At 65.5% G+C, this 54325-nt stretch carries 58 protein-coding genes and 2 tRNA genes (2 of these 60 only partly in view); 39 read left to right on the top strand and 21 right to left on the bottom strand.

Going from position 1 to position 54325, the window contains the following annotated elements; translation table 11 throughout:
• The 5 genes from CRO22_RS02650 to CRO22_RS02630 form a co-directional block, all read right to left on the bottom strand.
• Positions 1 to 233, bottom strand: the beginning of a protein-coding gene (locus CRO22_RS02650; protein ID WP_097068535.1) for a sigma-70 family RNA polymerase sigma factor. Its footprint begins 301 nt before the window's first position; only the first 233 of its 534 coding nucleotides appear in the window; the start codon lies at positions 231 to 233; its stop codon lies beyond the left edge, outside the window.
• A 106-nt stretch (positions 234 to 339) separates the two neighbouring features.
• Complete coding sequence (locus tag CRO22_RS02645) at positions 340 to 780, bottom strand: DoxX family protein (protein ID WP_097068534.1); 441 nt, start codon at positions 778 to 780, stop codon at positions 340 to 342.
• Positions 777 to 1517: an HvfC/BufC N-terminal domain-containing protein gene (locus tag CRO22_RS02640; RefSeq protein WP_176518523.1), complete on the bottom strand. Its 741-nt coding sequence runs from the start codon at positions 1515 to 1517 to the stop codon at positions 777 to 779. Before CRO22_RS02640 ends, CRO22_RS02645 begins: the two co-directional genes overlap by 4 nt.
• On the bottom strand, positions 1504 to 2361 hold the full coding sequence (gene bufB, locus CRO22_RS02635) for an MNIO family bufferin maturase (protein WP_097068532.1): 858 nt from the start codon (positions 2359 to 2361) through the stop codon (positions 1504 to 1506). The genes CRO22_RS02640 and bufB overlap by 14 nt, the downstream gene beginning before the upstream one ends.
• Before the next feature lie 52 nt (positions 2362 to 2413).
• Positions 2414 to 2731, bottom strand: a complete 318-nt coding sequence (locus CRO22_RS02630) for a BufA1 family periplasmic bufferin-type metallophore (RefSeq protein WP_097068531.1) — start codon at positions 2729 to 2731, stop codon at positions 2414 to 2416.
• A 222-nt stretch (positions 2732 to 2953) separates the two neighbouring features.
• Between CRO22_RS02630 and rimK the strand changes: the two genes are divergently transcribed.
• Complete coding sequence (gene rimK / locus CRO22_RS02625; protein ID WP_097068530.1) at positions 2954 to 4381, top strand: 30S ribosomal protein S6--L-glutamate ligase; 1428 nt, start codon at positions 2954 to 2956, stop codon at positions 4379 to 4381.
• Positions 4382 to 4422: 41 nt separating this feature from the next.
• On the opposite strand, the gene CRO22_RS02620 is transcribed toward rimK, so the two are convergent.
• Positions 4423 to 5271, bottom strand: a complete 849-nt coding sequence (locus tag CRO22_RS02620; RefSeq protein WP_097068869.1) for an alpha/beta fold hydrolase — start codon at positions 5269 to 5271, stop codon at positions 4423 to 4425.
• On the opposite strand from CRO22_RS02620, the gene CRO22_RS02615 reads away from it, so the two are divergent.
• Complete coding sequence (locus tag CRO22_RS02615) at positions 5263 to 6114, top strand: phage portal protein (RefSeq protein WP_245860856.1); 852 nt, start codon at positions 5263 to 5265, stop codon at positions 6112 to 6114. The genes CRO22_RS02620 and CRO22_RS02615 overlap by 9 nt on opposite strands.
• A gap of 309 nt (positions 6115 to 6423) precedes the next feature.
• Here the strand turns inward: CRO22_RS02615 and CRO22_RS02610 are convergent, their stop codons facing one another.
• Both CRO22_RS02610 and CRO22_RS02605 read right to left on the bottom strand, forming a co-directional pair.
• Positions 6424 to 6852 (bottom strand): type II toxin-antitoxin system PemK/MazF family toxin, encoded by a 429-nt coding sequence (locus CRO22_RS02610; RefSeq protein ID WP_097068529.1) that lies wholly within the window; start codon positions 6850 to 6852, stop codon positions 6424 to 6426.
• On the bottom strand, positions 6849 to 7082 hold the full coding sequence (locus tag CRO22_RS02605; RefSeq protein ID WP_217991861.1) for a helix-turn-helix domain-containing protein: 234 nt from the start codon (positions 7080 to 7082) through the stop codon (positions 6849 to 6851). Before CRO22_RS02605 ends, CRO22_RS02610 begins: the two co-directional genes overlap by 4 nt.
• A gap of 99 nt (positions 7083 to 7181) precedes the next feature.
• Here CRO22_RS02605 and CRO22_RS02600 point away from each other — a divergent pair, with 99 nt between their 5' ends.
• The 5 genes from CRO22_RS02600 to CRO22_RS02580 all read left to right on the top strand — a co-directional run bounded on the left by CRO22_RS02600 (position 7182) and on the right by CRO22_RS02580 (position 9540).
• Positions 7182 to 7373, top strand: a complete 192-nt coding sequence (locus CRO22_RS02600; RefSeq protein ID WP_097068527.1) for a hypothetical protein — start codon at positions 7182 to 7184, stop codon at positions 7371 to 7373.
• On the top strand, positions 7370 to 7648 hold the full coding sequence (locus CRO22_RS02595) for a hypothetical protein (RefSeq protein WP_097068526.1): 279 nt from the start codon (positions 7370 to 7372) through the stop codon (positions 7646 to 7648). The genes CRO22_RS02600 and CRO22_RS02595 overlap by 4 nt, the downstream gene beginning before the upstream one ends.
• An 88-nt stretch (positions 7649 to 7736) precedes the next feature.
• Positions 7737 to 8342: a hypothetical protein gene (locus CRO22_RS02590; protein WP_097068525.1), complete on the top strand. Its 606-nt coding sequence runs from the start codon at positions 7737 to 7739 to the stop codon at positions 8340 to 8342.
• Positions 8339 to 8548, top strand: a complete 210-nt coding sequence (locus CRO22_RS02585; RefSeq protein ID WP_097068524.1) for a hypothetical protein — start codon at positions 8339 to 8341, stop codon at positions 8546 to 8548. The genes CRO22_RS02590 and CRO22_RS02585 overlap by 4 nt, the downstream gene beginning before the upstream one ends.
• Positions 8545 to 9540, top strand: coding sequence for a site-specific integrase (locus CRO22_RS02580; RefSeq protein ID WP_245860855.1), 996 nt, complete (start codon positions 8545 to 8547; stop codon positions 9538 to 9540). The genes CRO22_RS02585 and CRO22_RS02580 overlap by 4 nt, the downstream gene beginning before the upstream one ends.
• Before the next feature lie 81 nt (positions 9541 to 9621).
• Here CRO22_RS02580 and CRO22_RS02575 read toward each other — a convergent pair.
• Positions 9622 to 9695: transfer RNA gene (locus CRO22_RS02575), tRNA-Cys, on the bottom strand.
• 554 nt (positions 9696 to 10249) lie between these two features.
• On the opposite strand from CRO22_RS02575, the gene ffh reads away from it, so the two are divergent.
• From ffh to trmD, 7 genes are all read left to right on the top strand, one after another.
• A complete protein-coding gene (gene ffh, locus CRO22_RS02570) occupies positions 10250 to 11767 on the top strand; it encodes a signal recognition particle protein (protein ID WP_097068523.1) in 1518 nt (505 codons plus the stop codon).
• 1 nt (position 11768) lies between these two features.
• Complete coding sequence (locus tag CRO22_RS02565; protein ID WP_097068522.1) at positions 11769 to 12308, top strand: GNAT family N-acetyltransferase; 540 nt, start codon at positions 11769 to 11771, stop codon at positions 12306 to 12308.
• Positions 12305 to 12601: a chorismate mutase gene (locus tag CRO22_RS02560; RefSeq protein ID WP_097068521.1), complete on the top strand. Its 297-nt coding sequence runs from the start codon at positions 12305 to 12307 to the stop codon at positions 12599 to 12601. Before CRO22_RS02565 ends, CRO22_RS02560 begins: the two co-directional genes overlap by 4 nt.
• Before the next feature lie 44 nt (positions 12602 to 12645).
• Positions 12646 to 12999 (top strand): 30S ribosomal protein S16, encoded by a 354-nt coding sequence (gene rpsP / locus CRO22_RS02555; RefSeq protein ID WP_097068520.1) that lies wholly within the window; start codon positions 12646 to 12648, stop codon positions 12997 to 12999.
• Positions 13000 to 13074: 75 nt separating this feature from the next.
• Positions 13075 to 13584, top strand: coding sequence for a ribosome maturation factor RimM (gene rimM / locus CRO22_RS02550; protein ID WP_097068519.1), 510 nt, complete (start codon positions 13075 to 13077; stop codon positions 13582 to 13584).
• The gene (locus tag CRO22_RS02545; protein WP_097068518.1) at positions 13581 to 14396 is read left to right on the top strand and encodes a hypothetical protein; all 816 of its coding nucleotides are present in this window, start codon (positions 13581 to 13583) and stop codon (positions 14394 to 14396) included. Before rimM ends, CRO22_RS02545 begins: the two co-directional genes overlap by 4 nt.
• A 119-nt stretch (positions 14397 to 14515) precedes the next feature.
• The gene (gene trmD / locus CRO22_RS02540) at positions 14516 to 15331 is read left to right on the top strand and encodes a tRNA (guanosine(37)-N1)-methyltransferase TrmD (protein WP_097068867.1); all 816 of its coding nucleotides are present in this window, start codon (positions 14516 to 14518) and stop codon (positions 15329 to 15331) included.
• 12 nt (positions 15332 to 15343) lie between these two features.
• On the opposite strand, the gene CRO22_RS02535 is transcribed toward trmD, so the two are convergent.
• From CRO22_RS02535 to ileS, 5 genes are all read right to left on the bottom strand, one after another.
• Positions 15344 to 17236, bottom strand: a complete 1893-nt coding sequence (locus CRO22_RS02535) for an acyl-CoA synthetase (protein WP_097068517.1) — start codon at positions 17234 to 17236, stop codon at positions 15344 to 15346.
• Between the two features lie 126 nt (positions 17237 to 17362).
• Positions 17363 to 19153, bottom strand: a complete 1791-nt coding sequence (locus tag CRO22_RS02530) for an ABC transporter transmembrane domain-containing protein (protein WP_097068516.1) — start codon at positions 19151 to 19153, stop codon at positions 17363 to 17365.
• Between the two features lie 80 nt (positions 19154 to 19233).
• Positions 19234 to 19319, bottom strand: a tRNA-Leu gene (locus CRO22_RS02525).
• A gap of 52 nt (positions 19320 to 19371) precedes the next feature.
• Positions 19372 to 20142, bottom strand: a complete 771-nt coding sequence (locus CRO22_RS02520) for an enoyl-CoA hydratase-related protein (protein WP_097068515.1) — start codon at positions 20140 to 20142, stop codon at positions 19372 to 19374.
• 210 nt (positions 20143 to 20352) lie between these two features.
• The gene (gene ileS / locus CRO22_RS02515) at positions 20353 to 23256 is read right to left on the bottom strand and encodes an isoleucine--tRNA ligase (RefSeq protein WP_097068514.1); all 2904 of its coding nucleotides are present in this window, start codon (positions 23254 to 23256) and stop codon (positions 20353 to 20355) included.
• A 275-nt stretch (positions 23257 to 23531) separates the two neighbouring features.
• Here ileS and glpD point away from each other — a divergent pair, with 275 nt between their 5' ends.
• From glpD to CRO22_RS02440, 15 genes are all read left to right on the top strand, one after another.
• Positions 23532 to 25100, top strand: a complete 1569-nt coding sequence (gene glpD / locus CRO22_RS02510; protein WP_097068866.1) for a glycerol-3-phosphate dehydrogenase — start codon at positions 23532 to 23534, stop codon at positions 25098 to 25100.
• Positions 25101 to 25227: 127 nt separating this feature from the next.
• Positions 25228 to 25878, top strand: a complete 651-nt coding sequence (locus CRO22_RS02505; protein ID WP_245860854.1) for a hypothetical protein — start codon at positions 25228 to 25230, stop codon at positions 25876 to 25878.
• Positions 25878 to 26279, top strand: a complete 402-nt coding sequence (gene ybgC, locus CRO22_RS02500) for a tol-pal system-associated acyl-CoA thioesterase (RefSeq protein ID WP_097068513.1) — start codon at positions 25878 to 25880, stop codon at positions 26277 to 26279. The genes CRO22_RS02505 and ybgC overlap by 1 nt, the downstream gene beginning before the upstream one ends.
• A 111-nt stretch (positions 26280 to 26390) precedes the next feature.
• Positions 26391 to 27086: a protein TolQ gene (tolQ, locus tag CRO22_RS02495; protein WP_097068512.1), complete on the top strand. Its 696-nt coding sequence runs from the start codon at positions 26391 to 26393 to the stop codon at positions 27084 to 27086.
• Positions 27087 to 27089: 3 nt separating this feature from the next.
• Positions 27090 to 27575 carry an ExbD/TolR family protein gene (locus CRO22_RS02490; RefSeq protein ID WP_097068511.1) on the top strand — a complete coding sequence of 162 codons (486 nt, stop codon included), beginning with the start codon at positions 27090 to 27092 and terminating at the stop codon, positions 27573 to 27575.
• A gap of 7 nt (positions 27576 to 27582) precedes the next feature.
• The gene (locus CRO22_RS02485) at positions 27583 to 28809 is read left to right on the top strand and encodes a cell envelope biogenesis protein TolA (protein ID WP_097068510.1); all 1227 of its coding nucleotides are present in this window, start codon (positions 27583 to 27585) and stop codon (positions 28807 to 28809) included.
• Positions 28810 to 28906: 97 nt separating this feature from the next.
• The gene (gene tolB, locus CRO22_RS02480) at positions 28907 to 30220 is read left to right on the top strand and encodes a Tol-Pal system beta propeller repeat protein TolB (RefSeq protein ID WP_097068864.1); all 1314 of its coding nucleotides are present in this window, start codon (positions 28907 to 28909) and stop codon (positions 30218 to 30220) included.
• 65 nt (positions 30221 to 30285) lie between these two features.
• Positions 30286 to 30804 carry a peptidoglycan-associated lipoprotein Pal gene (gene pal, locus CRO22_RS02475; protein ID WP_097068509.1) on the top strand — a complete coding sequence of 173 codons (519 nt, stop codon included), beginning with the start codon at positions 30286 to 30288 and terminating at the stop codon, positions 30802 to 30804.
• A gap of 16 nt (positions 30805 to 30820) precedes the next feature.
• Positions 30821 to 31645 (top strand): tol-pal system protein YbgF, encoded by an 825-nt coding sequence (gene ybgF / locus CRO22_RS02470; RefSeq protein ID WP_097068863.1) that lies wholly within the window; start codon positions 30821 to 30823, stop codon positions 31643 to 31645.
• The gene (tilS, locus tag CRO22_RS02465) at positions 31642 to 32931 is read left to right on the top strand and encodes a tRNA lysidine(34) synthetase TilS (protein ID WP_245860853.1); all 1290 of its coding nucleotides are present in this window, start codon (positions 31642 to 31644) and stop codon (positions 32929 to 32931) included. Before ybgF ends, tilS begins: the two co-directional genes overlap by 4 nt.
• A gap of 81 nt (positions 32932 to 33012) precedes the next feature.
• Positions 33013 to 34914 (top strand): ATP-dependent zinc metalloprotease FtsH, encoded by a 1902-nt coding sequence (ftsH, locus tag CRO22_RS02460; protein WP_097068508.1) that lies wholly within the window; start codon positions 33013 to 33015, stop codon positions 34912 to 34914.
• Positions 34915 to 35095: 181 nt separating this feature from the next.
• Entirely contained in the window at positions 35096 to 36769 is a 1674-nt protein-coding gene (locus CRO22_RS02455) for a formate--tetrahydrofolate ligase (protein ID WP_097068507.1), read from the top strand.
• Positions 36770 to 36847: 78 nt separating this feature from the next.
• Positions 36848 to 37147, top strand: coding sequence for a chorismate mutase (locus CRO22_RS02450; protein WP_097068861.1), 300 nt, complete (start codon positions 36848 to 36850; stop codon positions 37145 to 37147).
• 13 nt (positions 37148 to 37160) lie between these two features.
• Positions 37161 to 38051 (top strand): bifunctional methylenetetrahydrofolate dehydrogenase/methenyltetrahydrofolate cyclohydrolase FolD, encoded by an 891-nt coding sequence (gene folD, locus CRO22_RS02445; RefSeq protein WP_097068506.1) that lies wholly within the window; start codon positions 37161 to 37163, stop codon positions 38049 to 38051.
• A gap of 120 nt (positions 38052 to 38171) precedes the next feature.
• The gene (locus CRO22_RS02440; RefSeq protein ID WP_097068505.1) at positions 38172 to 39026 is read left to right on the top strand and encodes a LytTR family DNA-binding domain-containing protein; all 855 of its coding nucleotides are present in this window, start codon (positions 38172 to 38174) and stop codon (positions 39024 to 39026) included.
• A gap of 18 nt (positions 39027 to 39044) precedes the next feature.
• On the opposite strand, the gene CRO22_RS02435 is transcribed toward CRO22_RS02440, so the two are convergent.
• Complete coding sequence (locus CRO22_RS02435; RefSeq protein WP_097068504.1) at positions 39045 to 40355, bottom strand: ATPase; 1311 nt, start codon at positions 40353 to 40355, stop codon at positions 39045 to 39047.
• A 102-nt stretch (positions 40356 to 40457) separates the two neighbouring features.
• Here CRO22_RS02435 and CRO22_RS02430 point away from each other — a divergent pair, with 102 nt between their 5' ends.
• Complete coding sequence (locus CRO22_RS02430; protein WP_097068503.1) at positions 40458 to 42107, top strand: hypothetical protein; 1650 nt, start codon at positions 40458 to 40460, stop codon at positions 42105 to 42107.
• Between the two features lie 15 nt (positions 42108 to 42122).
• Here CRO22_RS02430 and CRO22_RS02425 read toward each other — a convergent pair whose 3' ends face one another.
• Positions 42123 to 43124, bottom strand: a complete 1002-nt coding sequence (locus tag CRO22_RS02425; RefSeq protein WP_097068502.1) for a polyprenyl synthetase family protein — start codon at positions 43122 to 43124, stop codon at positions 42123 to 42125.
• Positions 43125 to 43185: 61 nt separating this feature from the next.
• Between CRO22_RS02425 and CRO22_RS02420 the strand changes: the two genes are divergently transcribed.
• The 3 genes from CRO22_RS02420 to CRO22_RS02410 all read left to right on the top strand — a co-directional run bounded on the left by CRO22_RS02420 (position 43186) and on the right by CRO22_RS02410 (position 44464).
• The gene (locus CRO22_RS02420) at positions 43186 to 43398 is read left to right on the top strand and encodes a putative signal transducing protein (protein ID WP_097068501.1); all 213 of its coding nucleotides are present in this window, start codon (positions 43186 to 43188) and stop codon (positions 43396 to 43398) included.
• On the top strand, positions 43398 to 44159 hold the full coding sequence (locus CRO22_RS02415) for a tRNA1(Val) (adenine(37)-N6)-methyltransferase (protein ID WP_097068500.1): 762 nt from the start codon (positions 43398 to 43400) through the stop codon (positions 44157 to 44159). Before CRO22_RS02420 ends, CRO22_RS02415 begins: the two co-directional genes overlap by 1 nt.
• A gap of 131 nt (positions 44160 to 44290) precedes the next feature.
• Positions 44291 to 44464, top strand: a complete 174-nt coding sequence (locus tag CRO22_RS02410; RefSeq protein WP_097068499.1) for a YdcH family protein — start codon at positions 44291 to 44293, stop codon at positions 44462 to 44464.
• A 61-nt stretch (positions 44465 to 44525) separates the two neighbouring features.
• Here the strand turns inward: CRO22_RS02410 and yddG are convergent, their stop codons facing one another.
• From yddG to CRO22_RS02390, 4 genes are all read right to left on the bottom strand, one after another.
• A complete protein-coding gene (gene yddG, locus CRO22_RS02405; protein WP_097068498.1) occupies positions 44526 to 45389 on the bottom strand; it encodes an aromatic amino acid exporter YddG in 864 nt (287 codons plus the stop codon).
• 63 nt (positions 45390 to 45452) lie between these two features.
• Positions 45453 to 46175 (bottom strand): beta-ketoacyl-ACP reductase, encoded by a 723-nt coding sequence (gene phbB, locus CRO22_RS02400; RefSeq protein ID WP_097068497.1) that lies wholly within the window; start codon positions 46173 to 46175, stop codon positions 45453 to 45455.
• 116 nt (positions 46176 to 46291) lie between these two features.
• Positions 46292 to 47467, bottom strand: a complete 1176-nt coding sequence (locus CRO22_RS02395) for an acetyl-CoA C-acetyltransferase (RefSeq protein WP_097068496.1) — start codon at positions 47465 to 47467, stop codon at positions 46292 to 46294.
• 187 nt (positions 47468 to 47654) lie between these two features.
• Positions 47655 to 48497 carry an EAL domain-containing protein gene (locus CRO22_RS02390; RefSeq protein WP_097068495.1) on the bottom strand — a complete coding sequence of 281 codons (843 nt, stop codon included), beginning with the start codon at positions 48495 to 48497 and terminating at the stop codon, positions 47655 to 47657.
• Between the two features lie 177 nt (positions 48498 to 48674).
• Here CRO22_RS02390 and CRO22_RS02385 point away from each other — a divergent pair, with 177 nt between their 5' ends.
• Positions 48675 to 49910: a PAS domain-containing protein gene (locus tag CRO22_RS02385; RefSeq protein WP_097068494.1), complete on the top strand. Its 1236-nt coding sequence runs from the start codon at positions 48675 to 48677 to the stop codon at positions 49908 to 49910.
• A gap of 15 nt (positions 49911 to 49925) precedes the next feature.
• Here CRO22_RS02385 and CRO22_RS02380 read toward each other — a convergent pair whose 3' ends face one another.
• Complete coding sequence (locus tag CRO22_RS02380; RefSeq protein ID WP_097068860.1) at positions 49926 to 50471, bottom strand: TlpA family protein disulfide reductase; 546 nt, start codon at positions 50469 to 50471, stop codon at positions 49926 to 49928.
• A gap of 25 nt (positions 50472 to 50496) precedes the next feature.
• On the opposite strand from CRO22_RS02380, the gene argH reads away from it, so the two are divergent.
• The 5 genes from argH to CRO22_RS02360 all read left to right on the top strand — a co-directional run.
• Positions 50497 to 51894 carry an argininosuccinate lyase gene (gene argH, locus CRO22_RS02375; RefSeq protein ID WP_097068493.1) on the top strand — a complete coding sequence of 466 codons (1398 nt, stop codon included), beginning with the start codon at positions 50497 to 50499 and terminating at the stop codon, positions 51892 to 51894.
• Positions 51895 to 51906: 12 nt separating this feature from the next.
• Positions 51907 to 52056, top strand: a complete 150-nt coding sequence (locus tag CRO22_RS18780) for a hypothetical protein (RefSeq protein ID WP_176518522.1) — start codon at positions 51907 to 51909, stop codon at positions 52054 to 52056.
• A gap of 2 nt (positions 52057 to 52058) precedes the next feature.
• Positions 52059 to 52271 carry a hypothetical protein gene (locus CRO22_RS02370; RefSeq protein WP_097068492.1) on the top strand — a complete coding sequence of 71 codons (213 nt, stop codon included), beginning with the start codon at positions 52059 to 52061 and terminating at the stop codon, positions 52269 to 52271.
• 74 nt (positions 52272 to 52345) lie between these two features.
• Positions 52346 to 53611 (top strand): diaminopimelate decarboxylase, encoded by a 1266-nt coding sequence (gene lysA / locus CRO22_RS02365; RefSeq protein ID WP_097068491.1) that lies wholly within the window; start codon positions 52346 to 52348, stop codon positions 53609 to 53611.
• 27 nt (positions 53612 to 53638) lie between these two features.
• Positions 53639 to 54325: the beginning of a DUF4175 domain-containing protein gene (locus CRO22_RS02360; protein WP_097068490.1), read on the top strand. Its footprint extends 1860 nt past the window's final position; the window shows 687 of its 2547 coding nt (coding positions 1-687); it begins with the start codon at positions 53639 to 53641; its stop codon lies off the right edge, out of view.

Raw genomic sequence — 54325 nt, 5'->3', positions numbered from 1 at the left:
TGCACCCAGGGGCGGACCGGGGCGTCGGGGCGCCAGCTATGACGTTTCAGATGGATTGCAAGCAACACCTCCTGCAGCACGTCTTCGTGCTGATCGCGCGGCAGCGCAGAGCCGCGGGCGCGCAGGATGGTGCGGATGGCCGGGCTGACCGCGCGCAGGAATTGCGCCAGCGCCATGCCGTCGCCCTCGTTGGCGCGCCGCAAAAGATCCGCCCATTCGTCGTGGTCTGCCATTCCCGTCTCCGGCCGCGCGACGTTCGGTTCCGCGATCCTAACCGATCCCGGGGCTGGGCGGCAATGGCGGGAGGCAGCGGAAGGGGGAGCCAGGGCAAGATCCACCTCAATCCCCCCCGCGCCCGGTGTCGACCCCGAGCGCCCGGTCGAGCGAGAACCGCCCGGGCCCCAGCACGACCAGCGCGAAGAGCGCCGCCCCCCAGAGCCCGTGGGTGATCCAGGCCTCCGGGTAGACGAAGATCTCGATCACCGCCGTCATCGCGATCAGCTCCAGCGCCGAGAGCCGGGTTAAGAGCCCTGCGATCAACAACGCGGGCAAAACGTGTTCCGCCGTAGTGGCCAGCACGGCCGCGCTCTCTGGCGGGATCAGGGGCAACCCGTATTCGTGCTCGAAAAGGTAATAGGTGGCGGGCTTGATCGTGAGACCCTCCACTTTGAGACGCCCCGATTGCAGGAAGACGCAGGCCGGAAAGAGCCGCAGCGCGAGGCTGACAAGATCGAGCGGCACCCGGGCGAAAAACTGGTTCAGGCGGATCAGCGCGGTCATGTGGCGGCCCTTTCGCAAAGCGCGCCCGCCTGCATCAGCGCGCGCAACAGTTCTGTGGGGTCAAGGTCCGGCACTTCGGCGGCGGCGCGCAGCAAGGGTGCGCCACGCCCGAGCGCTGCGATCAGGCTCGCCTCTGCGGACGAGATGGCGCGGACCGGCACCTGATAGGCGCGATCGCGCAATATCAAGGCGATTTCTGGGCCGGGGCGGATCGGGTGCGCCTCGGCGCCGGGCTGATTGCGGGCCCAGATCGAGACGGCGGGGGTAGCCAGCCGCATCAGGCAGACCGAAGGGTGCAAGGCCAGCCGTAGCGTCCCGGGATCGGCCGCAGCCAGCCGCGCGGGGGCAATCGGTGCGGCATCGGTCGCATGAAAGGCGCGGCCCCGCGCCAGTTCGATCCGCGCCACGTCGCCCATGTAGGGATAGCCCGCCAAAGGCGCGCAAGCTTCGAGATATCCGGGAAAGGCCTCCCCCCATTCGTGCAGCACCGGGCTTTGCGGCGGATGTGCCATGCAGAAGTGACGGGCCAGCGCCGCAAAGAATTCCACGCCGACAAGGCGCGAGATGACCGGGAAGCGCTGCTCGAGCGCGGTGCAGAGGCTCACGGTGACATTGTTGCGATAAACGTCGAAGCGGCGCGCGGCCTCGGCGGGCGCGCAGGCGGTAACCCCCTCGGGCAGGGCGCCGCCCGCGAGCGCCGCGCTGAAGCGCGCGAGCATTGAGTCATGCCGGTTCATGATGGGCCTCGTGCTGCAGCATCGCGGTGGCGCGATCGGCCTCGGCGGCCAGAACCGGCCAATCGGGCAGGTCATTGTCCCATTCGATCAGCAGTGGCAGCGGCCCGGCGCGACGGATGACCTCGGCACAAAGTGCCCAGACCGGATCGGCGACGGGGCTGCCATGTGCATCGATCAAAAGCGGCCCCGAGGGCAACTGCTCCACGGCGTGACCGCCGAGATGGATCTCGCCCACCGCCGCGAGCGGAAAGTCGGCGAGCATCTGCCACGGATCGCGGCGATGATTGGTGCAGGAGACAAACAGGTTGTTGACGTCGAGCAGAAGCCCGCAGCCGGTACGCGCGGCGATGGTGCGCAAAAACTCGGTCTCGGGGAATGTGGATTCGGCAAACAGGAGATAGGTGGCCGGGTTTTCCAACAGCATCCGCCGGCCGAGCGTATCCTGCACCTGATCGACATGGGCGCAGACAATGTCGAGCGTCTCCTCGGTATAAGGCAGGGGCAGCAGGTCGTTGAAATAGCCCGCATCATGGCTCGACCATGCCAGATGTTCGGAGAAGCTCTCGGGGGTATAGCGGTCACAGAGGCTCTTCAACCGGGCGAGGTGATCGCGCTCAAGCGGCGCCGCGCCGCCGATCGAGAGCCCGACCCCATGCACCGAGAGCGGGTAATCGGCCCGCAAGGCCGTCAGTTGCGCATGCGGCAGGCCACCCGCACCGAGATAATTCTCGGCATGAATCTCGAAGAAGCCGACACGGCCGTGATCGGCGCGGATCTGCGCAAAATGCTGCGGCTTGAAGCCGAGCCCTGCGGCAGCGGGCAGGCTGACGGGAAGACGGGTCATGGGATACCTCCGGGAAAGGGAGGTGCGGGCGGACCCGCACCCCGACGCGGGCTTACGAGGCGAGATCGCGATCGAGCGGCATCAGCGCGCCATGCCGGGCCATGCCATCGGCCGCGGCGGGCAGTTCCATCGTCATGCAGGTGCCCGCCGGCACGAGCTTCCACGAATTGCCTTGATAATCGACTTTCGAAGTGCCCGCGCAGGTGGTGCCGGGACCCGCGGCGCAGTCGTTCTGCCCGGCCAGGGCAACGCCGTAGCATTTCTCCATGTCTTCGGCCTGGGCAGGCAGGGCCGCCATCGCGCCAAGCGCACAGGCGAGCGTGGCGCAAAGCGTGAGCTGCGATGCGCGGCGGGGGGTGGATGCGGTCATGGTCAGTCTCCCTGTTGGTTCCGAAAGGCTCTCTGCCCTTCCTCAAGCATTTCGCGGCGACCCGACCTTTTGTTACAGCCCTCACGCAGCCGTGATCGCGGCGCGGCGGGGCCTCGCTTGAGGGGCATCCACCGGCGCAAATTCGCGCCGCGCGCCGCCGCGCGGGCGGAACCGTTACAATCCCGTGGCAGGCAGGGGCGACAGATTCGGAAAGGAACGTCCATGACCAGCTCCCCCCTGCTCTTCGGTTGGGAAGAATGGCTCGCATTGCCCGATCTGGGCCTGCCCGCGATCCTTGCAAAAGTGGATACCGGCGCGCGCACCTCGGCCCTCCATGCCGCCGAGATCGCGCCGTTCGACGGGGGGGACGGGCCGATGGTGCGCTTTGTGCTGCATCCGGTGCCGGGCCGCGCGGATGTGGCGGTCCGGTGCGCCGCACCGCTGGTCGATCGGCGAGATGTCACCTCGTCGAATGGCGAGAGCGAACATCGCTTCGTGATCCGCACCCGGATCGAAGTGGCCGGGCAGAGCTGGCCGATCGAGGCGACCCTGACCGATCGCGGCACGATGACCAGCCGGATGCTGCTCGGGCGGCAGGCCCTGCTCGACCATATCACCATCATGCCGACCGCGCGCCGGATGCAACCGGAACTGAGCTACGATCTTTATGCCACGCCGACGCGCGCCCCGGAGCCAAACCGTCGGAGCCTGCGCATCGCCGTGCTGTCGCGCGAAGACAATTACACCACGGGACGGCTCGTCGAGGAGGGGCGCGCGCGCGGCCATATCGTCGATCTGATCGATACAACGCGCTGTTACATGGCAATCAACACGCTCGCCCCCGAGGTCTGCTACGACGGCGAGCGGCTGCCGCGCTTTGATGCGGTGATCCCGCGCATCGGCGCCTCGGTCACGCCCTATGGCACGGCGGTTGTGCGCCAGTTCGAAACGCTCGGCACCTATTGCGTGAACGGCTCCGAAGGCATCGCCGCCTCGCGCGACAAGCTTTATGCGCATCAGATCCTCGCGCGGGCGGGCATCGGCATGCCCGACACCGCCTTTGCCTCCTCCCCCAAGGACACCCGCAACCTGATCGCCCTCGTCGGCGGCGCGCCGCTGATCGTCAAGCTCATTGCTTCGAGCCAGGGCAAGGGGGTGGTGCTGGCCGAGACGACGAAGGCAGCAGAAAGCGTGATTTCCGCCTTCCGCGGTCTGCGCGCGAATTTTCTCGTGCAGCATTTCGTGCGCGAGGCGGCGGGCGAAGACATCCGCTGCCTGGTGATCGGCGGCAAAGTGGTCGCGGCGATGAAGCGGCGCGGCGCGGAGGGGGATTTCCGTTCCAACCTGCATCAGGGCGGTTCGGGCGAGCCGGTGCGGATCTCGCCTGCTGAGCGCAGCGCCGCGGTCAAGGCGGCGCGGGCCTTCGGGCTCGGGGTTGCCGGGGTGGACCTGCTGCGCGCCCATGACGGGGCGAAAGTGCTCGAAGTCAATTCCTCGCCCGGGTTCCGCGGCATCGAGACGATCACCGGCAAGAATGTGGCACGGCTGCTCTATGCCGAGATCGAGGCGCGAGTCAAACCGGCCGCTCCTGCCGCGGATCCGCCGGTTTGCGCGCAGTCGGCGCGGATCGAGGCAGAGACATCCTTGTGAGGGCAGCCTGACCGCGCCCGGTGGCGCGGGCCGCTTTGCGCTCAGCCCGCCCTTTGCGTCTCGCAGGCGCGCACCCTGGCCAGCCAGTCTCCGATGCAGCGCGTAGCCGCAGGCTCGTCGAGAAAGGGGATATGGCCGCGCGCGGGCACATCGGCAAAGGTCATGTCAGGGCGGCGACGGCACATTTCCGCGGCAGTTTTTGCCGACAGAAGATCTGACCGCGCCCCCCGGATCAGCGCGAGCGGCACCCCCGCGCAGGCGTCGAAAAGCGGCCAGAGGTCCACCGGGGGCCCGGCCATCGCCGCCTCGAAGGCCATCCGCAGCGCCGGGTCATAGGTCAGGCCGAGCCCCTCCGGCAGTTGCCGGTAGTGGCGCATGGCTTCTTCTTCCCAGCGCAGCGGCGGAACATGGTCAAAACCCGACATCGTCGCCGCCAGCCGTTCCGCCGCTTCTTCGAGGGTCTGCACGCTTGGCGCAAGGCCGACATATTGGCTGATCCGCACGAGCCCGTCGCGCTCAAGCACCGGGCCTACATCGTTGAGGCAGAGCCCGGCGAGGCGTGGCTGCGCGGTGGCGGCAATCACCATGCCCAAAAGCCCGCCGCGCGAGGAGCCGATCACCGCCGCCCGCGCAAGGCCCAGATGATCGAGAAGTGCGAGCGCGTCGCGCGCCTCCTGAGCGACGGTATAACTGTCCGCGCCGGTCCAGTCCGACCCGCCGCGGCCGCGGCTGTCGAGCCGGATCAGCCGCACTGCGGGGGGCAGGTGATGCGCGAGATAATCGAAATCGCGCCCGTCACGGGTGAGCCCCGCCAGCGCCAGAAGCGGCAGCCCCGCGCCCTCGTCGCGATAGGCAAGCCTTGCGCCGTCTTCAGCGATGAAGTGTTTCATCTGACCGCGCGCGGACTGGCGCTGCGGGGCGAAGCTGTCTTCCTGATCCGTGATCGCCTGATCCCGGCAACCGACTGGGACATGACCACCCGCGACGGCGTGCCGCGAGCCTATCGCCTGCGCATCCCCGAGGTTGGGGGCGGTCGCTCGGAAACCGCTCTGGCGGCCGAGGTGCTTCACTTCCGCATTGGCTGCGATGCCGTCACGCCCTGGGCCGGATCTGCGCCGCTTCGCCGATCGCAGCTTTCGGCACAGCTTCTGCACGAGCTGGAAACCGCCCTGCGGGACGTGTTCCACGATGCCCCCTTGGGCTCGCAGATCATTCCCGTCCCCGAGGGCTCGGCCGAGGACATGGCCGGGCTGCGTGCGGGCTTCCGCGGGCGGCGCGGCGCCGCGCTGGTGATCGAGGGCGTGGCCCAGGCCGTGGGGGCCGGGATGCACCCGCAGCTTGGGAAGGCCCCCGATCAGCTTTCCCCGGACCTGTCGCGCACCCTGGCGGACAAGGTGCTGAGCGAGGCCAAGGCTGCGGTCTTCTCGGCCTTCGGTGTGCTCCCGGGGCTGCAGAACCCGGCGACCACCGGGCCGATGGTGCGCGAGGCGCAGCGGCATCTGGCGCAGCTGGTGCTGCAACCCATTGCCATGCTGATGGCCGAGGAGGCAACGGCAAAGCTCGGCGGCATGGTGTCGATCGACGTGGTGCGCCCGATGCAGGCCTTCGACGCCGGCGGCAAGGCCCGGGCGCTTTCGACCATGGTCGCGGCGCTGGCGGCAGCGAAGGAAGCCGGGATCGAGGGCGCGACCTTGCAGGACGCGCTGGCCTTCATCGACTGGGCTGACGAATAGGGCAGGATGCGCCCTGCGGCTTCATGGCGCGCAGCATCCCCGTTACTCGGCGAGTGGGCAAACCCCGAGAGAGCGCGGCCTGTCCCCCATAGCGGGCGCGGCGCTCAACCGCGCTTCGGAAGTTCGTTCTGAACGAATTCAGCCACGTGCCTGGCGGAGCTGCTAAGCTAGAAATGGAAAGCCCTGCCTCGGAAGGCAGGGCTGTCAACCATTCGGATTTGGTATCATCCTACACAGGCCCGCCACCCTAGGGTGGACTTGAGGCGCACCACAGAACCCTGCGAGCGCAGACAACACCCATATGCGTTGTCAACCCTCTTTTGTCAAGGATTCTAGGCCGAGCGCATGCAGCATCGATGTGCGCACACGGGATAATTCATCGGCCGAAAGAACGATCTGCAAGTACTTCCGCTTTCCCGTCACTTTGTCACGCCCTGTGTAGGGGAGCTTCATACGGGTATAAGCCAACGTGGCGAGCATATCGCACTTCGCCCACTTGATTTTCCCTTCGTAGGGCTCTGGCGCTGCGGTCGGCAATTCGATCCGACATTGATACCTGATGCCAGAGCGCGCAGGTGTAGTGCTGAGCGGGACGACTGTGCAAAGGCCGTCTCGGTACGGAAGGCGCGGAGATACAACAACCGCAAGCCGTTCCTTGACCATTTCCGGCTCGCGAAAGCCTGTAGAGTAGTCACAAATGACAATGAGGCCCGGTTTGGGCGGGAATTTTAAGCTCATTCGTTAGAATTCTTCTTCAACCGCACCCCGGCACCCTCGCCGTTCTCCGGGATGAACTCGACGCCGGCAGCTTCCAGGGCGGACTGAATTGCCTCGATCGTTCGCGCCTTCAGGGGCTCGCCCTTCTCAAGGCGGGTGATCGTGTTGGTCGAAACCCCCGCCGCTTCCGCGAGTTCACGCACCCCGATACCGAGGCCAGATCGCGCCATTCGGCACTGTGCAGGCGTCATATTCGCTTCACCGTGTTCATTTCGCTTTACAGTAGCGATTTTTGATCTACTGTTGAGACACTGTAGCGAAACCGCGACCATGTATCAACGGAGCCCGTAATGCCGAACACTGTTCCGGCAGCCGTCCCCGGCTTGCCTGCCGCCCGCCTGAACGAAATCCACGACTGCCTCGCGCTCGCGCTCGACGCGACCGAGCGCCAGACCGGCTACAGCCAGACCGAACGCGAGGCCCGCGCCTACATCCGCTCGGCCCTGCGCCAGACCTGCAAGCTGATGGAGGCCCGAGCATGAAACGCCGCAGCTTCCTCGCCGCCGCCCCGGCCCTCGGCCTGATCGGCCTTCCCGCGCCCATGCTGGCCCACCCCGCGTTGAGCTTCGAAGAGCGCGCCGAGGAAATCGCCGAGATGATGCGCCAGCACTTTCGCCCCACCCTGCCCGAGGGGGTCGAGCGCTACGCCATCACCATTCAGGACGCCCCGGGCATCCCCATGGGGCCGAACGAATGCCGCCTGACCGGCTATGCCGGGGAGCTGAACTGGTTTCCGACCGGAAGAGGGTGGCTCTGACTGTCGAGTACAGATGACGGTTGGTAACTAATCGCGTGAAGGTAGTTTAGGGGTGGCGCACCTCTAAAATGCAAGGTATTCATTAGGAATGAAACTGGTCTCCTTCATCCCCCTCATGGTCTGCATGCTCGGCGTCGAAGAAAAGACGCTGCGCATGTATCTGAAATATCTGCGCGATGCCGGCATGTTCTCGACGGGTGCCCGAGGCGTGAATGCCCCGGACATCACGGCTCTGGATGCCGCCCGAGTGATTATCGCGGTTCTCGCCTCCCCCTCGCCGAGCCGGGCGGTGAGGGACGTCGAATTCTTTGGGGGGCTCCTGCCGGCCTATCACGAATGCAACTGGGGGCCGCTGGAACTCTTCGCCCATCAGCCGGACAAGACCCTGCTCGACGTGGTTGTGGACTGCCTCGAGCATGAAGTGCTTTACGAGGTGGGAGGCCTCGCGAACATCCGGATTTCGGATAACGGCAACGCGCAGATCGAGAACGAGAATTTCAGGGTCATCTATCATGACCGGGCGTTTTCCGACGCCATGCACGACGCTTCGACGGTCAAAGAGAAGGTCGAGATCATGCAACGCTCCGAGACCATGGAGCGCAGCGGAGGCACGCGGGTTGTGCGCTCGGCCTTCTATCCGATCGAGGGGATTGCCGAGATCGGCCAGGAGCTCCTTGGGTGGGAAGCAGAATGACCCGCATTACCCCCTTCTATGTGACTGAGAAGAGCGCCGCCGCCCTGCTGGACATGGGCGTTGCGGAATTTCGTTCGCATGTGGAAGCGGGACACCTGCCGCGCGGCCAGGAGATCGTTCCGGGCACTCTCCGGTGGGATGCGGAGGCTCTGCGCATGATCGGCCGAGGTGATGCGATCGATGGCATGGGAAGTGTGGACTGGTGAAAAAGTATCTCTGGCAGCACCCTTCCGGCCGCATCTATTTCCGCAAGAAGGGCATGAAGCTGATCCGCATGACGGCGCCGGAGGGCACCGAGGCGTTTGACAGGCAGTATTGGGAGATCCTGACCGGCCGGCACTTCGAGGCGAAGACCTCATGGGCCGCACTCATGGACGATTACCGGACCTCGGATCGGTGGACCTCGCTCAAGCCCCGGACCCGCTCCGACTATGACAAGGTGATGGAATACCTGCGCGAGAAGATCGGCGCTCGGGACGTGAAAGCGCTGACGCGCGCCGACGTGATCGCAGCCCAGAAGGCGAATGCGCATCGCACCCGCTTTGCGAACTACATCCCTCAGATGCTTGTGGTTCTTTGCGAGCACGCGATTGATCTGGGGTGGATCCAGAGCAACCCGGCGAAGGGCGTGCGGGCTCTCAAGACGCCGGCGGATCGCAAGAAAGAGCATCACCCGTGGCCTGATTGGGCTGTGGAGAAATTCCGTGCTGAGGCACAGGCTTTGCCCCGGCTTATCTTCGAGATCGGGGTGGGGAGCGTCCAGCGCCCCGGGGATTGGGTTGATTTCACTTGGGGTGACTATGACGGTGATTCTCTGACGCTTCACCAGAACAAGACCGGCAAGGCGTTGGTGCTGCCCTGCACGGTTGAACTCAAGGCTGCGCTCGATCGTGAAAAGGCGCGGCTCGGAGCGGTGCCGATCGCCGCACGTCGTATTCTGACCCAGCGGAACGGCAACCCGATGAACTATCACTACATGGCGACCGTGCTGCGCAAAGAGCGCGTTCGCCTCGGACTGGAAGCCTATGACCAGCACGCTCTGCGCTATCGCGGAGTGCAGGAACTGGCGTGGCACGGATGCACCGATGAAGAAATCAAGGCTTACAGCGGGCACACGACTGACGCGATGGTTCGCAAGTATGCGGGCGAGGCTCGGCAGATCATGCACGCCCGTAAAGCACGGGGGAAACGCCAGTGAACAGAACGGGCACGGAACAGAAACGTGATACCCTCGGTGATACTATCGAGGGCGCTGCTCGTGCTAAGTCACTGAAAGTATTGGAGGCGGGTACCGGAATCGAACCGGTCTTCACGGATTTGCAATCCGCTGCGTAACCTCTCCGCCAACCCGCCGAGAGCGTGGTCTGATTAGATTTTTCCGGCGCGATGGTCAAGCGGTTATCACTCTGGTCATCAAGTTCGCGTTTGGGGGCCGTTCCGTTCACGGCGCTTCTCCCGCGCTTGGCGGGCAAGTCTGATGTGGCGCACCAACGCCTTTCTGGAGCGGCCTGTACAGCCCCTGCTTTCGTGATCATTGCCGTGCGCCACCAGGGCGCGGACAGGCGCCGATGGCCATTCCGCCGCGTGCGAGCGGAAAACTGTTCCTAGAGGTGCCCGTGAACGGGCTGCGCCTCTCGGGCTCTGCGCGCAACGCCTCCGCGGTGCCAAAGATACTTGAAGCCGGTTTCCGGACGGCCAAGCGCCCATGGAGCGTCGATTGCACAGGACACGACGACTCGGATGGCGTGAACGTTGACTCGTCGGGACTTTTCGCATAAACGGACTCGGATTCCCGGAGGATGAGGCCTCCGGTCCTCGCATTTGCGAGGATCGCCACCAGTCAGCGCGTTGCGCCCACTGGTGTGCTTGTCGTTTTTCAGGCCGCGTGCGCGGCGCAGGAGGGCACGATGTTCGAGTCTCTTTCCGAACGCCTTGGCGGGGTGTTCGAGCGACTGACGAAACAGGGCGCGCTGACGGCCGAGGATGTCAAGGTCGCGATGCGCGAGGTGCGCACCGCGCTGCTGGAGGCCGATGTCTCGCTGCCTGTGGTGCGCGATTTCGTCAAGCGGGTCGAGGCCAAGGCCACCGGCGCGCAGGTGACAAAGTCGATCAGCCCCGGCCAGCAGGTGGTGAAGATCGTCCATGACGAGATCGTCGCCATGCTCTCGGGCGAAGAGCCCGCCGATACGCTGAAAATCGACAACCCGCCCGCGCCGATCCTGATGGTCGGCTTGCAGGGTGGCGGCAAGACCACCACCACCGCCAAGCTCGCGCGCCGCCTGAAGGAGCGCGAGAAAAAGCGCGTGCTGATGGCGTCGCTCGACATTTACCGCCCGGCGGCGATGGAGCAGCTTGCCATTCTCGGCACACAGATCGGCGTTGATACGCTGCCGATCGTGGCGGGCGAAAGTGCGGTGCAAATCGCCAAACGCGCGAAAACGCAGGCCGCGATGGGCGGCTACGACGTTTATCTGCTCGACACCGCGGGCCGTCTGCAGATCGACGATGTGCTGATGCGCGAAGTGCAGGACGTTCGCGATGCGGTCTCGCCGCGCGAGACGCTGCTTGTGGTCGACGGCCTCACCGGGCAGGTTGCCGTCGAGGTGGCGCAGGAGTTTGACGACAAGATCGGTGTCACCGGCGTGGTGCTCACCCGGATGGATGGTGACGGGCGCGGCGGTGCGGCGCTCTCGATGCGTGCCACCACCGGAAAGCCCATCCGCTTTGTCGGCCTTGGCGAAAAGATGGATGCGCTCGAAACCTTCGAGGCGGAGCGGATCGCGGGGCGCATCCTCGGCATGGGCGACATTGTTGCCCTCGTCGAGCGGGCGCAGGAAGTGTTCGAGAAGGAACAGGCGGAGCGCATGGTCAAGCGCTTCCAGAAGGGCCTGTTCAACATGAACGACATGAAGTCCCAGCTTGAGCAGATGATGAAGATGGGCGGCATGCAGGGCGTGATGAGCATGATGCCCGGCATGGGGAAAATGGCAAAACAGGCCGAGGAGGCGGGCTTTGACGACCGCACCATCCGCCGCCAGATCGCCATGATCCAGTCGATGACGAAGCAGGAGCGCGCACGCCCCGAGATGCTGCAGGCGAGCCGCAAACGCCGCATCGCCGCGGGTTCGGGCGTTGATGTTTCCGAGCTGAACAAGCTTCTGAAGATGCACCGGCAGATGGCCGACACGATGAAGAAGCTCGGCAACATGAAAGGCGGCATGCTGAAACAGGCGATGGCCGCGATGCAGGGCAAGTTCGGCGGCCTGCCGGGCAAGGATGATCTCGACCCCGCGAAGATGGAAGAGGCCACCCGCGCCATTGGCCAGATGAAGGGCCTGCCCGGCGCCATGCCCGGCATGGGCAATCTTGGTGGCGTGAAGCTGCCGCCGGGCCTCTCGGGCCTCGGGCTCGGCAAGAAGAAGTAACATGGTCGCTCTGTCCCCCACCCCGGTTCTGGAGACCGCGCGTCTCGTGCTCCGCGCTCCCGCGGCGCGGGACTTTCCGGCGTGGTGCGATTTTCTGCTCTCCGAGCGTGGCCGCTTCGTGCGGGCCGTGGACAATATCGACGAGGCGCAGGCCTGGCGTGCCTGGGCCGGTGTGATCGGCCACTGGGTGATGCGCGGCTGGGGCAGCTTTGTCATCACCACCAAGGAAAGCGATGCCGCGCTGGGCATGACCGGCCCCTGGGCGCCGATCAACTGGCCCGAGCACGAGATCGGCTGGACCTGCTGGTCTGAAATGCATGAGGGCCGTGGCCTGATGACCGAGGCCGCCCGCGCCACCATCGACCACGCCTATCGCACGCTGAAATGGGACACGGCGGTGAGCTATATCGCGCCCGACAACGCCCGTTCGATCGCGTTGGCCGAGCGGCTTGGCGCCACGCTCGATGCCACGGCCAAGCCTTTCCCGGGCGAGAAAGAGGCGCTTGTCTACCGCCATCCGAAACCGGAGGATCTCGCATGAGCGATGCCGCCGCCCGCGCCGCACAGCTTCTGGCCGAACATCGCGCCTCGATCGACCGGCTCGATGCGATCCTCGTCTATACGCTCGCGGAACGGTTCAAGCAGACGCAAGCCGTGGGCAAGCTGAAGGCGGAGCACGATCTGCCGCCCTCCGACCCCGCGCGCGAGGCGCAACAGATCGAGCGGCTGCAACAGCTTGCCCGCGAAGCCGATCTCGACCCGGAATTCGCCCGCAAATTCCTCACCTTCGTGATTTCGGAAGTTATCCGGCATCACGAGACTTTCCAGAAATGACGGCCGCCGAAGGCCCTCACCCAGCCATCTGAAGGAGATACACAATGGCTATGAAAATCCGTCTCGCCCGCGGCGGCTCGAAAAAGCGCCCCCATTACGCGATCGTCGCGTCCGACTCGCGCATGCCGCGCGACGGCCGCTTCCTCGAGAAGCTGGGCACCTATAACCCGCTCCTCGCCAAAGACAGCGAAGACCGCGTGAAAATGGACATGGAGCGCGTGCAATACTGGCTTGGCCAAGGCGCCCAGCCGACCGACCGCGTGGCCCGCTTCCTTGAAGCCGCCGGGGCGATGCCGAAAACCGAGCGCAAGAACATGAAAAAAGCCGAGCCGGGCGACAAGGCGAAGAAACGCGCCGAAGAGAAAGCCGCCAAGGCTGCCGCTCCGGCCGAGGAATGAGTTCCGCAAGGAACCTCGTTTCGCTATGACTTGGAGGCCGGGCAGCGATGCCCGGCCTGTGCATCTGGAGGGGTGATGTCGAAACCGGATCGTGTCTGCGTGGGCGCCATTGCCGGCGCCTTTGGCGTGCGCGGCGAAGTGCGGCTGAAAAGCTTCTGCACCGAGCCCGAAGACATTGCCGCTTACGGCCCGCTTTTCACCGAGGACGGAGCGGGGAGCTATACCGTCAAACTCACCCGCCCGGTCACCGGCGGGCTGGGCGCGCGGCTCTCGGGCGTCGCGACGAAAGAGGCGGCCGATGCGCTCCGCGGAGTCACCCTCTGGGTGGATCGTGCCCGGCTGCCGAGCTTGCCCGATGATGAGTTTTATCACACCGATCTGATTGGCCTCGAAGTGCGCGATACCGGCGGCGCGGTGATCGGTCAGGTGCGTGCGGTGCAGAATTTCGGCGCGGGCGATATTCTCGAAATCTACGCGCCCGGGCGCAAGACCACGCTTTTGCTGCCCTTTACCCGTGCCGTGGTGCCCACGGTCGACCTTACGGCGGGGCGCATCATCGCCGACCCGCCTGAGGAAGTTGAATGATGCAGGTGTTTCTGCATCTCGGCTTTCATAAAACCGCCACCTCCTCGGCGCAGGCCTTTTTGCACGAAAACCGCGAACTGATCTGGCCGCGGGCGGCCCTTGCGCTGCCCGGACGAATGCGCGCGGTCTCGCATGCCGTTTTTGAGCATTGCTTTGCCCGCAATGCCCGGAGCGCCGAAGCGATCACGGCGGCGATGCGGGCCTTTTTGTCCGGGCTCACGCTCGGACCCAAGCGCAGACTGATCATCAGTGCCGAAAACCTGCTCGGCCCGATGCCGCTCGGGCTCGATCCGGCGCCTTATCCGGCTGCGGGCGAGAGCATTGCCGCCCTTTTGGCCGCGTTCGAGGTGTTTGACTGGCCGGTCGAGGTGACGCTCTATTTTTCCACCCGCGCGCAGGCGAGTTGGGTCGAGAGCATCTGGGCGCATCAGGCGCGCAAGGATCAGCTTGTGCCGTTTTGCGAAGATCTGGAGAGCTTCCGCGCCGGGCTTGACCAGATGCCGCTGCGCGCGCAGCTCGCGCGGATCTGCGCCGCGCTGCCGGGGCAGAAAGTCGTCAGCCATGACGTTTCGGAATTTGCGTCCATGCGCTTTGGCGCGGGCCAGCCGTTCGTTGATTTTCTGAGCCTTCCGCGGGACGTGCAGGATCAGTTCGTGGCCGTGCCGGCGCGCAATGTTGCCCCGCCGCGCGCGGTGACCGAAGAGCTGATCGCGCTCAATCGCGTGGATCTGCTCGATGCAGAGCTCGCCGCGGCGAAACGCGCGGTCTTGCAGCGCGCGGGGCTGATTGCGCCCGAGGGAGAGACGTTTTGAGCACGCCCGAAGACCCCGAGAAAGAGCCCGGCCCCGCGCCGGAGCGCCCGCCCAAAGCGGGCGCTGTGAAGCTTTCCACCTTCGATCTTGCCGCAGAGCTGCGCACGGATGCGGTGCCGATGCCGGGACCGGCCGCGCGCTCGCATGGCAGCCGCTCGGTGGTGACATCGCTGGGCGCGGTGGTTCGGCCGCGCGATCTGATGGCTGAGACCGCCGAGGCAAAGGCCGCCTGGCGCGCCCGGATCGTGACGCTCTTTCCCGAGGCGTTTCCGGGGGTTCTTGGCCTCAGCCTCACCGGCAAGGCGCTTGAGGCCGGGCTTTGGGGGCTTGAGACGATCGATCTTCGTCTGTTCGGGATCGGCAAGCACCGCAATGTTGACGATACGCCCGCCGGGGGCGGCGCGGGGATGGTGCTGCGCGCCGATGTGGTGGCGGCGGCGCTTGATGACGCCGCGCGCGGCACGCCTGCGGACCGCGCCCGTTGGCCGGTGATCTACATGTCGCCGCGCGGCAAGCCGTTCACGCAGGAGGACGCCCGCCGCCTTGCCGCCGCCGAAGGGGTGACACTTCTCTGCGGCCGGTTTGAAGGGGTCGATGAGCGCGTGCTTGAGGCCTATGGCGTCGAAGAAATCTCGATCGGGGATTTTGTGCTCACCGGGGGCGAGCTTGCGGCGCAGGTGGTGCTCGATGCCACGGTGCGCCTGCGCGAGGGGGTGCTTGGCAATGCCGACAGCGCGACCGAAGAGAGCCATTCGAACGGGCTTTTAGAGCATCCGCAATACACCCGCCCGGCGGAATGGCAGGGCCGCGCGATTCCCGAGGTCTTGACCTCGGGCAATCACAAGAAGATCGCGGCGTGGCGGCGGGAGATGAGCGCGGCGCTCACGCGCGCGCGCCGCCCTGACCTGTGGCAGAAGTTCACCGCCAAGGAGTAACGCGCCGCCGCGTTACTCTGCCCAGTCCCAGGGCACGGTGAACTGCCCCATCACCTGGCGCAGTTTCTCCTCGTCAAACGCGCCGGTGCTGGCGAGTTGCGCCACGAGGCCCCGCTTCTTGTCCTCAACGACGGCGAGCACATGCGCCGTCACCTCCGCTTCGGTCAGCGCGGCATTGATGACGCGCGTGATGGCCCGCTTGCGCAAATCGGGTTTGAAGATCTTGCCCACAGCGGTTTTCGGCAGTTCCGCCATCACCTCGATATGTTTCGGGATCGCGGCGCGTTCGTGGATGTGGCGCTTGGCATGGGCAAGAAGCTCTTCCATCTCGACGTTCGCGCCATCCATCAGCTCCAGATAAACGCAGGGGAGTTCGCCCGCGAAGGCATCAGGCTGGCCGATCGCGCCCGCAAAGCTGACGGAGGGATGCGCGAGCATCGCCTCTTCGATCTCGGCGGGGTCGATATTGTGGCCGCCGCGGATGATCAGATCTTTCGCGCGGCCGGTGATCCAGAGATAGCCATCCGGGTCGAGCCGACCGAGGTCGCCGGTGCGCAGGAACCGGTCTTCGGCAAAAAGGTCGTGGTTCTTGTCGACTTCTGTGTAGGTCGAGCCCTCGAACACGCCGGGGTTGGCCACGCAGATCTCGCCCACTTCGTCGATGCCGCATTCGGTGAAGCCGCCTTCGGTCTTGCGCAGGATCCGAACATGCGAATAGGGCAGCGGCAGGCCGACGGAGCCGACCTTCTTCACCCCGTCAACCGGGTTCACGGCGACGAGGCAGGTGGCCTCGGTGAGCCCGTAGCCCTCGCAGATCTCGACCCCCGTCGCCTCCTTGAAGCGGTTGTAAAGCTCCACCGGCAGCGGTGCCGAGCCGGAGATCGCCGTGCGCAGGCTTGAGATATCGGCATCCACCTTGCGCTGCATCAGCGCCGCGATGGCGGTGGGCACCGAGATCAGGAACGTGACCTGCCAACGCTCCACGAGCTTCCAGAAATTGTCGAACACGCCCTCGCCGCGATAGCCCGCGGGGGTCGGAAAGACCACATGCGCGCCCGAGGCAATGGCCGACATCAGGATCGGATAGGCCGCGAAAACATGAAACAGCGGCAACGGGCAGATCATCACATCCTTGTAATCAAAGAGCAAAGTGCCGCCGAGCCAGCCGTTGTAGATCATGCCGGAATATTTGTGCTGCGCCACCTTGGGCATGCCGGTGGTGCCGCCGGTGTGGAAATAGGCAGACACCCGGTCGCCCGTCGCATCCTCGAACACGAGCCGGTCGGCGGGCATGCCGTCACAGGCGAGGTTGAAGCAATAGACATCGGCGTGATGCTTGAAATGGGTCTTCGGGCGCAGGAAGGGAACGATGAACTTCTTTGCCCCGGTGAGATAGCGATTGAGATCGACCTCCAGCACCACCTGCACATTCGGCGCATGTTTCACCGCCTCGGCGGCCTTTTGCGCCACATCGGTCTTCGGGAAGCTTTTCAGCGTGACGAGCACCTTCGCCTTGGTCTCGCGCAAGATCGCGGCGATCTGTTCGGCTTCAAGCAGCGGGTTGATCGGGTTCACGATCCCCGCAACCGAGCCGGCAAGCAGCACCACCGCGGTCTCAAGGCAGTTCGGCAGGAGGTAGGCGACGGTGTCCGTCTCCTTCACACCGAGGCTGCGCAGCAGGTTCGCGGCCTGCGTCACCCGGGCATGAACCTGATCCCAGGTCCAGGTGACGGCCGGGTCTTTCGGACCGGAGGTGATCTGGAAGCTCAGTGCCGGGCGGGTGCCGTGGCGCTGTTTGACCCGGGTCAGGAACTCATACATCGTCAGCGCCCGGTCGCGCTCTTCCCATGGCATCTGGGCTTCAACGCGGTCGCGATCGGCCACGGTCGCAAAAGTCTCGGTCATGCTGGTCCTCCCCGGCCCGTTCCTCCGCGAGCCTGCCCGTCACTTTGCGAAATCCTGCGCCTACGGGCAAGGCCGAGGGGCGACGAAACGTCACGTCATCGCGCGGCCTGACGCCGCGTGAAGGGCTCAGTCCGCGAGCCCCCCGGTGGTGAATTGCAGCCGCGCCAGTTCGGCATAGAGCCCGCCCTCGGCAACAAGGCTCTCATGCGTGCCCTGCGCGACGATGCGGCCATGGTCAAAGACCAGAATCCGGTCTGCTTTCTTCACCGTGGCGAGCCGGTGCGCCACAATGAGCGTGGTGCGGGTGGCGCGCATCTCGTCCACGGCGGCCTGCACCGCGCGCTCGGAGGCGGCATCGAGCGCCGAGGTGGCCTCGTCAAGCAGCAGGATCGGCGCATCGCGCAGGATCGCGCGGGCAATGGCGATGCGCTGCTTTTGCCCGCCCGAAAGCATCACGCCGCGCTCGCCCACATAGGTGTCAAACCCCTGCGGCAGGGCCTGCAGAAAGTCGAGCGCATGGGCGGCGCGCGCGGCCGCCTCCACCTCGGCATCGCTCGCCTCCGGGCGACCGAACCGGATGTTCTCGCGCGCGGTCGTCGCAAAGATCACCGGGTCTTGCGGCACAAGCGCCAGGGCGCGGCGGAACTCGGCGCGCTTGAGGCGGCGCAGGTCGTGGCCGTCAATCGTCACGCGCCCGGTTTCCGGGTCATAGAACCGCAAGATCAACTGGATGATCGTGGTTTTTCCCGCCCCGGAAGGGCCGACCAGCGCCACCGTCTCGCCCGGTGCGATGGCGAGGCTGACATTGTCGAGCGCCGACATCTCGGGCCGCGACGGATAGTGGAAGGTGACGTTTTCAAAGGCGATGGCGCCTTTTGCGGGCATCGGCAGCGCCTCGGGGCGCTCCGGGTCGCGCACCTGATCCTCCGCCCCGAGGAGTTCGACGAGTCGCTCGGTCGCCCCAGCAGCGCGCAAAAGCTCACCCCAGATCTCGCTCAGCGCCCCCACCGCGGCGGCCACCATCACCGCATAGATGACGAACTGAACCAGTTCACCCACCGACATCAGCCCTTCGCGTACGTCACGCGCGCCGATCCAGAGCACGCCGACGATGCCCGCGAAGACGAGGAAGATCACCACCGCCGTCATCACCGCGCGCATGGTGATGCGGGCGGAAGCGACGGTGAAGGCCTTCTCGGTCACCTCGGAAAAGGCGCTCCGGGTGCGCGGCTCATGGGTGAAGGCCTGCACCGTCTGCACGGAACTGAGCGCCTCCGAGGCCGAGCCGGAGGAGGAGGCTATCCAGTCCTGATTTTCGCGGCTGAGCCGGCGCAGCCTGCGCCCCATGACGATGATTGGCACGATCACGAGCGGCACGATCAGGAGCACGAGCCCGGTCAGCTTGGCCGAAGTGAGGAGCAACATGAAGAGCCCGCCTGCGAGGATCAGGATATTGCGCAGCGCGACGGAGACAGAGGAGCCGATCAGGGACTGGATCAGCGTGGTGTCGGTGGTGATGCGCGAGATGATCTCGCCGGTCAGGATCTTCTCATAGAAGGCAGGTGAGAGCCCGATCACACGGTCGAACACGGCCTTGCGGATATCGGAAACAACGCGCTCGCCAAACCGCGTCACCAGCCAGTAGCGGGTGGCGGTGCCGACGGCGAGCAAGATCGCGATGATATGGGCGGCGAGGAAATACTCATCGAGCAGTTCGCCGCCGGACTGGAAGCTGTCTACCACGCGACGCGCCGCAACGGGCAGGATCAGCGTGACGCAGGCGGTGAGCACGAGGGCTGCAAGCGTGGCGAGGGCAAGCCCGCGATAGGGGGCGAGAAAGGGGGCGAGGCCCCTCAGCCCGGCAACGCGGCGTGTTTTCGGGCGCTCTTCGAGCGGGGTTTGTGGTCTGCGGGCCATGGCTCCTCCTCCGGGCTTGACCCGGTTTAGGAGTGGCGGCGGGGCGGGGCAAGCGCGGAATCCTCACGGCGTGAAGCGGCTGGTGCGGGCGACCGGACTCGAACCGGTATGGAGTTGCCTCCGAGGGAGTTTAAGTCCCATGCGTCTACCATTCCGCCACGCCCGCGCCCGCCCTGCCTAGCGCGGAGCGCGGAGGCGGGCAAGCGCGCGGATGCCGCTCAGGCGCCGGCAAAGCGTGGGGGGCGCTTTTCGAGGAAGGCAGCCACCCCTTCGCGGCAATCGGCGCTGCGCCCCAAAGCGCCTTGCAACCGTGCCTCGAGCGCGAGCTGTGCGCCCAGATCGTTGCCAAAGCTTGCCCGAAGCGCCTCTTTCACTGCGCGATAGGCCGCAGTTGGCCCCTGTGCGAGCTGCATCGCCCGCGTGCGCCAATGCGCTTCGAAATCGGCATCGGGAACCGCTTCCCAGATCAGCCCGATCCGGGCCGCGTCCTCGGCGCTGATCTTTTCGGCGAAAAGCGCCATTCCCATCGCCCGCGCGAGCCCCACCTGCCGCGGCAGGGTCCAGGTGCCCCCCGCATCGGGCATCAGGCCGATCCGGGTGAAGGCCTGCAGGAAGGCGGCCGAGTGCGTGGCGATCACCACATCGGCGGCGAGCGCCAGATTGGCGCCGGCCCCCGCCGCCGCCCCGTTCACCGCGGCGATCACCGGCACCGGCGCCTCGGTGATGGCGCGCAGCATCGGGTCGTATTCGGTGCGCAACAGCGTTTCGAGATCTTCGATCGCCGAGCCGTCGTTCAGATCCTGTCCGGCGCAGAAGGCGCGGCCCGAGCCGGTCAGCACCACGGCGCGTGCCTCCGTGCTCGCGCGGGCGAGGGCGCCGGTGAGTTCGGCCCGCATCGCCGCGTTGAGCGCGTTCATCACTTCGGGGCGCTCAAGCGTGATGACGGCCAGCCCATCGGCGAAATCGTAGCGGATCGTGTCATAGCGCATCTGGTGCCTCCCTCGTTCGGGCAATCTTGCCCCGCGCGAGGGATGAGGCAAAGCGGAACCCAGCGTCACGGCACGGAAGTGGGACGCGGCGGTGGGGCGCGGGACTGCGCGCGGTTGCGTCGCCCGGACCCTGCCCCCGCGATTTTGCCGCCAGCCGCGCAAGCGAAAGGGCGCCCGAAGGCGCCCTCAGGGGAGCGAGATCCGAGCGGCTCAGCCCAGCACGTCGTTGCAGCGTTTGCAGGTCTGCGCATGGGCATGGCTGCCCACATCGGGCAGGATCTTCCAGCAGCGCTCGCATTTTGCGCCGCTCGCGGTCTCGAACACTACGGCCACGCCCGGCACTTCGGGCAGGCGGAAGGCTTCCGAGGGCGCCGGGTCCGTGGTCAGGATGAGGTCCGAAGTGATGCAGATATCGGCAAACTCGACCGATTTCAGCGCCGCCTCAAGGCCCGCATCCTCGACATGCACGACCGGGGCCGCCTCAAGGCTCGCGCCGATCACCTTGGCGGTGCGCTGCACTTCGAGCGCTGCGGTCACGGCGCGCCGTGCGCGGCGGATGCCCTCCCATTTCGCCGCCAGCTCCGGCGCAAGCCAAGCCTTCGGCGTTTCGGCGAAATCTTCGAGGTGGACGGAGTTCTCCGCGCCCGGGAAGCGCGAGAGCCAGACATCTTCCATCGTGAAGGGCAGCATCGGCGCGAGCCATTTCGTCAACCGGTGGAACAAGAGGTCCAGCACCGTGCGCGTGGCGCGGCGGCGCGGGCTTTCCGGCCCGTCGCAATAAAGCGCGTCCTTGCGGATGTCGAAATAGAAGGCCGAAAGGTCCACCGTGCAGAAGGTGAAGAGGCTCTGGAACACGCCCTGGAAGTCATAGGCGGTGTAGCCCGCGCGCACCGTCTCATCAAGTTCGGCAAGCCGGTGCAGCACCCAGCGTTCCAGCTCCGGCATCGCCTCGGGGGCCACGGCCTCGGTCTCGCTGTAGCCCGCGAGCGCGCCGAGCATGAAGCGCAGCGTGTTGCGCAAACGCCGGTAGCTGTCGGCGGTGCCCTTGAGGATCTTCGGTCCGATGCGCTGATCCGCCGTGTAGTCGGACTGCGCCACCCAGAGCCGCAGAATATCGGCCCCGTATTCATCGATCACCTGTTGCGGGGCCACGGTGTTGCCGATCGATTTGGACATTTTCATGCCCTTCTCGTCGAGCGTGAAGCCATGCGTCACGACATTGCGATACGGAGCACGCCCCTTGGTGGCGCAGGCTTGCAGCAATGAGGAATGGAACCAGCCGCGGTGCTGGTCGGTGCCTTCCATGTAAACATCTGCGATGCCATCCTCGGTGCCATCCGCGCGGTCGCGCAGCACGAAAGCATGGGTCGAGCCGCTGTCAAACCAGACATCGAGCACGTCGAAGACCTGAGTGTATTCCGCCGGGTTGGCGATGCCTTCGAGCATCTTTTCCTTAAAGCCCGGCGTATACCAGACATCCGCGCCGTCCGTTTCGAACGCGGCGGAGATACGGGCGTTGACCTCTGCGTTACGCAAGAGGAAATCCGAGTCAGTCGGTTGCGCGCCCTTCTTGGTGAAGCAAGTCAATGGCACGCCCCAGGCGCGTTGACGGCTGAGAACCCAGTCGGGGCGAGTCTCGATCATCGAATGCAGGCGGTTGCGCCCGGCCGGGGGGGTGAACTGCACCAGTTCCTCGATCGAGTAGAGTGCGCGCGTGCGGATCGTGTCGCCATAAGTGCCCATGCCGTCCGCGAGCTTGTGGTCGATGGCGGCAAACCATTGTGGCGTGTTGCGATAGATCAGTGGCGCCTTGGAGCGCCAAGAATGCGGGTAGGAGTGCTTCAGCTTGCCCTTTGCCAGAAGCGCGCCTTGCGCATGCAGCGCTTTGATGTTGGACACGTTGGCCGGGCCATCCTTGCCATCGGGCTCGATGATCGCCTGCCCGCCAAAAACCGGCAGCGAAGCGCGGTAAGTCCCATCGGGCTCGACGTTGTAGGTCATCTTCAGGCCGAACTTCAGGCCAAGCTGATAGTCGTCATCGCCATGGCTCGGCGCGGTATGCACAAAGCCCGTGCCCGCATCGTCGGTCACGTGATCGCCCGGCAGCATCGGCACGTCGAACTCCCATTCGCCGTTGCCGCCTTCGATCCCCGCATAGGGATGGGCGAGGACAACGCCTTCGAACTCGGAAGCCGGCACATCGCGTAGGCGGCGATACATCGCTTCATCGAGTTTCGCGGCAGCCATGACTTGCGCCGCGAGCGCATCCGACAACACAAGCTGCTCGCCGATGATGGCAGTGCTTTGCTCCGGGCGCCCGGTCACCTCGTAGAGGCCGTAGGCAATCTCGGGGCCATAGGCGACAGCACGGTTTTGCGGGATCGTCCAGGGCGTGGTGGTCCAGATCACCACAGTGCAGCCCTCAAGCCCCTTGCGCGGCTTGAACCGCACCCAGATCGTGTGGCTGGTGTGGTCGTGGTATTCCACTTCCGCCTCGGCCAGCGCCGTCTTTTCCACGGGCGACCACATCACCGGCTTCGAGCCTTGATAGAGCGTGCCGTTCATCAGGAATTTCATGAACTCCTCGGCGATCACGGCCTCTGCGTGGTAATCCATCGTCAGATAAGGGTCTTGCCACTTGCCGGTGATCCCGAGACGCTTGAATTCCTCGCGCTGGGTATCAACCCAGCTCTGAGCGAAGCGGCGGCACTCCTGCCGGAAGGCGACAGTGTCGACATCGTCCTTGTTGAGCCCCTTGGCGCGGTATTGTTCCTCGATCTTCCATTCGATCGGCAGGCCGTGGCAGTCCCAGCCGGGCACATAGCGGCTGTCAAAGCCCATCATCTGATGGCTGCGCACGATGATGTCCTTGATCGTCTTGTTCAGCGCATGGCCGATGTGCAGATGCCCGTTGGCGTAAGGAGGGCCGTCATGCAGCACGAAGGCGGGGCGGCCCGCCTTTTCGCGCAGCCGGTCATAGATGCCGATCCGGGCCCAGCGCTCGAGCCATTCGGGTTCGCGGGCGGGCAGGTTTGCGCGCATCGGGAATTCGGTCTCGGGCAGGAAAACAGTCTCGCGGTAATCGACGGAAGTTTCGGGCGTGTCGGCGCTCATCTCATATCCATTCAGGCTGGAGGGGGCGCCAATGCGCCCGGGGCTGGCTCTCATGTGGTCCCGGCAACCCTGACGCGTCAGAGCGCCGGGCCGGTAATTCGATGTATGAAGCAAAGCCCGGTCATGGCGGCCTTATAGGCTTGGCCGCGGGGCCGGGCAAGCGCGAAGGGGCGGGCGCGCAAGGCCTCCATGCCGCGGCGCGGAAAATTGTGTTTCCGCGGCTTGCCAATCGCGGCCAAAGCGCCATGATCCCGCCAGGGAAAAAGGAGAGGCGCATGGCGGAACCGGAACGGGTCGATCTGTTCGTGATCGGCGGCGGGGTGAACGGATGCGGCATTGCGCGCGATGCGGCGGGGCGCGGGCTCAAGGTGCGGCTCGCCGAACAGGGGGATCTGGCGCAGGGCACGTCTTCGGCCTCTTCGAAGCTTTTCCACGGCGGGCTGCGCTATCTTGACTATTTCGAGTTCAAGCTGGTGCGCGAGGCGCTTTCCGAACGCGAGATTCTGCTGAAGGCGATGCCGCATATTGCCTTTCCGATGCGCTTCGTGCTGCCCTATGACCCGCAGATGCGGTTCGACACGGCAACGCCGACGAGCCGCCTGCTCGGGCATGTCGCCCCCTGGTGGAAGGGGCGCCGCCCCGCGTGGCTCCTTCGGCTCGGGCTTTTCCTTTATGACCATCTCGGCGGCAAGAGCAGCCTTGACGGCACGAAACGGATCGATCTCACCAAGGGCAGGATCCGCTGGGGGCTCAAACCCGGTTTCCGCAAAGGTTGGGAATATTCCGATGGCTGGGTCGACGATGCCCGGCTTGTCGTGCTCAACGCCCGCGATGCCGCCGCCCGCGGCGCCGAGGTGCTGACCCGCACAAAGGTGGTAGGCGCCACGCGCCTGGCCGATCACTGGCAGATCCGCACCGAGGGGCCTGACGGCCCCGCCACGCATCACGCACGCGCCCTCGTCAATGCCACCGGGCCCTGGGCGGATGCGGTGCTCACGGGCATTCTCCATGGCCGGTCGCCTGCCAAGGTGCGCCTTGTGCGCGGCGCGCATATCGTCACGAAGCGGCTTTTCGCGCATGACCGGGCGCTGTTTCTGCAGGGGCGTGACGGGCGGATCATTTTTCTTCTGCCCTACGAGCAGGATTTCACCCTGATCGGCACCACCGAAGTCGCGCACGAGGCGAGCCCCGCGACGGCCACTTGCACCGAGGCAGAGCGGGATTATCTGATCGCTTTCGCCAATGGCTATCTCGAACAGCCGATCTCGGCCGAAGATGTGGTCTGGAGTTTTGCCGGGGTGCGGCCGCTTTATGATGACGGCACGAAATCGGCCACCGCGGCATCGCGCGACTATGTGCTTCATCTCGATTCGGATGACGCCCCTCTGCTCAATATCTACGGCGGCAAGATCACCACCTACCGGCGCCTTTCCGAGGCTGCGCTCGACCGGCTTGCGCCGCATTTCCCGGGGCTGAAACCGGGCTGGACCGCGGGCGTGCCCTTGCCGGGGGGCGCTTTTGGCTATGGTGCGCGCGCGCTCACCGAGCGGCTCCGGATCCGCTATCCGTTCCTCGGCGAGGCACGGGCGCTGCGCATGGCCCATGCCTATGGCACCGAGGCGTTCGATCTGCTCGGGGCGGCCAGACGTGCTCCGGAACTCGGCCGCGATTTCGGCGCGGGGCTTACGGAGGCCGAATTGCGCTGGCTGATCCAGCGCGAATGGGCGCAAACGGCCGAGGATGTGCTCTGGCGGCGCACGAAGCTGGGCTTGCGGATGACGGCGGAAGAGATTTCGGCGGTGGCGGCGTTCATGGCGCAGGAGGCGCCGCGGGCGAACGCATGACCCCGGTCTGGCACGGAAATGGGGGCCACGCGCTGGCCGCGGTGGCGCTCCGGGGCGCCTTTCTGAACGCAGCGGTTTGCCAATCCGGGCCCGATGTCCTAGGCTGGCATGAGCAGAGGGGGATCGGATGACGGAACCGAACGATATGCCGGGGCCCGAAGAGATTGGATCGCTTTTCACCGGGGCGGATGGCACCTATCTCTGCGCGCGCTGGGGGCGACCGATCGTACCGATCGTCTTTGGCGTCGATGCGGCGACGCTCACCACCGTCAAGGGTGCGATTGAGGCGGTTGCGGTGATGGCAGGCGCGCGGATGGCCGAGACCGACATGGAGATCGGCGCCAACCTGATGGTTTTCTTTTTCCGTGACTGGCAGGAACTCCTCGAGGTGCCCAACCTCGACCAGATGATCGACGGGCTGCAAGATGTTGTGGCCCGGCTCGACGATGCGGGCGCGCGGCAATACCGCACCTTCCGCTTCGATACCGAGGGGGCGATCCGGGCCTGCTTTTGCTTCATCCGCATGGACCCGGCGCTCGACGAAGTGCCCGCCGACACGATTGCGCTCAATCTAGCGGTGCAGATGATCCTGACCTGGGGCGAGAACGCCTTTGCCGCCCACGCGCCCCTTGCGCAGGCACGCGGCCTTGCCGTGGTGCGCCCCGATGTGGCGGCGGTGATCCGCGCCGCCTATGACCCGGTGCTGCCTGCGGTGGCGCGCGATCCGAGCCATGCCTTGCGCCTGGCGGCCCGCGTTGCCGCGATGGGAGAAGCCTGATGCGCCACGACTTCCCGATCCGTGTTTACTACGAGGATACCGACCTCGCGGGCATCGTCTATTACGCCAATTACCTCAAGTTCATCGAGCGGGGGCGCTCGGAATGGGTGCGCGACCTCGGTGTCGATCAGGTCGCACTCAAACGTGATCAGGGGCTCGTGTTTGCCGTGCGCCGCGTTGAGGCGGATTATCTCAAACCCGCGAAATTCGACGACGCGCTGACTGTAAGCACCGAGCTTGTCGCCGAGACGGGCGCGCGTTTCATTGTGGAACAAGGGGTCTGGCGCGGGACAGAGAAGCTTTTTGCCGCCACTGTCACCATTGTCTGCCTGACGGAAGCCGGAGCGGCGGCACGCCTTCCGGCCGAGATGCGCCGCAAACTGGCCCCGCCTTTGCACTGAAGGGGCGGGCGCGCTCCGAAATGACGGAGAAGTTATGGCGCCCCCCCTCAATATGCGGTAGAATCACTGCTAATGAGGCCCGAAACGCGGCCCGTATGAGAGCAGTGACCCATGGATCAGCAAACCCTTGCGATGGCGCAGGAGATGGATTTCTCCTTGCTTGCACTTTTTCTGCGCGCCTCGCTGACCGTCAAACTCGTGATGATCGTGCTTACCTTCGCCAGTTTCTGGTCCTGGTCGATCATCATCCGCAAATATATTTCCTTCCGGGCCGCAAGGCTCGAGGCCGATGCCTTCGACCGCGCCTTCTGGTCGGGAGAGCCGCTTGATGAGCTGTTCGACCAGATCGGCCCGGCGCCCGATGGCGCGAGCCAGCGCATTTTCGCAGCAGGCATGCTCGAATGGCGCCGCAGCCACCGCCACGATGGCGAGCTGATCGCCGGCGCTCAGGCGCGGATCGAGCGCTCGATGGATGTGGCGATCGCGAAAGAGGGCGAGGGGTTGAACGCGGGCCTTTCCTTCCTCGCCACAGTGGGCTCGACGGCGCCTTTCATCGGCCTTTTCGGCACGGTCTGGGGGATCAAGGTTGCCTTCGAGGAAATCGCGATCTCGCAAAATACCTCGCTCGCCGTTGTGGCGCCCGGCATTTCAGAGGCGCTTGTCGCCACGGCGATCGGCCTCATCGCCGCCATTCCGGCGGTTGTCGCCTATAACAAGCTCTCGTCGGATGCCGACAAGATCACCTCGGGCTACGAGGCTTTTGCCGACGAATTCTCCACCATCCTCTCGCGCCAACTGGACGCGTAAGCGATGGGCGCGGGGGTGATGAAACGCGGCGGGGGCGGATCGCGGCGCCGCCGGGGTGGCAAGGGCAAACATGCCGCCATGGCCGAGATCAACGTCACGCCGATGGTCGACGTGATGCTGGTGCTCTTGATCATCTTCATGGTGGCAGCGCCGATGATGACGGTGGGCGTGCCGCTGGAGTTGCCGAAAACCGCGGCCAAGGCGGTGCCGACCGAACAGGAAGAGCCGCTTGCGGTCTCGCTTCAGGTCGATGGCAAGGTCTCCTTGATGAACACCGAAGTGCCCGAGGGCGAACTTGTCGACCGGCTCAAGGCGATTGCCGCCGAGCGCGACAGCACCAAGGTCTATCTGCGCGCCGATGGCGGTATCGAATATGCCCGCGTGGTGCAGGTGATGGGCGCGCTTAATGCGGGCGGCTTCAATGACATCATCCTTGTCACCGACCCGGGTGGGCCGTCGCTGACGGGCAACACGCCAGCAGGGAACTGAGCGCATCATGCGCATGGATCGGGCGGAAAAGATCGGCACGGGGGTCTCGGCGGCGCTGCATGCCGCGGTGATCCTGTGGGCGCTCATCGGCACATGGCTGTTTCCGCCCACCCCAACCGAACCGGTGGAGGTGAAGCCCGCGGGCATGATTTCCGAGGCGGAATTCGCAGCCCTTCAGGCCGCCGCGCCGAAGGCGGGCGAAGCGCCGCCCGAGCAGCCCGAAGTGCCCGCCGAAGAGGCGCCCGCGCCCGAGGAGCCGACCCCCGAGGCCGTGCCGGAAACGCCGGTGCCGCCGGAAAAACCCGCCACGCCGCCGGAGGCTGAGGCGGTGCCCGACATGAGCGATCTGACCGAGCCCACGCCGCCCGCCGAGGTGACGGAAGTGCCGCCCTCGATGATGCCGCCGGTCGAAGAGCCGCAAGATACCGATGCGCCCGAATTCTCGCCCCGGCCACGCCCGAAACCCGCGATGCGGGTGGCGCCGACGCCGTCGGAAGCGCCCGCCCCGGATGCGAAAGTCTCCGATACCGCCGTGGCCGAGACGAAACCCGAGGAGACCGCCGAGCCCGAAAAGCCGGTCGAGGAGCCGAAAGAAGAGGCAGCGCCCCCCGAGGCGACCACCGAGATCGTGACGGAAGCCACCGAGGCCGAGGAAAAGCCGACGACCTCGGCGCCGAAATCCTCGCCCCGGCCGCGCACCAAGCCGACCCCGCCCAAACCGGATGCGCCGAAACCGGCCACGCCCTCCGAAACCGCGACGGCGGCGGCAACGCCCGCCAAACCGGCGAAACCGGCCAAACCCGCCGCGTCGAAACCCACGTCTTCGGATGCGGTGGCTGATGCCCTTGCCGAAGCGATGGCCGAGGACAGCGGCACCGGCACCGGCGGGCTCGGCATTGCCAAGAACGGCCCGCCCGTGACGGCGGGCGAGAAGGAAGCGCTGATCGTCGATGTGAAGGCCTGCTGGAACGTGGGCGCGCTCTCCTCGGAGGCGATGCGCACCTCGGTCACGGTGCGGGTCGACATGCAGGAAAACGGCCATCCGGTGAGCGCGTCGATCAAGATGGCGGGCTACACGGGCGGCTCGGAGGCGGCGGCGAAACAGGCCTTCGAGGCGGCGCGCCGCGCGATCATTCGCTGCGGCTCCGATGGCTTCCCGTTGCCGGCGGAAAAATATGGCTGGTGGCAGCAGATCGAGATCGTCTTCGACCCGTCGAAGATGCGGATGAAATGACACGGCCCCGGGGCAAAACGGGCGCCTCAGGCGCTTGTGATGAACCGCGGGCCTGAACAGACGTTAGACAGGGGCGAAAGCCCGGCGAGGTAGGATGATGGTGCGTTGGATATTGGCCGCAGTCGCGGCGCTGATGATGACGACGGGACTGGCGGCGGCGCAGCAGGGGCCGCTGCATATCGAGATCGACGAAGGGGTGATCGAGCCGCTGCCCTATGCGCTGCCGACCTTCATCAACGAGGGCGCGGGGGGGCTCACCTCGGACATCACGCGCGTGATCGCGGCCGACCTTTCGGGCACCGGGCTCTTCCGCGAGATCCCGGAAAGCGCGCATATCCAGCGCTTCGCGAGCTTCGAGACGCCGGTGAGCTATCCGGACTGGCAGGCGATCAACGCGCAGGCGCTGATCACCGGCTCGGTCGGGCTTTCGGGTGGCAAGGTGGTGGTGAAATTCCGCCTTTTCGACATCTATTCCGGCGCGCAACTCGGCGATGGCCAGCAACTCGCCGCGAGCCCGCAAAGCTGGCGCCGCCTCGCGCACAAGGTGGCCGATGTGATCTATGCGCGCATCACCGGCGAGAGCGGCTATTTTGACAGCCGGGTCGTGTTCGTCTCCGAATCCGGGCCAAAAGACAAACGGCAAAAACGCCTCGCGGTGATGGATTACGATGGCGCGAATATCAGCTATCTGACCGACAGCTCAACCATCGTGCTTGCGCCGCGCTTTGCACCGCAGGGCGACCGGATTCTCTTCACCACGTTCGAGACCGGCTTCCCGCGCATCAAGATGATGAATGTCGGCAATGCCGCGGGCCAGCTTCTGCCGGAAACCCCCGGCACGATGACCTTCTCGCCGCGGTTCTCGCGCGATGGCGGCTCGGTGATCTATTCGCTCGAGCAAAACGGCAATACCGACCTTTACCGGATGTCGGTCTCGGGCGGCGGCGCCGAGCGGCTGACCAATTCCCCGGCCATCGAGACCGCGCCCGATTTCAGCCCGGACGGCTCGCGCGTGGTGTTTGAAAGCGACCGCTCCGGCACGCAGCAGATCTATGTGATGCCCGCAAGCGGCGGGGAGCCGGTGCGGATTTCGTTCGGCGAGGGGCGCTACGGTACGCCAGTGTGGTCGCCGCGGGGGGACCTGATCGCCTTCACCAAACAGGCGGGCGGGCGTTTCTTCATCGGTGTGATGCGCACCGATGGCTCGGAAGAGCGGCTGCTTACGGCGTCCTTCCTCGACGAGGGCCCGACCTGGTCGCCGAACGGAAGGGTGATCATGTTCACCCGCGAGAGCCCCGGCGCCGCGGGCGGCGCGAAGCTCTACACGGTCGATATTTCGGGGCGGAACCTGAAGGCCATCGAGGGTGTCGGCGGCGCGTCGGACCCGAGCTGGGGCCCGCTTCTGCCCTGATTCCCATCCCCGGACAAACCTGATACTGTGACCCGAACGGGCAAATGAACCAAAGGCGGTAAACCATGCATCTTGTCACCAAAGCGGCCATGGGCCTTGCGCTGATCGCGCTGGCGGCCTGCAACAACCCCTCCAAGAACGGCGCGAACGGCGTGGTCGATCCGGGCGGCGCCTTCGGCGACGGCGCGATCTCGCAGGGCTCGATCAACGACCCGAACTCGCCCGCCTATTTCTCCGCCACAGTGGGCGACACCGTGCATTTCGTCGTCGACCAGTCGACGCTGACCGATGAAGCCCGCTCGATCCTCTCCGGGCAGGCGCAATGGCTCAACGCGCATCAGAACTATGCCGCGATCGTCGAAGGTCATGCCGACGAACAGGGCACGCGCGAATACAACCTCGCACTCGGGGCCCGTCGCGCCAGCGCAGTGCAGGAATATCTGATCTCGCAAGGGGTGTCGGGCGCGCGCCTGCGCACCGTTTCCTATGGCAAGGAGCGCCCGCTTGCGGTCTGCTCGAGCGAGGAATGTTATTCGAAGAACCGCCGCGCCGTCACCGTGATCTCGCTCGGCGCGGGGAGCTGAGCCGATGCGGCGGGGGATGCGACAGGCCGCGGAAGCGGCGATGCTTGCGCTGGCGATGTCCATGCCCGCCGGTGCCGAAACGCTGGCCGACATCCGCGCGGAACTCGCGCAGTTGTCGGGGCAATTGCAGAGCCTGCGCGCCGAGCTTGTGGCTTCGGGCGCGCAGGGGATGCAGGCTGCGGGCGGCGCCTCGGCGCTGCAACGCATGGATACGATGGAGGCCGAGCTTACCCGGCTCACCTCCCGCACCGAGGCGCTCGAGAACCGGGTCGAGCAGGTGGTGAAAGACGGCACGAACCGGGTCGGCGATCTGGAGTTCCGGATCTGCGAGATGGAACAGGGCTGCGATCCGGCGACGGTCGGGCAGGCGCAACCCCTGGGCGGCGCGGCGACCACGGCGGATGCGGTGACCGCGCCCGCGCCGAGTTCCGTTGCGGCGGGCTCGGGTGGTAATCTGGCAATGAACGAACAAGCAGACTTTGATCGGGCCAAGGGGGTGCTCGATCAAGGTGACTTTCGCGCCGCTGCGGACCTCTTTAAGACCTTTGCCGCGACCTATCCGGGCGGCCCCCTGACCGATGACGCGGGCTATCTGCGTGGCGCGGCGCTGAACAAGGCGGGCGATGTGCCCAATGCTGCCCGCGCCTGGCTCGATGCCTTCTCGGCCGCGCCCGAGGGGCCGCGTGCCGCCGACAACCTTCTGGAATTGGGCAAGGCGCTGGGCGCGCTTGGCCAGCAGACCGAAGCCTGCGCGACGTTGGCCGAAGTGCCCGCGCGCTTTCCGGGCAGCGGTGCGGCGGGGCAGGTCGGCGCGGCGCAGGCCGCGCTCGGCTGCCGGTGACCGAGACGCCTCCGGAGGCGCTGCGCGCCGCGCTTGAGGCCGGAACCGTTCCGCCCGAAGATGGGGCGTTGTTCTGGGCGGCCGAGGCGGTGCTGAATCTGTACCTTCCAAAGCCGGGCCGGATCGGCGTGGCCGTTTCCGGAGGGTCTGATTCGATGGCGACGCTTGCGCTGCTCTCGCAGCTCCACGCGGTCGCTGCGGTGACCGTCGATCACGGGTTGCGCCCCGAGGCGGCGGCGGAAGCCGCTTTCGTGGCCAGGTTCTGTGCCGATCGTGGTATTCCCTTCACCAAGCTGAGTTGGGATGGCAGCCGCGCCGAGGGCAACCTGATGGATGCGGCGCGGCGCGCGCGGCTCAGGCTCATCGGCGCTTGGGCGCGCGGGCGGGGCATTCGTGTGGTGGCACTGGGCCATACCGCCGATGATCAGGCCGAAACCTTCCTGATGCGGCTAGCCCGCGAGGCCGGGCTCGAGGGGCTCTCGGGCATGCGCGAAGCATTCGTGGAAGAAGAGGTGCTCTGGCTTCGGCCTTTCCTCGGCCAGAGCCGGGCTGACCTGCGAGGATATCTGGGCCGCCAGGGCATCGGCTGGGTCGAGGATCCCTCGAACCAGAACCCGCAGTTCGAGCGGGTGCGGGCCCGGCAGGCGCTGGCGATGCTCGCGCCGCTCGGGCTCAGCGCCGACAAGATCACCGCCGTCGTCGGCCATCTGGCGATGGCGGAGCAGGCAGTGAGCCTCTCGCTGCAGCGGCTCGCCGCCGCGCATGTGCGGGAAGACGCGGGCGATGTGCTGATCGAGGCGCAGGCCTTCCGCAATATCTTCGATCCGGAGACCGCACGGCGGCTGATCAATGCCGCGCTTGGCTGGGTCTCGGGCGCAGAGTATCCGCCCCGCGCCGCAAAGGTGCTCGACTTCCTGACCCACTGGCGCACTCGGCGCGACAGCACGTTGCATGGTTGCCGCCTCATCGTCGGGGATGAAGCGATCCGCATCACCCGCGAGGCCGGGGCCGTGACGGGGCTCAGGGTGCCTTCGGGGCAGGTCTGGGATCGCTGGATACTCTCCGGCCCCGAGGCGCCGGGCCTTGAAATTGCTGCGCTGGGCGAGGCGGGGCTCAAACAAGCCCAGACCTGGCGCGCGGCGGGGCTGCCGCGGCCTTCCGCTCTGGCCTCGCCGGGCGTCTGGCGTGGCGAAACGCTCGTAGCGGCACCGCTTGCGGGGCTCGAAAACGGTTGGAAGGCCCGGATTGTGCGCGGCAGTTTTGCGAATGCGCTAATCAGGCGTTGAACCTCGGCACTTAATCCCTATTTTCACTGGCAACGGCATCGCCTCCCGGGGCGGTGCCCTGTCTTTCTTTGGAGGTATCTCTTGGGCAACGCGCGCAACCTGGCTTTCTGGGCCCTGCTCTTCGTGCTCATCCTGGTGCTGTTCAACCTGCTCGGCAATGGCCAAGGCCCGCTCAACGCGCGGCAAGTGTCCTATTCCGATTTCATTGCCGCCGTCGACAACGGCGATGTGAAACAGGTGCAGCTCGATGGCGAGGACGTGCGCTATCAGGATGGGGACGGCAACAATTTCTCCACCGTCAAGCCGCAATCCGACGAGATCGCCGAGCATCTGATCTCGAAGGGTGTTGCGGTGAATGTGGTCAAGCAGGAGCAATCCGGCCTGATGTCGATCCTCGGCGTCTGGCTGCCCTTCCTGATCATGATCGGGCTGTGGTTCTTCTTCATGAACCGCATGCAGGGCGGCGGCAAAGGCGGCGCGATGGGCTTTGGCAAGTCCAAGGCGAAGCTTCTGACCGAAAAGCATGGCCGGGTGACCTTTGACGATGTCGCTGGCATCGACGAGGCGAAAGAAGAGCTTGAGGAGATCGTCGAATTCCTGCGCAACCCGCAGAAATTCTCCCGTCTCGGCGGCAAGATCCCGAAAGGCGCGCTGCTCGTCGGCCCGCCCGGCACCGGGAAAACCCTGCTGGCGCGCGCGATTGCGGGCGAGGCGGGCGTGCCCTTCTTCACCATCTCGGGCTCCGACTTCGTCGAGATGTTTGTCGGCGTCGGCGCGTCCCGCGTGCGCGACATGTTCGATCAGGCGAAGAAGAACGCGCCCTGCATCGTTTTCATCGACGAGATCGACGCGGTGGGCCGGGCCCGCGGTGTGGGCATCGGCGGTGGCAATGACGAGCGTGAGCAGACGCTGAACCAGCTTCTGGTCGAGATGGACGGGTTCGAGGCGAATGAAGGCATCATCATCATCGCCGCGACGAACCGCAAGGACGTGCTCGATCCGGCGCTGTTGCGCCCGGGCCGGTTTGACCGGCAGATCCATGTGCCGAACCCCGACATCAAGGGCCGCGAGAAGATCCTTACCGTTCATGCCCGCAAGGTGCCGACCGGGCCCGATGTCGACCTGCGCGTGATCGCCCGCGGCACGCCGGGCTTTTCCGGGGCGGACCTTGCCAACCTTGTCAACGAGGCGGCGCTGATGGCGGCGCGTGTGGGCCGGCGCTTCGTCACCATGGATGATTTCGAGAATGCGAAAGACAAGGTGATGATGGGTGTCGAGCGCCGCTCGATGGTGCTCACCCCCGAACAGAAGGAGATGACCGCCTATCACGAGGCCGGTCACGCCGTCGTCGGGCTGAAGCTGCCCAAATGCGACCCGGTCTACAAGGCGACGATCATTCCCCGCGGCCAGGCGCTTGGCATGGTGGTCTCGCTGCCCGAAATGGACAAGCTCAACTACCACAAGGACGAGGCCAAGCAGAAGATCGCCATGACCATGGCGGGCAAGGCGGCCGAGATCCTGAAATGGGGCGAAGAGCATGTCTCGAACGGCCCGGCGGGCGACATCATGCAGGCTTCGGCGATTGCGCGGGCGATGGTGATGCGCTGGGGCATGTCCGACAAGGTCGGCAACATCGACTATTCCGAGGCGCATGAGGGCTATCAGGGCAATACCGGCGGCTTCTCGGTCTCGACCAAGACCAAGGAACTGATCGAGGACGAGGTGCGCGGGCTCATCGAACAGGGCTACATCGACGCGCGCCGGATCATCGAGGAAAACCGCGAGGAATGGGAGCGGCTGGCGCAGGGCCTTCTGGAATATGAAACTCTCACCGGCGACGAGATCCGCAAGGTGATGGCGGGCGAGCCGCTCGGCAATGACGATGACGAGGCGCGCCCCTCGGGCAGCTTGCCCACCGTCACCTCGCTGCCACGCACCAAGCCGGCCACCAAGCCCGGCATCGCGCCCGAACCGGGCGCCTAAGCCGGAGCCACAGCGAAACGTTGCGAAGAAAGCCGGGATTCGTCCCGGCTTTCTGGTTTGCACTGGCGCATTCTCGCCAAGGGGGGTCGCAATCGCGCCGCGCCGGGGGTAGGGGAGCGCGATAGTGTTCCTGATGTCGCAGGCGTCAGGGTTCCAGCCAGGGCAAGGGGTAAGGAGACCCATGACGATGAAATCCGATATCGAGATCGCCCGCGCCGCGCCGCGCCGCCCGATGGCAGAGATCGGCGCGAAGATCGGCATCCCCGAAGATGCGCTCATCCCCTATGGCCGCGACAAGGCGAAAGTGGATGCGGCCTTCCTCAAGGGCCTCGAGGGGCGCGGCGAGGGCAAGCTCATCCTCGTCACCGCGGTCAATCCGACGCCTGCGGGCGAGGGCAAGACCACGACGACGGTGGGGCTGGGCGATGCGCTTTCCCATATCGGCAAGCGCGCGGCGATCTGCATCCGCGAGGCTTCGCTTGGCCCGAACTTCGGCATGAAGGGCGGAGCGGCGGGCGGCGGGCTGTCGCAGATCGTGCCGATGGAAGACATGAACCTGCATTTCACCGGTGATTTCCATGCCATCACCGCGGCCCACAACCTGCTTGCCGCGATGATCGACAACCATATCTACTGGGGCAATCATCTGGGCATCGACACCCGCCGCGTGGTCTGGCGCCGGGTGCTCGACATGAACGACCGCGCTTTGCGCGATGTCGTGGTGGGGCTGGGCGAGCCCGGCAACGGCTTTCCGCGCCAGACCGGTTTTGACATCACGGTGGCCTCCGAAGTGATGGCCTGCCTGTGCCTTGCCACGGATCTTGCCGACCTGCAGGCCCGGCTCGGGCGGATCGTGATCGGCTCCGATTTCGAGCGCCGCCCCGTCACCTGCGCCGATCTCAAGGCTGATGGTGCCATGGTGGTGCTGCTGCGCGAGGCGATGCAGCCCAACCTCGTGCAGACGATCGAGCACACGCCCGCCTTTGTGCATGGCGGGCCTTTCGCCAATATCGCGCATGGCTGCAATTCGGTCATCGCCACCCGCGCGGCGCTGCGGCTCGCAGATTATGTGGTGACGGAAGCGGGCTTTGGCGCCGATCTCGGGGCGGAGAAATTCTTCGACATCAAATGCCGCAAGGCGGGGCTCAGCCCCGCGGCGGCGGTGATCGTTGCCACGGTGCGGGCGCTCAAGATGAACGGCGGTGTGGTGCGCGCCGATCTCGGCGCCGAGAATGTGGCCGCGGTCACGGCAGGCTGTGCAAACCTTGGCCGCCATATCGCCAATACGCGGGGCTTTGGCGTGCCGGTCGTCGTTGCGATCAATCATTTCGACGCCGATAGCGAGGCGGAGATTGCCGCGGTGCAGGACTATGTTGCCGCGCAGGGCTGCGAGGCGGTGCTGTGCCATCACTGGGCCGAAGGCGGGGCCGGGGCGGCGGAGCTTGCCCGCAAGGTCGTCGCGCTCACGGAGCAGCCGAGCCGCTTCGCGCCGCTCTATCCCGATGCGATGGGGCTCTTCGAGAAGATCGAGACGATTGCGATGAAGATCTACCATGCGGGCGAGGTCGTGGCGGCGCCCCAGATCCGCGCCCAGCTCAAGGCCTGGGAAGCGGCGGGCTATGGCGATCTGCCGATCTGCATGGCGAAGACGCAATACTCCTTTTCGACCGATCCGAGCCTGCGCGGCGCGCCCGAGGGCCATGTGGTGCCGGTGCGCGAGGTGCGGCTAAGCGCCGGGGCGGGATTTGTGGTGGCGATCTGCGGCGAGATCATGACGATGCCGGGCCTGCCGCGGGTGCCCGCGGCCGAGACGATCGGGCTTGATGCGACGGGCGCGATAGAGGGGTTGTTCTGAACCGGGCCGGGCGGCGCCGGGGTTGAGATGAACTGCGCAAGATGCGATAGGGGCAAGGCGAAACAGCGGAACATGTCGATGAAAGAGCCCTCTCAAATCCCCTCGATGGCCGCCCTGCGCGCCGAGATCGACGCGCTTGATGCGCAGATCGTGGCGCTGATGGCCGACCGTGCGCGTCTGATCGACCGCGCCGCCCAGCTCAAGCCCGGTGAAGGGCTGCCCGCGCGTATCGAGGCACGGGTCGAGGAAGTCGTGCGCAACGCGATGCGCGAAGCCGAAGCGCAGGGGCTCGACCCGGCGCTGATCGAGACGATCTGGCGGCTGATCGTGGAGTGGTCAATTGCCCGCGAGGAGCGGGTTCTGGGCAAGGAAGACTGACAGGGAGTTCGGTGTGAGCGCGAAACGGATTGACGGCAAGGCCTTCGCGGCCGATGTGCGGGCGCAGGTCGCGACCCATGTGGCGCGGCTGAAAGAGGAGAGCGGGCTCACCCCCGGCCTCGCGGTGGTGCTGGTGGGCGAAGACCCGGCAAGCCAGGTCTATGTGAAGAACAAGGGCATCCAGACCCGCGAAGTCGGGATGAACTCCTTCGAGCACAAGCTCGATGCGGCCACCTCGGAGGCCGATCTCTTGGCGCTGATCGCGCGTCTCAATGCCGACCCCACCGTGCATGGCATTCTCGTGCAGCTGCCGCTGCCGGGGCATCTCGACAGTGATCTGGTGATCAACGCGATCGACCCGGCCAAGGATGTCGATGGCTTCCATATCTCGAACGTCGGGCTGCTCGGCACCGGGCAAAAGGCGATGGTGCCCTGCACGCCCTTGGGCTGCCTGATGATGCTGCGCGACCATCTGGGTTCGCTCTCCGGGCTTGATGCGGTGGTGGTGGGGCGCTCCAACATCGTCGGCAAGCCGATGGCGCAGCTTCTGCTGGCCGAAAGCTGCACCGTGACGATCGCGCATTCGCGCACGAAGAACCTCGCCGAGGTCTGCAAGCGCGCCGATATTCTCGTGGCCGCCGTGGGCCGGCCTGAGATGATTCCGGGCGACTGGGTGAAACCGGGCGCGACGGTGATCGACGTCGGCATCAACCGGATCGAACGCGACGGCAAGATGAAGCTCGTCGGCGATGTCGATTTTGCCTCCGCCGTCGAGGTGGCGGGCGCGATCACCCCGGTGCCGGGCGGGGTGGGGCCGATGACCATCGCCTGCCTGCTCGCCAATACGCTCACCGCCTGCTGTCGCGCGCATGGATTGGCCGAACCCGAGGGGCTTACAGCCTGAATAGCCGGGCCGCTCCCCGAGGCATCTTGACCATTGCGTGATCACGGATCGCAAGTTAACGAGCGATGCTGGGGTAATATTGGGGAGCGCGTGGCGAAAACTGGCCGCGGGCCTGTAGTGATGAAAGCATTTTTTCGGTCCTATCTGAAGGCGCTTGGTCTGCCAATCGTACCCATCGCCTGGGTGTTGATCTCGATTCTCGGGGTGGCGGGAGCCCCGTTCGGAACCAGCGGGCTGAGCCTCTTCAACCGGATCCTGCTCTGGCCAGCGCTGGTGGCGGCCGGGATCATGGTCGGGACCGCGTTGCGGGTTCTGGTGCGGGATTACCTCGGCTTTCGTCGCTACTGGCCGGAGGTGCCGCTGATCGCGGTATTGTCGGCGGTGGTGCTGGCGCCGTTTTTTCATCTCCTGGCACGGCTGACGGGGGCGCCGCTGCGGTCGGTGCCGGGGCTGATCGAGCTGGCGGTCAATATCTTTGTGGTCTCGATGGTATTCTCGAGTTTCCGGCATCTGCTCGGGGAGAAGTTCGAGCCGGTGCGGCCCGAATGGCACAGCAGTGCCGGACCAGCCTCCGTCGAGACCACGCTCGACGCTGTGTCAGCGCTCGCGACGGGGCAGCTGGCCGCGGTTCCCGAAGCCGAGCCGGAAGTGCGGCTGCTTGCGCGGTTGTCCGCGACGCGACGTGGCGCGCTGATCCGTCTGGAGGTGAAGGATCATTACGTCAAGGTGTTCACCACCCTCGGCAACGAGAGCCTGCTGATGCGGCTTGCCGATGCGATGGCAGAGACCGAAGGTGTCGAGGGACTGCAGGTGCATCGCTCGCACTGGGTCGCCCGTGAGGCGATCTTCGGGCTCTCGCGGGAGCGCGGCAAATACGCGCTGATGCTTTACGATGGCACGCAGATACCGGTCTCGCGCAGCCATGCGCCGCGGGTGCTCGCGCTCGATCTGCCCGAGTTGCGTGACGGCGCCTGAAGGCCGCGCCCCGGCCGCTCAGTGCTGGATCTCTTCCTCCCGCACGAACATGTTCGCCCAGGCGCGGTCGATCAGCTCGGGGCTCATCTGATAGGGGATGCCTTCGAAATCGCAGATCGCCATCATCTGGTCGATCAGGAACACCGGCTGATAATTCGCGTAAACGTTGCCGATCGTCGGATATTTCACTTTCAGCAGATGCACGAGGGCTTTTTCGTTCAGCGGCACGCCACGCTTTTTTGCCACCAGCGAAAAGATCTTGAGGTAATCGGACTGGTTCGGCCCGTCGATCTTGATCTTGAAGAAGATCCGCCGCAGCGCCGCCTTGTCGAAGATCTGGTTCGGGTGGAAGTTGGTCGAAAAGATCACCAGCGTGTCGAACGGCACCTCGAACTTCTCGCCCGATTGCAACGCGAGGATGTCGCGGCTTTCCTCAAGTGGCACGATCCAGCGGTTGACGAGCTTTTGCGGCGGCTCGGCTTGACGGCCAAGGTCGTCGACGATGAAGACGCCGCCCGAGGACTTCATCTGCAAGGGTGCGGTATAGGTACGCGCGGTCGGGTTGTAGGTGAGATCGAGCATGTCGAGCGAGAGTTCGCCCCCCGTGATCACGGTCGGGCGGTCGCAATAGACATAGCGCTGGTCAAAGCGGTTGCCGGATTTGCGCAGGCTCGTCGGGTCGTCCTCCGCCTCTGGGACGGCGTTGTGCACAATCGGATCGTAGACGGTGATCACCTGACCGGCATAGGCGACCGCGCGGGGCACATAGATGCGGTCGCCGATCGCGTCGCGGATCCCGTTCGAGATCGAGGATTTGCCGTTGCCGGGCGGACCATACATCAGGATCGAGCGCCCCGAAGAGACCGCCGGGCCAAGCTGGTCGATCAGCATCGGCGGCAGCACCAGATGGCCCATCGCATGGGTCAGTTGCGGCCGGGTGAGCTGGATGTTGCGGATCGACTGGCGCTTCATCTGCGCCGAATATTCCGAGAGCGGCACCGGCACGGCGCCGTAGTATTCGGACTGGGCGAGCGCATCGAGCGCGCGCGCCTTGCCGCCGTCCGTCAGTTGATAGCCCATCTCGCCGCCCGAATTGGCATGCAGCGTGCCGGTTGCCTCGATCAGTTTCTGGATGCGGCCAAGATCGATCAGCTCCTGCGTCAGGATGAGCGGCAGCGCGATGATGCGTGCCAGATGCGAGGCGGTATCGGCATTGGTGCGAAACATCGACTTCAAAAGAATGTCGCGCAGCAGCACGGTCGAGAGCCCGGTCTCGGCGAGGCTGCGCGGAACTGGCGGGGCCAGCACGTTCTGGGCGATCATGTTCATGGAAGTCTCTTGGCCCTGGGCTCTGGTGTCGCAACGGGATTAACAGCGCCAAACTGCCCGGCTATTGTGGCCAAAAATGGGAAAATATGCGGAGAGGCGAGGATGGCGGGGCGGAATGATGCGACAAATGCGAAGGCGCTCGGCCTTGGTATGGCGGTTTTGACGCTCGTTTTCGCGCTCGCGCCTCTTTGGCCCGGGGCTGTGGTGATCTCCCAACACGAGGGTGACGCGTTGCATCTGGCCGATCTCGTCGCGCGGATGGCAGAGGCGGGGCAGTGGCCGCATCGCGATTTCATGACGCCGATCGGCATTGGCGCGCTCTGGCCGATTGTGGTTTTTGCAAAGCTCGGACTCGGCTTCGGCCATGCATTTCTGGCTGCGCAAACCTTTGCCGCGGTGCTCCTTTTCGGGCCGATCTGGCGCGCGGCCGCCTCGCGGTTCACGGGCGGGCTTGCCTGGCTCTTTGCGGGCTATGGGCTCACACTCTGCCTCGCACTTGTGCATGGCGAGACGCTGCCCGCCAATTCGCTCGCCATGCATTACAACCGCTGGGGCTGGGCGCTCGCTTATGTCGCCGTGGCGCTCGCGCTTCTCGAACCGCGCGGGGCGCGTCGACCGGGGCTCGATGGCGCGCTGATCGGCACGATGCTGGCCCTGATGGCGGTGATCAAGGTGACGTATTTCATGGCCTTTGCTCCCGCGGTGGTGGTGGCGCTCCTTGCGCGGCACGACCTGCGCACGCTCGTGGTGGCGTTTGGTACCGGGCTCGCGCTTGCGCTCGCGCTCACGGGGCTTCTGGGGGTGACGTTCTGGCAGGGCTATCTGCATGATCTGATGACGGTGGCCGCCTCGAAAGAGCGCGCCGCCCCCGGTGTCAGCCTTGGCACGCTGCTCACCGCGCCGCGCTATATCTGCGCCACGCTTCTGCTCCTCGTCACGGTGATCTTCCTGCGGCAGGGGGGCGCGAAGGCCGCTGGGCTGGGCCTCTTCGGGCTGGCGCCGGCCTTCGTCTATGTCACCTACCAGAATTTTGGCAATGATCCGCAGTGGCTGGTTCTGCTCGGCCTTCTTGCGCTGATGCTGCGGCCGGAAAGCTCAGTTACGAACGGCTTCGGCTGGCGGCTGCGCGATGCGCTGGCGGTGACCGGGGCGGGGGCGTTGATTCTCGCTGCGGGGCCTGCGCTCAACCTTGCCTGGAGCCCGTTGCGCCAGGCGCTCGCGCATCGCGAGGGAACGGTCGTCTATCTTTCCGCGCGCCCGCAGGATGCGGACCTGTGGGCGCAAGCGCGGCGTGTCCATGGGGTCACGCAGACGATGGCGGCCGATGGCTCCGGCCAGCCCTATGCCGCCTTTGGTGCCGAGCTGCCCGCGCGAGCCGGGCAGGTCACGCTCAACGGCATGCCGCTGCCCGAATGCGAACTCGTTACCGGCTATGGCGCCTTGTTCGAGACTGCGGCGAAAGACCTGACCGCGGCAGGCTACGCCGGCGCAAGGGTGCTGGTGGCGGATCTCTTTTCCGGGCTCTGGCTCTTCGGGCCGTTCCCCCCGATCGAGGGGGCGGCGCCCTGGTATTACGGCGGAACGCCGGGGCTCGCCGCGGCCGATCACCTGCTCGTGCCGCTTTGCGCCGTCTCGAAACCGTCGCGCGCCGAATTCCTCAAGGCTGTGGAAGCGGCGGGATGGACGCTGGAGGAGGAGCTGCGCACTCCCACTTTCGTTCTGCTGAAGCCGGTGGCGCCACCGGGTCACTGAGCGCGCCCTGCGCGTTCAGCGCACCCGTTCGACGACGAAATCGGCCAGATCGTCGAGCATGTCGCGCAGGGGATGCCCGGGGAGTTTTGCCAGCGCGGCCCGCGCGGTGTCGGTCCAGCCGATCGCATCGCGGCGCGTCGCCTCGAGCGTGCCGTATTTTGCCATGAGATCGAGCGCGTGCTCAAGATCGCCCTCGTGCTGCTCGCCCTTCTCGATCACCCGTTTCCAGAACGCGCGTTCTTCTGCATCCGATTGCGTCACGGCCTTGATCACCGGCATCGTCAGCTTGCGTTCGCGGAAATCGTCGCCGACGTTCTTGCCGGTCTCGGCCGCGGTGCCGCCGTAATCCAAGAGATCATCGACCATCTGGAAGGCGATGCCGAGCGCATCGCCGTAATCGTAAAGCGCCTTGATCTGTGCGTCCGTGCCGCCCGCGATCACCCCGCCCACCTCGGTTGCCGCCGAGAAGAGTGCCGCGGTCTTGCCGCGGATCACGCGCAGATAGACATCCTCGGTGGTGGCGAGATTCTGCGCCGCGGTAAGCTGCAACACCTCGCCCTCGGCGATCACTGCCGAGGCGTTGGCGAGAATGTCCATCACCCGCATGTTGTTCGTCTCGGTCATCAACTGGAACGAACGGGCAAAGAGATAATCCCCCACCAGCACCGAGGATTTGTTGTCCCACAGAAGGTTCGCGGTGGGGCGGCCGCGGCGCTGGCCGCTCTCGTCGACCACGTCGTCATGCAGCAGCGTGGCGGTGTGGATGAACTCGACCGTTGCGGCGAGGTGGACATGATAGGGGCCCTCATAGCCCAGCACCCGCGCGGCGGCGAGCGTCAGCATCGGGCGGAGCCGCTTGCCGCCCGCCTCGATCAGATGCGCCGTAACCTCTGGGATGCGGGGGGCGTGCTCTGAACTCATCCGTTCGCGAATGAGCGCATTCACCGCCGCCATGTCATCGGAGAGCGCCTGCGCCAGGCGCTCGTGCGGCTTCGTGGCCTTGCCGTCGAGGCTCATCGGTCTTCCTTCCCAATTCTTCGGCTCGACAAGCAGCGGATGCTCCCCTTAAGTCGAGTGCATGAAAGAGCTTCTGCGCACCACGGACCCGGTCAAACTCGCCCTGGCAACGGCCCTTCTTGAGGGCGAGGATATAACGGTCTTTGAACTCGACGTCCACATGAGCATTCTTGATGGCAGCCTCGGCATATTGCCGCGCAGATTGATGGTGGCCGATGCGGATCTGTTCATGGCGCAGGCGATTCTGCGCGACAATGACCTGCTGGAGGAATGATGTTCGCGCCCGAGGACTGCAGTGCGGACCGGTTTCTGGATGGCCGTTTGACGGTGCTGCAGCCGCGCGCGGGCTATCGCGCGGCGATGGATCCGGTGCTCTTGGCCGCGGCCTGCGACGCGCGCCCGGGTCAGGCGGTGCTGGAACTGGGCTGCGGGGCGGGGGTGGCGAGCCTTTGCCTTGGTGCGCGGGTGACGGGTCTGCGGCTCTCGGGGCTGGAATTGCAGCCCGAATATGCCGATCTGGCGCGGCGCAATGCGGCGGCAAACGGGATCGCGCTCGAAGTCTTTGAAGGGGATCTGGCGCAGATGCCCGGCCCGCTCCGGGGCATGAGCTTTGACCATGTCATTGCCAACCCGCCCTATTTCACCCCGGCCTCGGGCACGGCTGCGGCAGATGCGGGCCGCGAGCGGGCGCAGCGCGAGGCGACGCCGCTCTCCGACTGGGTGCGAGCGGGCTTCCGGCGGCTTTCTCCCGGCGGCTGGCTGACGATGATCCAGAATGCCGATCGGCTGGCGGAGGCGCTCGGTGCCTTGAGCACGGGAGGCGGGTCGATCTCGGTATTGCCGATCGCGCCGCGCGCGGGCCGCGCGGCAGGGCGAATCGTGGTGCGGGCGCGCAAGGGGGGCAAAGGGCGGCTCCAGCTTCTCGCCCCCTTCATCCTGCACGCAAAAGCAGCACATGGCGGCGATGCCGAGGATCTGACGGAAGCGGCGCAGGCAATCTTGCGCAACGGCGAAGCCCTGCCGCTCGCACTCTGAGGCTGCGGCGAGGGCATGGCAACAAATCCCACACCATGAAGGCACATTATCGCCTGTGATCACGACAAGAGCGTGACAAAACGCAAAAAACGTGATGCACTTCTCTTACCGAGACAAGAGAGGAGACTGCCATGTCCGTGGGTTCGCATATCGCTGAACTTCGCAAAAAACATGAGGCTCTGTCGGAGGAGGTCGAAGTTGCGCTGCGCACTCCGAGCTTCAACGATCTGCAGATTTCGGAGATGAAAAAGCAGAAATTGCGGCTCAAGGAACAAATCGCCAAGCTCGAGGGTGCGGCGGTCTAACGGCAGCTTCGACCGGGCGCCCCCGGTCAAGCGTGAAGAAGCGTTTGGGCCTTGCGTGGTCCTAGCCGGACCGGCTGCCAAGAGCGGCCAGAAAGGCCCCCGCGGCGATCATCGCGGCGGCGAGTACCAGAACCGGACTTGCCGCCGCCTTCCCCGCAGCGATCATCACCACCGTCGAGAGCAAGGGCGCCGCATAAGAGGCCGTGCCGAGCATCTGGATATCGCCGCGTTTGACCCCCAGATCCCATGTGTAGAAGGCCAGCCCCACCGGCCCGAGGCCAAGCGCGATCACCGCGCCCCAACCCAGCGGAGAGGCGGGCCAGACCGTCTCTTCGAGCGCGACATGCGCGAGGCCTGAGAGCGCGGCGGTGAGCAGGCAGTACACGGCCACGGCGGCGGTGGGCACGGAGCCCAGACGGCGCGAGATCAGCGAATAGCTCGACCATGTCAGCGCGCAGAGAAGCGCGAGCCCATAGCCCGGCAGTGCAGTCGCCGAGGCGGCGATGCCGCCGCGCGCCACGATCAGCGCGGCCCCGGCAAAGGCCACAAGCGCGCCGAGGATGTGGAGCCGCTTGAGCGTCTCGCCCGGCAAAAGCCCCGAGAAGACGACGATCAGCAGGGGCCAGAGATAGGCAATGAGGCTGGCCTCGGCGGGGGGCGCAAGGCGCAGCGCCGAGAAATAGAGGAAGTGGTAGCCGAACAGCCCCGCCGTGCCGAAGGCATAGACCTTCCAGGAGATCTGGCGCAGCACCGCGAAGCCATCGGTTGTCGCCACCCAGATAAGCCCGATGGCGCCACCAAGCGCAAAGCAGAGCGCATTGAGCTGCAAGGGCGGCACGGGCGCCGTGCCCACTGTGAAAAGCGCCAGAAGCGCCCAGAGCGCTACCGCCGAAAAACCGATCACCGTGGCCTGAGTGCGCGACATATGCCCCCCGAAAGCAAAGAGGCCCGCAAGATGCGGGCCTCCGGGTGATTTGCCAAGGGCAAATCAGGTGAGATACTGGCCGCCGTTCACGGTGAAGGTGGCGCCGGTGATGAACCCCGCCTGATCGGAGGCGAGGAAGACCACGGTGCGGGCGATTTCGTCCGGTTCGCCAAGTCGGCCGACCGGGATCGTCGCGATGATCGATTCGCGCACCTTCTCCGGCACCGCCATCACCATCTCGGTGGCGATGTAGCCCGGGCAGATCGCGTTCACGGTGATGCCCGAGCGCGCGCCCTCTTGCGCCAACGCCTTGGTGAAGCCGATGTCGCCCGCTTTGGCCGCGGAATAGTTCACCTGACCGAACTGGCCCTTTTGGCCGTTGATCGAGGAGATGTTGATGATCCGGCCGAACTTGCGCTCCCGCATCCCGTTCCAGAGCGGATGGGTCATGTTGAAGAGCCCGTTCAGGTTGGTGCCGATCACCTGATCCCATTGCTCGCGGCTCATCTTGTGGAACGGCGCATCGCGGGTGATGCCAGCGTTGTTGACGAGCACATCGATCGGGCCGACCTCGTCTTCGATCTGGCGGATGCCGTCCTCGCAACCGGTGTAATCGGCCACGGACCATTTCACCGTTTTGATGCCGGTCACATGGGTGAATTCACGCGCCGCTTCGTCATTGCCGGCATAGTTGGCAACGACCGTATACCCCGCTTCCTTCAGCGCCATCGAAATAGCGGCGCCGATGCCGCGCGTGCCCCCGGTGACAAGTGCAACCCTGGACATGATTCCTCCTAATCAAAGATCCCTTTGAAATGCTGTTACCGAAAAGAATTGAGGCGCGCAACATTGTTGCGCGCCCGTTTTTCGCATTTGCAGAAAAATAATGTCGCAGGGGGCAATCAAAGCCCTTCGAGGCACATCGCCACGCCCATGCCGCCGCCGATGCAGAGCGTTGCGAGGCCCTTTTTCGCACCCGAACGTTTCATTTCGAAGACAAGGGTGTTGAGGATGCGGCAGCCCGAGGCGCCGATCGGGTGACCGATGGCGATGGCACCACCGTTGACGTTCACCTTCGCGGTATCCCAGCCCATGTCCTTGTTGACCGCGCAGGCCTGCGCGGCGAAGGCCTCGTTCGCCTCGATCAGGTCGAGATCGGCGGCGGTCCAGCCTGCTTTCTCAAGCGCCTTGCGCGAGGCCGGGATCGGCCCGCAGCCCATGATCGAGGGGTCGAGCCCGGCGGTGGCCCAGGAGGCGATCCGCGCCATCGGCGTCAGGCCACGCTTGGCAGCCTCTTCCTCGGTCATCAGAAGCACCACGGCCGCGCCGTCGTTGATGCCGCTCGCATTGCCCGCGGTGACGGTGCCATCCTTGATGAAGGCGGGCTTCAGCTTCTGCATCGATTCGAGCGTGGCGCCGTGGCGGATGTATTCATCGGCATCGACGACGATGTCCCCCTTGCGGGTCTTGACCGTAAAGGGAACGATCTCGTCGGTGAATTTGCCAGCCTTTTGCGCGGCTTCGGCCTTGTTCTGGGAGGCAAGCGCCAATGCGTCCTGCATCTCGCGGCTGATCTGCCACTGCGCGGCGACATTCTCCGCGGTCTGGCCCATGTGGTAGCCGTTGAAGGCATCCCAGAGCCCGTCCTTGATCATCGAATCGATCATCTTCATGTCGCCCATCTTGGTGCCCGCGCGCAGATGCGCGACGTGGGGCGAAAGCGACATGCTCTCCTGACCACCGGCCACGACGATATCGGCATCGCCAAGCTGGATGTGCTGGGCGCCCAGCGCCACCGTGCGCAGGCCCGAGCCGCAGACCTGGTTGATGCCCCAGGCGGCCGATTCGATCGGCAGGCCGGCCTTGATATGGGCCTGACGCGCCGGGTTCTGGCCTTGCCCCGCGCTCAGCACCTGGCCCAGAATCGTTTCCGACACCTCGGCCTTGTCGATGCCCGCGCGCGCCACCACGGCCTCGATCACCGCCGCGCCCAGATCATGCGCGGGCGTGTTCGCGAAAGCGCCGTTGAAACTGCCCACGGCGGTACGCGCCGCCGAGACGATGACGACATTGGTCATGAATTCCCCTCCTCACAGGATTGCAGGCGCCAGAAGGCACCCTTCGCCGCCGTGCAGCATGCCCGAAGAAAGGGGGAGGTCAAGCAGATTTGACAACATTGGAAGGCCTGCGCGCAATTTTCTTGCGCAGACGTTTGCGGGATATATCACAAAACCGGGCCGCCTTGTCGGCCCGTCTCGCCTGCGGTCAGGCGCGCGCCTGCTTCGCCGTCGGTACTTTCCACGGCGGCATGATCGTCGGTGCGCCGAAATAAAAGCCCTGCATGCAGTCGATGCCCGCATTGGCGAGCCAAGCCGCATCATCGGCGCTTTCCACGCCTTCGGCAACGGTGAACATTTCGAAATGCTGCGCGATCGACATCAACGCATGAGTCAGAACCTGATTGTCGCGATTGCGCGCGATGCCAGAGATGAACTGGCCGTCGATCTTCAGGATGTCGAAGTAGAACTCGCGCAGATAGCGGAACGAGGTATAGCCCGCGCCAAAATCGTCGAGTGCGAAGGCCACGCCCTTGAGTTGCATGTCCTGCATGAAAACCGAGACGAGTTCGGGCATCGCCATCGCCGAGCTTTCGGTCACTTCGAGAATCAGACGCTCGGCCACCGAGCTGTCCGCCGCCAGCCCGCGTTGCAGGGTGCGGCTCCACTCCGGATAGCCGATCGAGCGCGCCGACATGTTCACCGAGAGCCGCAATGTCGGGTCTTCGGTGAGCGACATCAGCCCCATTTCGAGCGTGAGGCAATCGATCTTGCGGCCGAGTTCGGTGGTTTCGATCGTATCGATGAAATCCTTCGCCGGAATCACCCGCCCGTTGTCGTCGAGCACCCGGATCAGCCCCTCGTAAAAGGCGGGCCGTTCGGGGTGGCGGGTCTGGATGATCGGCTGGAATGCCAGGACCACGTCGCGCCGCTCGACCGCTCCGGCCACCATCGAAAGGGTGTCGCGATCCCGTTGGGACACCGCAAAATGCAGAGGGCTCGCATCCGAGAGCGCAATCGGGTCATGCAGAGAGTCAGGGCGCTTGGACATCATCCACTCCTTCCGTATCTTCGGCACAATGGCGGAGCGGGGCTAAGAAGAGATTAAGCTACAAAGGCTTCCGCTTTGATGGTTAATCGCAAAATTTGTGGCACCCAAAGGATCATAAACCCCTCGGTAACGGCGGTGCTTTAGAACGGGTCATGTTAACCATCGCCTCAGGACACCATGACCAGTCAGACCGATATCTCCCGCATGCAAGAGGGCGAAGCGCTTTTCGGCTTCGACGAGTTGTTCTATTCGCGCACCGACAAACGCGGCGTGATCCTGGCCGGGAACGAGGTGTTCCGACGTGTTTCCGGGTTTGAATGGGACCGGCTTCTGGGCGCCCCCCACAAGCTCGTGCGCCATCCCGACACCCCGCGCGGCGTGTTCCGGATCCTGTGGAGTGCGCTGGGCGCAGGCCATCCGATGGGCGCCTACGTGAAGAACCGCTGCGCCAATGGCGATCATTACTGGGTTTTTGCGGTACTGATGCCGGTTGAAGACGGTTTCCTGTCGGTCCGGTTGCGGCCTTCGACGGCGCTCTTCGAGCGCATCCGCGATGTTTATGCCCGCATCTCCGCGCGCGACCGCAGCGAGAATACTGACCCGGAGCTGAGCGCAAACGAATTGCGCGCAATCGCCGCGAGCGAGGGGTTTTCGAGTTACACGAGCTATATGGCCTTCGCGCTCGGGCAGGAGCTCGCGGCGCGCGACAAGAAGCTCGGCCGCCCTGCCGATCCGCGCACCTCGCGGCTGATCGAGATGAACAAAGCTCTCGAGCAGGTCACCCAGGAGCAGATGAAGCTCCTGCGCAGCTTCGAGGCGCTGCAGTCGATCCCCAACAACATGCGCATCGTCGCCTCGCGGCTCGAACCTTCGGGCGGGCCGGTCTCGGCAATTTCGGAAAATTACAAGGCGTCTTCGATGGTGATCTCGGAGCGGTTGCGCAGCTTCGTGGCCGGGCGCGACAATCTGTGCGACCGGGTGTCGCGGCAGGCGGCGCGGGCGCTCTTCCTGCTTGGCTCGAATCGGGTGCTCTCGGAGATGAACGCGAATTTCGCGGAGGCAGATCCGGTCGAGGGAATCGACTGGGATCACGAGCGCGTGTTGTTGCAGAAGCTTGAGGAAAACACCCGCCGCGCCACCCGTGAGGCCATGGAGCAGGCGGTAAGCCATGCCGACGGGCTGAGCCGGTCCAGCGCGGAGATCCGCCGCCAGATGCTGGGGCTCGATACGATCCGGGTGCTCGGCCGCGTCGAATGCGGGCGGATGCGTGAGACCAGCGGCGGGCTTTCGGCCACGATCGATCAACTCGATATCTTCCATGACGACATCAAGAAGCGGCTCGAATCGATCATGCGCCTTTCGGAGGAAATCGGCTCGGCGATGAACTCTTTCCTGCGCGGTGACCGCGTCTGAGCGGCGAGCGCGCCCTTAATTGGCGCGCAGGGCCGCGATCACGGCTTTCGCTTCCGGGCTCGACCAGTCGGCCGGGCCCATGAGCTGCGCCACCACCTGACCCCGGCGGTCGATCAGGATCGTTGCGGGCAGGCCGACAAGCCCGAAAGCGCGCGCGAGCCGTTCGGTCGCGTCGATGAAGCGCGGCAAGTGGGTCACCCCCGCCCGCTCGAAGAAACTGGCCACTTTCTGGGGTGTGTCGCGCCCGCTTGCAGCCACCGTCAATACCACGAAATCCGCGCCGTTCTCGCTGGCCGCGAGCGCCTCGATGTCGGGCATTTCCTTGCGGCAGGGCGCGCACCAGGTCGCCCAGAGGTTCAAAAGCACCACCTTGCCGCGATAATCCGCGAGGCTGCGGCTGTTTCCTGCCTCGTCGGTGAAGGGGAGGGTGGGCGCGGCGAGCGGCGCGCTGAACACCGCGAGCTTTTTCATCTCGCCCATGCGCAGCGGGGCCAGATCGGCCGCGGCCGCGATATTTGCGCTCAGCGCAAGCGCCGTATAAAGGACGATCAACCGCAGCATGTTGCCTCCGACGAAGGGCCAGATCATGACCGACGACACGAAATCCTCGAACGCCATGTGGGGCGGGCGCTTCGCCGCCGGTCCGGACGCGATCATGGAGGCGATCAACGCTTCGATCTCGTTCGACAAGCGGCTCTATGCGCAGGATATCCGCGGCAGCCGGGCCCATGCGGCGATGCTCGCCGCCACAGGCATCCTCAGCAATAAAGACGCCGAAGCGATCGGGGAAGGCCTTCTCACGGTCTTGTCAGAGATCGAGGCCGGGGATTTCCCGTTTTCGACCGCGCTCGAAGACATTCACATGAATGTCGAGGCGCGGTTGAAGGAGATCATCGGCGAGCCTGCGGGGCGGCTCCATACGGCACGGAGCCGCAATGATCAGGTGGCGACCGATTTCCGGCTCTGGGTGCGCGATCAGGCCGATGCCGCCATCGAGGCGCTCACCGCGCTGATGAAGGTGCTCGTCGCGCAGGCCGAGAAGGGCGCGGGCTGGGTGATGCCGGGCTTCACGCATTTGCAGACCGCGCAACCGGTGACCTTTGGCCATCACATGATGGCCTATGTCGAGATGTTCGCGCGTGACCGCTCGCGCTTTGAAGATGCCCGCAAGCGGATGAACGAATGCCCGCTCGGCGCTGCGGCCCTTGCGGGCACCGGCTTTGCCATCGACCGGCACATGACCGCCGCGGCGCTGGGCTTTGACCGCCCCGCCGCCAACAGCCTCGATGCCGTCTCGGACCGTGATTTCGCGCTTGAATTCCTTTCGGCCTCCGCGATCTGCGCGGTGCACCTGAGCCGGATGGCGGAAGAGCTGGTGATCTGGTCCTCGGCGCAGTTCCGCTTCGTGTCGATGTCGGACAAATGGTCGACGGGCTCGTCCATCATGCCGCAAAAGCGCAACCCCGATGCGGCCGAGCTGATCCGCGCAAAAATTGGCCGCGTGCTCGGCGCGGCGGTGGCGCTCTTCACCGTGATGAAGGGGCTGCCGCTCGCCTATTCCAAGGACATGCAGGAAGACAAGGAACAGGTCTTTGATGCCGCAGATACGCTGATGCTGGCGCTTGCCGCGATGACCGGCATGATTGCCGATCTGACGGTCAACACCGAGAAACTCGAGGCGGCGGCGGCGAACGGATTTTCCACCGCGACCGATCTGGCCGACTGGCTGGTGCGCGAGGCGGGGCTGCCGTTCCGCGATGCCCACCACGTCACTGGCACGCTCGTGGCGCTGGCCGAGAAAAAGGGCTGCGATCTGCCCGACCTGAGCTTGGCGGAGATGCATGAGGTGCATCCGGCGCTTAATCAGAGCGTTTATGCCGTGCTCGGGGTTCACAATTCGGTCGCGTCGCGGCAATCTTACGGCGGCACCGCCCCCGATCAGGTCCGCGCCCAGGTGGCGCGCTGGAAGGGGCTTCTGGGCTGAACCGGAGGTTTCATGCGCATCCTCGTTTTCGCGTTCCCGCTTGCTTTGCTCGCCGCCTGCGGTGTTGACGGCCCGCCGCAACCGCCCGGGCAGAACGACACGCCCCCGGCGGGGGTGAGCCTGAGCGGCGAGGTCACCCTCGGCGTGGGCGGAAACCTCTGAGCATGGCCGGGCACGGGGCTTTGTGTCTTGCCCTCCTTTGCGCGGCGCTCGCCGCCTGTTCGAGCCCGCGCGCCCATGTCCATGCCAGCCCCTCGGGCGATGTCAGCACCTCCGCGTCCTCGGGGGTGGGCCCGGTGCGGGTGGGGCTGAACAGCTCGGGGCACGGCTATGTCGGCACCAAGCTCGGCTGGCTCGGCCTTTCGGCGGGATTCTGAGCCTGCGCGCGCGCCGCGGCTTTCCTTGGCCCCCCCGAAGCGCTAGGAAGCGCGAAACGGTCGTGAGGGGCGCAATGGATCATTTTCTCTACAGGGGCGGCGTCTTGCATGCCGAGGACGTGGCAATTCCCGAAATTGCTGCCGCTGTCGGCACGCCCTTCTATGTCTATTCCGCCGCCACGCTGACGCGGCATTTTCGGCTTTTTGACGAGGCGCTCGAGGGTACGGACCACCTTGTGTGCTTTGCCATCAAGTCAAATTCGAACCTCGCCGTGCTCAAGCTTCTGGGCAATCTCGGCGCCGGGATGGATGTGGTGTCGGGGGGCGAATACCGCCGCGCCAAAGCCGCGGGCGTGCCGGGCGAGCGGATCGTGTTCTCCGGTGTGGGCAAGACCCGCGAGGAGATTGCCCTTGCCCTCACCGGCGGCATCCGGCAATTCAACGTCGAGAGCGAGCCGGAACTGCGCGCGATTTCGGAGATTGCCACCGCGCTCGGGGTAACGGCGCCGATTGCGCTGCGTGTGAACCCCGATGTCGATGCGAAAACGCATGAGAAAATCGCCACCGGAAAATCGGAAAACAAGTTCGGCATCCCTATCGCGAAGGCTCGCGCCGTCTATGCCGAGGCGGCAAAGCTGCCGGGCATTTGCGTGGTCGGGGTCGATGTGCATATCGGCAGCCAGCTCACAGAGCTCGCGCCCTTTGAGGCGGCTTTCACCAAGGTGCGCGAGCTGACCCTTGCCCTGCGCGAGGATGGCCATGACATTCGCCGGCTCGACCTCGGCGGGGGCTTGGGCATTCCCTACACCCGCTCAAACGACGCGCCGCCGCTGCCCACCGATTACGGCGCCATGATCAAACGCGTTCTGGGGGATCTCGGCTGTGAGATCGAGATCGAGCCGGGGCGGCTCATTTCCGGCAATGCCGGGGTGATGGTCTCTTCGGTGATCTATCTGAAGGAAGGCGAGGGGCGCAATTTCCTCATCCTCGACGCGGCGATGAACGATCTGGTGCGGCCCTCGATGTATGGCGCGCATCATGACATCGTGCCGGTGATCGAGGCGCAGCCCGGCACCGAGCCCGCGCCTTTCGACGTGGTTGGCCCGGTGTGCGAAACCGGCGACACTTTCGCGAAGGGGCGCGAGATCACGCCGCTCTCGCCGGGCGATCTGGTCGCCTTCCGCTCGGCGGGGGCTTACGGCGCGGTGATGGCCTCGGAATACAATTCCCGCCCGCTCATTCCCGAGGTTCTGGTCGAGGGGGATCACTTCGCTGTCATCCGCCAAAGACCGAGCTTTGAGGAAATGCTCGGGCGCGATAGCATTCCGGTGTGGCTCTGAGCTTTTCCCGGAGCCCGGAAAGGTGAGATGACGCCGCCGCCGCCCCTCCCGGGCGACCCGCTCGCCCCGCTGGCCCGGCCCTTGCGGCTCACTCGGGCCGGTCTGGTGCTGGAGCGGGCGCTGCGCGCCTTCTGGCCGCTTCTGAGCTTTCTGGCCTTCTGTTTCGCCGCGCTTTCCTTCGGGCTCTGGCGCCTGATTGCCCCCGATCAGCGCGGGCTTGCGGGGGGGGCGCTGATCTTTTGTGTCATCGTGCTTGGCGCGCCCGCGCTACGCCGGTTTCGTTGGCCCTCGCGCGCCGATGCGATTGCGCGCCTTGATGCCACGCTGCCGGGCCGCCCGCTCTCGGCGCTGACTGACGCGCTTGCGCTGGGCGTCAACGACCCGGCGAGCCGTGCCCTCTGGGCCGTGCATCTGGGGCGCATGGCCGCCGCCGCCGCCGCCGCCCGCGCGCCCGCTCCCGCGCCTGATCTTGCCCCGCGCGACCCGTTCGCACTCAGGCTTTCCGCCCTCACGGCGCTGGCGCTGGCGCTCGTCTTCGGCACGCCTTATGCGCTCTTCGCCCCCGTCACGCCGCCCGGCGCGCCGGGGTCTGCGGAAGCCGCAATGGGGCCCGCCTGGGAGGGTTGGGCGGAGCCGCCGCGTTACACCGGGCGACCCGGGATCTATCTCAACGGCGTCGTGGGGGAGGGGCTCACGCTTCCCGAGGGCACGCGC

The organism is Rhodobacter maris (genome assembly GCF_900217815.1).
GTDB classification, from domain to species: domain Bacteria; phylum Pseudomonadota; class Alphaproteobacteria; order Rhodobacterales; family Rhodobacteraceae; genus Rhodobacter; species Rhodobacter maris.
This window is presented reverse-complemented; position numbering and strand designations above follow the sequence as displayed.

What these genes read in the sequence shown, in the direction of transcription:
- ybgF (WP_097068863.1), top strand. Translation starts at nt 30,821, where the DNA reads ATGCGACAGGCCGCGGAAGCGGCGATGCTTGCGCTGGCGATGTCCATG.
- CRO22_RS18780 (WP_176518522.1), top strand. Translation starts at nt 51,907, where the DNA reads ATGCGCATCCTCGTTTTCGCGTTCCCGCTTGCTTTGCTCGCCGCCTGC.
- ileS (WP_097068514.1), bottom strand. Translation starts at nt 23,256, where the DNA reads ATGAGCGCCGACACGCCCGAAACTTCCGTCGATTACCGCGAGACTGTT.
- CRO22_RS02620 (WP_097068869.1), bottom strand. Translation starts at nt 5,271, where the DNA reads ATGAAACACTTCATCGCTGAAGACGGCGCAAGGCTTGCCTATCGCGAC.
- yddG (WP_097068498.1), bottom strand. Translation starts at nt 45,389, where the DNA reads ATGTCGCGCACTCAGGCCACGGTGATCGGTTTTTCGGCGGTAGCGCTC.
- CRO22_RS02380 (WP_097068860.1), bottom strand. Translation starts at nt 50,471, where the DNA reads ATGCTGCGGTTGATCGTCCTTTATACGGCGCTTGCGCTGAGCGCAAAT.
- lysA (WP_097068491.1), top strand. Translation starts at nt 52,346, where the DNA reads ATGGATCATTTTCTCTACAGGGGCGGCGTCTTGCATGCCGAGGACGTG.
- ybgC (WP_097068513.1), top strand. Translation starts at nt 25,878, where the DNA reads ATGCGCCACGACTTCCCGATCCGTGTTTACTACGAGGATACCGACCTC.
- CRO22_RS02535 (WP_097068517.1), bottom strand. Translation starts at nt 17,236, where the DNA reads ATGACCGAGACTTTTGCGACCGTGGCCGATCGCGACCGCGTTGAAGCC.
- CRO22_RS02590 (WP_097068525.1), top strand. Translation starts at nt 7,737, where the DNA reads ATGAAACTGGTCTCCTTCATCCCCCTCATGGTCTGCATGCTCGGCGTC.
- CRO22_RS02425 (WP_097068502.1), bottom strand. Translation starts at nt 43,124, where the DNA reads ATGAGCCTCGACGGCAAGGCCACGAAGCCGCACGAGCGCCTGGCGCAG.
- CRO22_RS02450 (WP_097068861.1), top strand. Translation starts at nt 36,848, where the DNA reads ATGAAAGAGCCCTCTCAAATCCCCTCGATGGCCGCCCTGCGCGCCGAG.
- trmD (WP_097068867.1), top strand. Translation starts at nt 14,516, where the DNA reads ATGCCGGGACCGGCCGCGCGCTCGCATGGCAGCCGCTCGGTGGTGACA.
- rimK (WP_097068530.1), top strand. Translation starts at nt 2,954, where the DNA reads ATGACCAGCTCCCCCCTGCTCTTCGGTTGGGAAGAATGGCTCGCATTG.
- CRO22_RS02530 (WP_097068516.1), bottom strand. Translation starts at nt 19,153, where the DNA reads ATGGCCCGCAGACCACAAACCCCGCTCGAAGAGCGCCCGAAAACACGC.
- CRO22_RS02520 (WP_097068515.1), bottom strand. Translation starts at nt 20,142, where the DNA reads ATGCGCTATGACACGATCCGCTACGATTTCGCCGATGGGCTGGCCGTC.
- CRO22_RS02505 (WP_245860854.1), top strand. Translation starts at nt 25,228, where the DNA reads ATGACGGAACCGAACGATATGCCGGGGCCCGAAGAGATTGGATCGCTT.
- argH (WP_097068493.1), top strand. Translation starts at nt 50,497, where the DNA reads ATGACCGACGACACGAAATCCTCGAACGCCATGTGGGGCGGGCGCTTC.
- CRO22_RS02485 (WP_097068510.1), top strand. Translation starts at nt 27,583, where the DNA reads ATGCGCATGGATCGGGCGGAAAAGATCGGCACGGGGGTCTCGGCGGCG.
- bufB (WP_097068532.1), bottom strand. Translation starts at nt 2,361, where the DNA reads ATGACCCGTCTTCCCGTCAGCCTGCCCGCTGCCGCAGGGCTCGGCTTC.
- CRO22_RS02410 (WP_097068499.1), top strand. Translation starts at nt 44,291, where the DNA reads ATGTCCGTGGGTTCGCATATCGCTGAACTTCGCAAAAAACATGAGGCT.
- CRO22_RS02455 (WP_097068507.1), top strand. Translation starts at nt 35,096, where the DNA reads ATGACGATGAAATCCGATATCGAGATCGCCCGCGCCGCGCCGCGCCGC.
- CRO22_RS02370 (WP_097068492.1), top strand. Translation starts at nt 52,059, where the DNA reads ATGGCCGGGCACGGGGCTTTGTGTCTTGCCCTCCTTTGCGCGGCGCTC.
- rimM (WP_097068519.1), top strand. Translation starts at nt 13,075, where the DNA reads ATGTCGAAACCGGATCGTGTCTGCGTGGGCGCCATTGCCGGCGCCTTT.
- CRO22_RS02435 (WP_097068504.1), bottom strand. Translation starts at nt 40,355, where the DNA reads ATGAACATGATCGCCCAGAACGTGCTGGCCCCGCCAGTTCCGCGCAGC.
- CRO22_RS02490 (WP_097068511.1), top strand. Translation starts at nt 27,090, where the DNA reads ATGGGCGCGGGGGTGATGAAACGCGGCGGGGGCGGATCGCGGCGCCGC.
- tolB (WP_097068864.1), top strand. Translation starts at nt 28,907, where the DNA reads ATGGTGCGTTGGATATTGGCCGCAGTCGCGGCGCTGATGATGACGACG.
- CRO22_RS02610 (WP_097068529.1), bottom strand. Translation starts at nt 6,852, where the DNA reads ATGAGCTTAAAATTCCCGCCCAAACCGGGCCTCATTGTCATTTGTGAC.
- CRO22_RS02430 (WP_097068503.1), top strand. Translation starts at nt 40,458, where the DNA reads ATGGCGGGGCGGAATGATGCGACAAATGCGAAGGCGCTCGGCCTTGGT.
- CRO22_RS02390 (WP_097068495.1), bottom strand. Translation starts at nt 48,497, where the DNA reads ATGTCCAAGCGCCCTGACTCTCTGCATGACCCGATTGCGCTCTCGGAT.
- CRO22_RS02600 (WP_097068527.1), top strand. Translation starts at nt 7,182, where the DNA reads ATGCCGAACACTGTTCCGGCAGCCGTCCCCGGCTTGCCTGCCGCCCGC.
- CRO22_RS02560 (WP_097068521.1), top strand. Translation starts at nt 12,305, where the DNA reads ATGAGCGATGCCGCCGCCCGCGCCGCACAGCTTCTGGCCGAACATCGC.
- pal (WP_097068509.1), top strand. Translation starts at nt 30,286, where the DNA reads ATGCATCTTGTCACCAAAGCGGCCATGGGCCTTGCGCTGATCGCGCTG.
- tolQ (WP_097068512.1), top strand. Translation starts at nt 26,391, where the DNA reads ATGGATCAGCAAACCCTTGCGATGGCGCAGGAGATGGATTTCTCCTTG.
- CRO22_RS02595 (WP_097068526.1), top strand. Translation starts at nt 7,370, where the DNA reads ATGAAACGCCGCAGCTTCCTCGCCGCCGCCCCGGCCCTCGGCCTGATC.
- rpsP (WP_097068520.1), top strand. Translation starts at nt 12,646, where the DNA reads ATGGCTATGAAAATCCGTCTCGCCCGCGGCGGCTCGAAAAAGCGCCCC.
- CRO22_RS02565 (WP_097068522.1), top strand. Translation starts at nt 11,769, where the DNA reads ATGGTCGCTCTGTCCCCCACCCCGGTTCTGGAGACCGCGCGTCTCGTG.
- CRO22_RS02545 (WP_097068518.1), top strand. Translation starts at nt 13,581, where the DNA reads ATGATGCAGGTGTTTCTGCATCTCGGCTTTCATAAAACCGCCACCTCC.
- CRO22_RS02640 (WP_176518523.1), bottom strand. Translation starts at nt 1,517, where the DNA reads ATGAACCGGCATGACTCAATGCTCGCGCGCTTCAGCGCGGCGCTCGCG.
- CRO22_RS02395 (WP_097068496.1), bottom strand. Translation starts at nt 47,467, where the DNA reads ATGACCAATGTCGTCATCGTCTCGGCGGCGCGTACCGCCGTGGGCAGT.
- CRO22_RS02440 (WP_097068505.1), top strand. Translation starts at nt 38,172, where the DNA reads ATGAAAGCATTTTTTCGGTCCTATCTGAAGGCGCTTGGTCTGCCAATC.
- CRO22_RS02420 (WP_097068501.1), top strand. Translation starts at nt 43,186, where the DNA reads ATGAAAGAGCTTCTGCGCACCACGGACCCGGTCAAACTCGCCCTGGCA.
- CRO22_RS02585 (WP_097068524.1), top strand. Translation starts at nt 8,339, where the DNA reads ATGACCCGCATTACCCCCTTCTATGTGACTGAGAAGAGCGCCGCCGCC.
- CRO22_RS02630 (WP_097068531.1), bottom strand. Translation starts at nt 2,731, where the DNA reads ATGACCGCATCCACCCCCCGCCGCGCATCGCAGCTCACGCTTTGCGCC.
- CRO22_RS02645 (WP_097068534.1), bottom strand. Translation starts at nt 780, where the DNA reads ATGACCGCGCTGATCCGCCTGAACCAGTTTTTCGCCCGGGTGCCGCTC.
- phbB (WP_097068497.1), bottom strand. Translation starts at nt 46,175, where the DNA reads ATGTCCAGGGTTGCACTTGTCACCGGGGGCACGCGCGGCATCGGCGCC.
- CRO22_RS02415 (WP_097068500.1), top strand. Translation starts at nt 43,398, where the DNA reads ATGTTCGCGCCCGAGGACTGCAGTGCGGACCGGTTTCTGGATGGCCGT.
- CRO22_RS02605 (WP_217991861.1), bottom strand. Translation starts at nt 7,082, where the DNA reads ATGACGCCTGCACAGTGCCGAATGGCGCGATCTGGCCTCGGTATCGGG.
- ffh (WP_097068523.1), top strand. Translation starts at nt 10,250, where the DNA reads ATGTTCGAGTCTCTTTCCGAACGCCTTGGCGGGGTGTTCGAGCGACTG.
- CRO22_RS02385 (WP_097068494.1), top strand. Translation starts at nt 48,675, where the DNA reads ATGACCAGTCAGACCGATATCTCCCGCATGCAAGAGGGCGAAGCGCTT.
- glpD (WP_097068866.1), top strand. Translation starts at nt 23,532, where the DNA reads ATGGCGGAACCGGAACGGGTCGATCTGTTCGTGATCGGCGGCGGGGTG.